The organism is Streptomyces sp. NPDC094143 (genome assembly GCF_040303825.1).
GTDB lineage: Bacteria > Actinomycetota > Actinomycetes > Streptomycetales > Streptomycetaceae > Streptomyces.
The window spans coordinates 111,859-169,529 of record NZ_JBEOTZ010000013.1; the positions used below are offsets into that span (position 1 = coordinate 111,859).

The window sequence follows — 57,671 nt, forward strand, 5'->3', positions numbered from 1 at the left end:
CGGCGCCCTCAGCGCCTTCCTCGTGGGTCGGCGTGGGTCGGCGTGGGTCGGCCCCTGAACCGTGCAGCCGGACGCCGAAGCGGATGGTGCGGTCCGTCGGCCGCGCCTCTTCCCTCCCGCCGCCTGGTGCGCCGGCATCGGGTCGATGGCCGGGGACGCCGGCCCAAGGGGTGGCACCTGCCCGTGACGAGGCATCAAAGGGCCATCGGCACGCCATACTTCATCGAGCGGGAGAGTCGGGCAGCAGCCGGGGAGGCACGGGTGAGCATCGTGAGCAGGGGACTGACGAAGGTCGAGGTGAGGCTTCGGTGGAATCCGAGTCCGCTGGGCCAGGTGCCTCGTCACCTCGACATCATTGCCGGGACCTATGCCGAGGCTGATTCCTGGGGGCAGCCCGTGTACGTCACCCATTCCGACAGCCGGTCGCCGGACGGCACCATCACGATGACCCGCCACAGCCAGACCGGCCAGGGCTTCGGCTTCGTCGAGGCGATGGTCCTGGAACTCGATCGGTTGGCGACGGATTACAGTCGCGTCGTCGTCGGGGTGGCGATCCACCAGAAGGGCGTCTCGCGCACCTTCGCCGACATGTCCAACGTGGGTGTCGTGGTGGTCGAGGGCTATCGGGAGCTGTTCTCGGACGACTTCGGGGCCGTCGCCGGCTCTACCGCGGCAACGGTGGCGGAGTTCGTCCGTGACGAGTCCGGAGCCTGGGAGATGCGTGCCATGATCCGGGGCTTCGACAGTGATCCGGCGGCCTTCGCCACGGAGATGGGCCGTACGCAGCAGTAGGGGTGGTCGAAGGGCCCCACCGAACCGAGCCCATCGGCCAGGGACGCGGACCACGCGCGGATGAGCCACCGTCCTTGCCCGAGTCCGGCGCCGGGGCCGAGCACGATCGGCTGGACGGCGCCTCGGCCGGCGGTGGAGTTGAGGAAGCCGCGGCGGCTGATGAAGCGAGGGTTCATGACGGCTCGCTTCCTCGGCCGATCGAGTCCTGCCTCGCGCGGCGGGCGCCCGTCCGGCTTTCGCCCGAAGCCGAGGCGAGGGCGGACCAGAGGGAGTCCGGGCGCAGGGGCAGGGTGTGCACGCGGATGCCGAGGGCGTCCCGCACGGCGTTGGCGAGCGCCGGGGCGATGGGGTTGATGGCCAGTTCGGCGAGGGGCCTGGGGGCCGTTGTGGGGTCGTGGTCGATCAGCTGGACCTGGGTGGGAGGGAAGTCGCCGAAGTGAGGGATGGTGTAGGTGCGCAGGTCAGGCGTGGTGATGTGGCCGTCGGGGTCCGTGGTCAGTTCTTCGCGGAGGGTGCAGCCGAGGCCTTGGACGACGGCTCCTTCGATCTGGGAGCGGCTTTGTTCGGTGTGGACGATGTGCCCGGCGTCGGCGATGTGCACGCTGTCGAGGACGCTGATGATGCCGGTGTCGGTGTCCACTCGGATGCGGAACCACTGGGCGCTGACGGACAGGGACAGCTCCGCGTCGTCCGCCGCGGCCGTGGCGTCGGCTTGCAGACACAGGCCGGCCGACTGGGCGTAGCGGTGAAGGTCGGTGAAGGGCACGCTCGCCCCGGCGCAGTGAACGGTGTCTTCGGCCAGGCGGCAGTCCTTGGACGGGGTGGTGGTGAAGGCGGCTGCGGTGGTGATGAGGAGCCTGGTGAGTTCTCGGCAGGCGCGGGTGACGGCCTGTCCGGTGAGCGCCATGGCGGTCGAGGCGAAGCCTCCACTGTCGTGCTCGAGGAGGTCGGTGTCGGCCTGGTGCAAGCGGATGCGTGCCGGGCTGGTTCCCAGGATCCCGGCGGCGATCTTGCGCAGGGCGGTGCCGGCGCAGGATCCGAACTCCGGAGCTCCGGTCGTCAGGTCGTAGCAGCCGTCGGCGGCCAGTGATGCCTTGGCCTGGGCGAGGTGGCCGTCGGCCGGCACGCTGTGGTGGGCGGCGATCGCCAGGCCCTCACCGACGCGGTACCCGTGCGCGGCAGGCCGCTCGTGATCGAGGTGTCGGTCCGCCCGTGCCTGCCGCAGGGCGTGAAGTACGTCGTGCAGGGCGCTTCCCATGAGGGCGTGCTGTCCGCCCGCGCCGGGAAAAGCCGCTGTGTCCGCGGGGCGCAGGCAGACCTGTTCCCGCATGGTCAGCGGGTCCAGGCCGAGACGGTGGGCGATGTCGTCCAGAGCGGATTCCACGGCGAAGACGACCTGTGCGGCGCCGTACCCGCGGAACGCCCCGGAGGGGACGTTGTGGGTGCGCACGCTGAAGGCCTCCACCGCCGTGTTCTCGCACCGGTAGGGAGCCAGTCCCTCCGCGCAGCCGGTCTCCAGCACGCCGGGGCCGTGATTGCCGTAGGCGCCGGTGTCGGCGGTCACGCGGATCCGCATCGCTGTGAGCGTGCCGTCACGGCGGGCACCGAGCGTGACCCTGGTGGTGAAGGGATGCCGTGTGGTGGTGGCGGTGAGTTCCTCGGTACGCGACAGTTCCAGCTGCACCGGGCGCCCGGTGTGGAGGCAGGCCAGGGCGGTGATGTCTTCGGTCAGGACTTCCTGCTTGCCGCCGAACGCACCACCGACGCGGCCTGCGGTGACCCGCACGTGCTGCGGGTCGAGGCCGAAGATGTCGCACAGGCGTCTGCGCACCAGATGCGGGGCTTGGGTGGAGGTGTGGACTCGCAGCCGTCCCTCGCCATCCGTCCATGCCCGGGAGGCGTGGCATTCCAGAGCGGTGTGCTGGACTCGCTGGGTCGTGAAGGTGTGGTCGTAAACGACGTCGGCTTCGGCCAGCCCGCGGTCGACGTCCCCCGTGGACCGGTGCAGGCGGGCGATCACGTTCGGTCCGTCACCCACCCGCACGGCACCGGGGCGCATCGCTTCCTCGGCAGTGCCGACGGCGGGAAGCACCTGGTAGGTGACGCGGACCAGACGGCCGGCTTCCTCGGCCGGTGCGGGGTGGTCGGCGATGACGGCGGCGACACGCTGACCGACGTGGCGCACCACATCGTCAAGGACCCGCAGGTCGGGCGGGTCGTCCTCGGTCCGCTCGTGCAGTGCCGTGGAGAAACGGGTCACCGGAGCGTCCCGGTGGGTGAGGACGGCGCGCACGCCGGGCACGGCGAGCGCCGCACGCGTGTCGATGTCCAGGATGCGGGCGTGCCGGTGCGGGGAGCGCACCAGCGCCAGATGCAGCGTTCCCTCCGGCTCGGGTTCGTCGAGGGTGAAACGCGCGGCGCCGGTCACGACATCGCGCGTCGCCCGATCCGTGGATCCGGGATGACCCGGAGGGACGGACGAGGCCGATCCCAGCGGGCATGTGGCTCTCACCGCGCGGCTGATCGACTGGTAGCCGGTGCAGCGGCACAGGTTCCCTTTCAGCGCCTGCGGCAGGTCGTCCAGCTGAAACCCGCTCAGCGCGACGGTGGTCATGATGAATCCCGGTGTGCAGTAACCGCACTGAAACCCCTGGGCCCTCGCGAATGCCTCCTGAACAGGATGCAGGGAGCCGTCCGTGCTCAGGCCCTCGACGGTGGTCACCGTGCGGCCGTCGGCGCGGTGGGCGGGATACAGACAGCTGTGCACGGCCATGCCGTCCACATGCACGGTGCACGCCCCGCAGTCACCGCTGTCGCAGCCTTTCTTCACCCCCGTCCAACCCTGCTCACGCAGGTAGGTGCGCAGACACTGTCCCGCCCGGGGTGGCCGCTCGCTGGCCCGGCCGTTGATACACACCGTGAACGGCATCCGGGTCACCTTCCCTCCGCCAGGGTGCTGCGGACCTCTTCAGCCAACTGCACGACCAGGTGCCGACGCCAACGGGGCCACCCGTGGGCATCGTCCAAAAGGAGGGAGCGGGGGAGCGCCGACGCCAGGCGGCCCCGCAGCTCGCCGGGGGAGGGTGTGCCTGTGAACGAGACGGTCACCGGCCGGGTCGTGGCGGCGGTGACCGTGACAGTCAGTCGCCCCTCCGGCCAGCCTCGGACACCGGTGACCAGGGCCACCGACCTGCCCCACTCATGGGTGGCGACTCTGTGCATCACACTGGACGCGGCGAGGGCGCCTGCGGGCAGCATGAGCGAACGCAGCAGGTCACCCGGCCGCAGCAGTGTGGACCCGTTCCCTGTGATGAAGTCCCGGACTGGAACGGCACGTTCTGTCCCGTCCAGGCCGCGCACCCGGCAGGTGCCGTCCAACGCTGCAGCCATGGAGATCATGGGGCCGGCCGGCAGGGCGGCGCAGAGGTTGCCGCCCACCGTCGCGGTGTTCCACACCTTGAAGGACGATGAGAACGCCCGGCAGCAGTCGGTGATGAGGGCTCGCCCCGACGGCCACGGCGCGCCGGGCGTCTCGCCGAAGGACAACAGCTCGGTGATGGTGCAGGTGGCCGCCACCTCGAGCCCGGCCTCCGTCACGGTCAACGGCGGCCAGTCAAGGGTGGTCAGGTCGCGCAGCCGCCGCAGCCCGGGCTGGGGTGCGCCGAACAGGGCCGTACCGCCGGCGAGCCATGCGTCTCCCTGCCGCCAGGGCAAGGCACTCCGCCCGTCGACCACCTCACGTACTGCCGTCAGGTCCATGGCACGCTCCCTTCGCCCGCGCCGTCAGGCCGGTGGCGGGCGGACCCCCCGCTGACAGGCAGTCCGCCGACCTGGCCCGGCGTGACGGTGGCGGGCCCGCAGACGTGGCGTCCACCAGGCAGCCGCTGACCACCGGCCGTCGTCTGCGTGCCGGCGGTGAGTACGCGGCAGCACAGCCGCGCGGCGGTGACGCGACCACCCACGGCGACCCGTGATCCGGCCGGACCCCGCCCGGCCGGATCCGGCTTCCGCCACGTCGTGGTGAGGGCCGACGGCCACCCGGGGGACATCGGCTGACCTGAACGGGGTGGATGGACAACGGTCAGCCACACGGTGGCACGGCGTTGCCGATCGGCACGTGACTCGCTCATCCTGCTCCCTGCACAATCTTCCGGCCGGCGCTCGATCCCGGTGCGCAGCTAGGCTCCCCCGCAGCGCTCCCCGGCAAAGGGGGCCGGACGGGTGGCGCGGGTGAACGTCCGGCGGCGACACGAACGCAGACGGCCGTGGCCCGTCATCATCGCGTCCATGGAGACGCCCTACGCCTGTTACCTGCGACTTCCCGATCTCCTCGACCTGCAGCAGCCCCGCACCCCGAGTGAGCAGCGCTCACAGTGGGCGGACGAGCACTTCTTCATCACCGTGCATCAGTCCGCTGAAGTCCTCGCCAGTCAGGCACTGGTGGACCTGAAACGCGCAACCGAACACGCGGACGCGGGCAAGGACATCAAAGCCGCCACGGCGTTGCGCCGGGTCACCGCTGTCGTGGACATCCTCGAGCACCATCTGGCACTGCTGGACCACCTCCATCCCGACAGCTTCGCTTCTTTCCGCCCTCTGCTCGACAACGCCAGCGGAGCCCAGTCCAGCCAGTTCGCCCAACTGTTCCACCACATCACCGCGCCGGACCTCCCCGGCCCGCCGGCTGATGCCGTTCACGCCCACGAGTCGCCATTGGCTGACGCGGTGTGGGCGCTGCGGTCGGCCGTGATCCGCTGGCAGACCCGACACCTGCTTCTGGTCGAACGGATGATCGGCGACCAGCCCGGCACCGGGGGAACCTCCGGACTGGCCCATCTGCGCGACCAGATCGACCTGCCGCCCCACGACTGATCCGGCTCTGCGGGCGGCCCGGTCTGCCGGGCAGGCTGGCGCCCGGGGCGAAAGAGAGCGACGTCGGGCAGGGACGCGGCCGAGTTCGGGCCACACCGGGCCTTTATACCGCCTTGTGTACTCTGAAGTCTGGATACCCAGGCTCATGGCTGCACTTCCCGGTCCTTCCGGGCAAGTACTGGTGTCCGCGCCAGATTTGTACGCGCGCTGAACCAAGTGCTGCCAGCACCGTGTGGAACCGATCCGCTGGATGCGTCCCCGCAGTGGCGTGACAGATCCAATCCCCCCTACCGCCCCGACCCGATTCCGTGTGCGACGTGCCGTTGTGACGTCGTCCGTGGTGCGGGCCGGCACCGGGAAATGAGGCATCATGCCGACCCCCCGTCGTCCCTTCGACGACGTCCTGTCCCCGCTCCGTTCGCGAACGACAGGATCGACGATGACCGCAGACACGACGCAGCGCGCGAGCGACACCGCCGCACCGACTCGGGAACGCCGCGCAGGCAGTGACTTCTCGCGTCTGTCCAAGCAGGTCATGGACGCCGGACTGATGCGGCGTCGCCCCTTCTACTACGGCCTGCGCATGACGCTGGTGACCGCGGCCTACGCGGTGGGCTGGCTGACCTTCGTGACGATCGGCGACAGTTGGTGGACGCTGCTCACCGCCGTGTTCCTCGCTGCGGTGTTCGGACAGGTCGCGCTCGTTGCGCACGACATCGGTCACCGTCAGGTGTTCCGGCGCAGCCGCTCAAGCGCGCTGATGGGGCGGCTCGCCGCCAACGTGGGGATCGGGATGGGGTACGGCTGGTGGCAGGACAAGCACTCCCGCCACCACGCCAACCCCAACCACGAGGAACTCGACCCCGACGTGGCCCCCGACATCCTGGTCTGGAGTCAGGCCCAGGCCCGCAAGGCCACCGGCCTGCCCCGCCTGCTCGGCAGGGTGCAGGCGTATCTGTTCTTCCCGCTGCTGACCCTGGAGGGCTTCAACCTGCACGTCGCGGGGATGCGTGCGCTGGCGGACCGCTCCCTCAAGCAGCGCCGGATCGAGGGAACCCTCCTCGTCGCCCACTTCGTCCTGTACCTCGGCGCGCTGTTCCTCGTGTTGTCCCCGGGAAAGGCCGTGGTGTTCCTCCTCGTGCACCAGTGCCTGTTCGGCGTCTACCTGGGAGCCATCTTCGCCCCGAACCACAAGGGAATGCCGACGCTCACCGGCGCTGACCGGCCCGACTTCCTGCGCCGGCAGGTCCTCACTTCCCGCAACGTGCGCGGAAACTGGTGCACAGACGTAGTGCTGGGCGGACTGAACTATCAGATCGAGCACCACCTGTTCCCGAGCATGCCGTCGCCGAATCTGCGCAAGGCACAGCTCCTCGTGCACCGTTACTGCGACGAACTGGGTGTGGCCTACCTTCAGACCTCGCTCCTCGCCTCCTACGGACAAGCACTCCGAAGCCTGCACCGGGCAAGCAGCCCGCTGCGGCAGCAATCACGGATCGTCTGACAACGTGGGTCACGCGTGGCGCGGTCAGCGGTAGCGCTACGGCGCCAGCTCGGTCCGCACCGTGCTGTACGAGCAGTTCGGGCTCACCGCCGACGCGGTCGCCGCCGCGGCCCGTGAGAGCCTTGCCGCCGTGGAGGCACCGCCGATGGCCACCACGCTGCGGAGCGAGGGGTTCGTCAAAGGAACGGTGCAACCGAGGTGGCGGGGTCACCGGCGGGTGCCTGAGAGCCGGTCGTCGAAGGCGATGCCGAGGGCGTTCAGCGCGGTCTTGCAGCGCATGGTCCAGCGGGCCTGGCCCGTGCCGGCGGGGTCGAGGGACATGATCGTCCTGTAGGCGCACTTCAATTCGGTCGGCGCCGTGCAGACGGGCTGAGGCTTGACGATCTTGTGAGCACTCAGGTTGGCCCCGCTTCCTGGCAGAGCCGGACTGCCGGCCCCTGGTCCGGAGCGACCCCTTACCCTGGGGGGTCCGGAGCACCATCGAGTAGCAGGGAGCCGGAGTGAGCGGAGGTGACTCACCCCCCGACGGCAAGCCGGTGAGCCGTCCTGCCGGGAGCGGGAGGGTGCGGGAGCCGATGACCCTGGCGGAGGTGCTGGCAGCCGCGGAGACTGCGGCCCCTGTGGAATCGCTGGACGTCGTTGCGCGCATGCTGAAGGAGCGTCTCGGGGCCGTCTCGGTTTCCTTCCTGCTCACCGACTTCACCGGCGGCTCAGTGGTGCGGCTGGGGTCTGCGGGAAGCGTCGTAACCGATGACCCCGCCCGGCGAATCAAGCTGGGGGGCACCCTGTATGACGACGTGATCCGCACCCAGCAGCCGCGGGTGGAAGAGAGGGGGGATGCCAGGTGGGTGCGGGTGGTCGCCCCGGTGACGAACCGGGGGGACGCCATCGGGCTCCTGGAGCTGTTCCTGCCCGCGCAGCCGGACGCAGCGGTGATGCGGGAGATCGGCGAGAGCGCGCACGCTCTTGCCTACATCGTCATCGCGAACCGGTCCTTCACCGACGTGTACCAGTGGGGCCGCCGCACCAGCCCGCTGAGTCTGGCGGCGGAGATCCAGCACCGACTGCTGCCGGCGTCCCTGGCGTGCGAGGCGGCGCAGTTCGCCGTGGCCGGGGCGCTGGAGCCCGCCGACCACGTCGGGGGCGACACCTTCGACTACACGATCGACCGGGACACGGTTCAGCTCTCCGTCACCGACGCCATGGGACACGACGTCGACGCCGCGCTCCTGGCCACCCTCGCCGTAGGCGCTCTCCGCCGGGCCAGGCGGGCGGGGGCCGACCTCGCCGAGCAGGCGCGCCAGGCCGACGAGGCCATGCGCGAGCACAACCAGGGCTACGTGACCGGGCAGATGCTGCGCATCAACCTGGTCGACGGCGGGACCGAGTTCATCAACGCCGGGCACCCGTGGCCGCTGGTGCTGCGGAACGGGAGAGTGCGGCAGGTCACCCTGAAGATCGACATGCCCTTCGGCTTCCAGGTACCGCACACCTACCGGGTCCAGCGATTGGGCCTGCAACCGGGTGACCGGTTCGTGATGCTGACGGACGGCATGCTGGAGCGCAGCGCCGGAACCGTCGACCTGCACGGGCTGATCGTCAGCACCCGCACGCTCCACCCCCGCGAAGCCGCCCGCACCCTCATCGCGGCAGTGGTCGATGCCAATCTAGGCCACCTGGAGGACGATGCCACCGTCATGTGCCTGGACTGGCACGGCCTCGACAGACCCGTTCGGGACGCCGATACCGGCGCTGACCTCGCGGAGGCCTCTGCGGCGACATGAGGGGAGCGAACCTTCCCGGATGATGACCCGGACCGTACGGCCGACGCCTATGGCCTGAGCGCTGTCCCTGATGGGGTCCATGGGCGTAGGCAACACCGGCGAGACGGCCTTGCCGGTACGGGGCTGCAGGATGGATGTCCGTCAGATGGCAGGTTCCCGCATGCTGTCTGCGGCCCCAGGGCTGTGCCCCGTGCGGCTGAGGGTCCTCGTCTTCTGGGCCGCATCCGTTCAGCCGGCAGTTCGAAGGCCGGTGGCTTGAACGGTAGGCCCCGTCTCCTGGAGGTGTTCCGCGCCTCCCCCCCAGCCGATCGAGGCGTACTGGTGGCGCGTACGCCGGTGCGGGCGATGGACGGTGGGCACCGGTCCATGGCCGACGGCTCTGGGAACTGCGTGTGGGGACACTGAGGGCGCTGTCGCCCCATTCGCCTACCGGCCGGGGAATGCGGCACGGTCCGTCCGGCGCACACCAGACGGGCTCTCACCGCTGTTGCGCTGTCGGCGCGCGCCGGTCAGACCAGGGGAGTGCCGAGCAGTGCGGAAGCCCGCTGCAACGGGCTTTCGACGGGTGCGGGCACGGCCGCGGGGAGGGAGCGGCAGGTGAAGCCGAGTTGTGCCATGGCCCTCAGGACCTCGCCGGTGCTGAAGTCGCGGCGGTCCTGGCGGGTGATGACCTGGCCGACCTGCTTGACGGGGTAGTGGCGCCGTCCGATGATCACAAATTCGCCGGTGACCGGCTCGGGCTTGATGCCCTTCATCGATTCCAGCACGCCGCTCTTGGTCAGGTCGAACGGGAAGCGGGCGATGACACAGCGCATGATGCCTCACAGGCGGAAGAGGTGGCGGGGCCGACCGTTGTGCAGCGGTTCAGCAGGAGAACGCCCAAGGCGCTGCCGTGTTCGTCGACGACGGGCACGGGTCCGAGCTGCGCGTAGGCCATTGCGTTTTCGGCTTCGGCCCTCGTGGCCAAGGGTGAGACCAAGGGCCGGTTGCCGTCGGTGATGTCACCCAGGCGGATCCGGTCGGTGTATCCGGAGCCGTCCCGGACGGCGGTGAGCTGGACCTGGGTGACCAGGCCCAAGCAGCGGGCATCTTCGTCGCAGACGACCAGGTGCTCCGCCCGGGCAGCGGCCATGACGGACAGTGCCACCTCGATGGTCATGTCGTACCAGACCTGCGGCCCGGCCGCGTCCATGATGTCGGCCACCGTGCTGTGTGCGGGGTAGTCGGCACTCGCGGTGCGGGTCGGTAACTGGACCGGTGTCAAAGGGTGCCTCCTGTGCAGATGGGCGGGATCCCGATCACGAGGGTTCTATGCGGACGCACCGGCGGTGGATCGGCGTGCGAGGGCGGGCCGGGTCGCCGATGTGGGGCGGCGCCGGCCGCGGTAGGCGGCGCCGCGCTTCTTGGGACCTTCGACCACCGGTGTGGTGATGACGACCGGGATGCCGGTCGGGGTCTGGGCGCCGGTGATGTGGTGCAGGGCCTCTTCGCCGGTGCGGATCCGGGTGGTCTGCGGGACGATGCCGACCGTTGCCATGAGGCGGGCCATGCCGCGGCGCTGGTTTGGGGTGACCAGGGTGACGACGCTGCCGGACTCGCCGGCCCGGGCCGTGCGGCCGCCGCGGTGGAGGTAGTCCTTGTGGTCGGCCGGCGGGTCGACGTCGTATGGCGCGAGCGCGTCGGTGACCTGCTGCGCCAGCTCGCGCGTCGGTACGAGGATCAGCCCGAGCTGCCGGGGCTCGGCGCGCTGACCGGCTGTGCGGGCCAGCAGCGCCAGCCCGAGAGCGAGGGTCTTGCCGGAGCCGGTACGCCCGCGACCGAGCACGTCACGGCCGGCGAGGGAGTTCGGCAGGGTCGCCGCCTGGATCGGGAACGGTGCGGTCATGTCCCGGTTGCTGAGTTCGGCCAGCAGTTCCCGGGGCATGTCGAGATCGGCGAAACCCGCCACGACGGGAAGCGCGGGGGCGATCGTCTCGGGAAGGGCGAACTCCCCCTGAGCCGCGGCGGGTCGACGGCCGTGGCCACCGGAACGGCTCGGAGCGCCGGACCGGCTCGGGGCCGACGAACCGAATCGGCCGCCGCCCTTTGCGGATTCGGCACTGCCGTTACGGGAACGGTTGAAGCGGTCGTTCGCGCGTGTGCGATCCATGCGGAACCTTCCTCGATGCGGCACATATCAAGGAACCCTCGCGCCAATGAGCGGCACGGAGAATCGCAAAAATGAGCCGGTGAAACGCGGCAGCGAAACTGGCCGACGGAAATACGCGCAGGCGCATGGGCTGAAACGAGTGGCGCGAGGCGGGCTCAGTGTTCGAAATGCGTCCACTGCGATGTGGCTATGAAGGGTGTGCGTCTGCACCCTGCAAAGTGTTCTGTGTGCGATAAGTCCAGGGATTTCCTGGTAGCCCTGCCCAGGTGAAACGCATGCAGCTGGGGCCCGCACCCCGAGGGATGCGGGCCCCAGCTGCAAGTAAGCGACAGTCAGCGTCAGGCGAGAACGATGTTCTCGGCCGTCGGGCCCTTCTGGCCCTGTGCGATGTCGAAGGTCACCTTCTGGCCCTCCAGCAGCTCGCGAAAGCCCTGGGCGGCGATGTTCGAGTAGTGGGCGAAAACATCGGCGCCGCCACCGTCCTGCTCGATGAAGCCGAAGCCCTTTTCCGCGTTGAACCACTTCACGGTACCAGCAGCCATGTCAAATCTTTTTTGGGGCAGTGCATCGGGATCCGCACCGTGCGGACCCCGTGTCGCCGCGTTGATCACCCCGCCCGGAAAAAGACCGGAAATACAAAAGTGCTCCCGGCGACAAAGTCGCTGGACAGCACTTGAAGTTTCGGGAACCACAACTGCAACTGAGATCGACAGTAGCACGCCGCAGCGGCTCGTGTGCGGTGAAGAACCGTACCTTGCTCATTGCGGCAAAGAATCTCTCTGCATGTTCCTTTGAAATCTCATCTCGCGGGCGCACATTTGACCCATCCACGCTTTGGCGACTGGCGGCGGTAGCGGGCAGACCCAGCTCGCCCAGAAGCAGGGCCGGCGGCGAGAGCACCGGCGGGCCAGGACGCTACGGCTGTCGGGGACTTCCGTCCAGCAGACCGGGTCGGGGATGAACTCGATGCGGTCAGGGCGGCGCCGGTCGCGCAGGTGCGACTCTACGAATAGCCGGAGGCTTGGCCGAGCCTGTTCTGCGTCCGCCTGGCTCGTGGTGGTCAGGGGCAGGGTGCTCCGTCGAGGTGACGAGGCACCCGTTGCCATGTCTCGGGCTACCACGGTCACTCGGCACCTCGGCCCGACGTGCCGACAGATCGGGTGGCCCGACGGTGTTGCGAGCACCATCAATGCCCCTCAACCGGCCCACTGACATGCTCCGCCCAGCGTCTGGTCCAGCCGGAAGCCCGCCGTGCGTCTTTCGCGCCTCGCCCAGCTGCGTGAACCCGGCCGGTCCGCGTCGTTCGGCCGACCGTGTGGGCCGTGCCTGACAGGGAGTGTGGACGACGAACGAAGAACTCCGGATCAGTGGCTGTGCGGTGTGGGCCATCGCCACCCTCACCCGGCGCCTTGGGCTGCTGCCCCAGCCGTCGGTTCGGGCCGATCTGATGAGCTCCGGTCCGGCCGGGCGGTGTGACGGCTGGTGCCGGCTCGTGGGCTGTCGCCATGACCGAGACGCAGACCCCGACGCCCCGAGACGCCTTCGAGCTGCTCATGGCCGGTGACCAGCGTTTCGTTGTCGGCGCCCCTGAGCACCCGAACCAGGACGCAACGCGCCGCACCGAAGCCGCACCGTCCCAGCAGCCCTTCGCCGTGCTGTTCGGGTGCTCCGACTCCCGGCTGGCCGCCGAAATCATCTTCGACCGCGGTCTGGGTGACCTGTTCGTGGTGCGCACCGCGGGACATGTCGCCGGCGCAGAGGTCCTCGGGTCCATCGAGTACGGCGTAAGCGTGCTCGACGCCCCGCTCGTCGTCGTGCTCGGCCACGACTCCTGCGGAGCCATCGCAGCCGCCTGCGCCGCAACCGATGGTGGCGTGCTTCCCGGCGGCTTCGTCCGTGACGTGGCCGAACGGGTGACCCCCAGCGTGCTCACTGCCCGCGCAGCCGGGCGCAACCAGGCCGAGGAGATCCTGGCCGCCCATGTCGAGCACACCGTGCACCTGCTGCCGGAACGCTCCCGCGTCCTGGCCGAGCGGGTGGCCTCCGGCCGTCTCGGTGTGGTGGGACTGTCCTACCGGCCGGCCGACGGCAGTGCACAGCTCGTCGCCTCTCGCGGCCGCGAGGCGGAAACCTGCGCCGCGTCCTGACGTCCCCGACGTGATGTCCTCGGCCCTGAGAAGAGCCCGTCACGCCGGGCTTCCGCGTCCGGGAGCAGTGAGGGCACGGTACCGGTGCTGGTCATAGGGTGGGCCGGGGCCCTGCGGCGCGGCGGAGCCGGTTCGCGATCGCCAGTCCCAGCCCGTCTTCCACCGGCAGTGAGGCGATGATGAGATCGCAGCCCTGTTCGTCGAACTCGCGCAGAAATCCGTAGAGCCCACGCGCGTAGGCGGCCATCGAGCCGGGCACCGCCACCACCGCCTGCGCCTTCACCGCGGCGTCGGCGAAGGCGGCGGGCAGAAACACGCCCACCCGGTGTCCCGCCTCCTGGGCCGTCTCTGCTTCGGAAACGACCTTCTCCGGCTCGACGAGGACGACCTGTGCACGCGGGGCGTAGTGCGATGGATGCTGGCCCGGCACCCGGATCCGGCTGGTCGCCGGAACCGCGAGGGAGCCTCCGAGGACCGCTTCGAGGTCCTCACGCGTCACCCCGCCAGGACGCAGGATGCTCGGCATCCCGCCGGTGACGTCGACGATGGTCGACTCGACGCCGACCTCACATGGCCCGCCGTCCAGCACGAAGTCGACAGCATCACCCAGCTCGGCACGGACATGGTCCGCCGTGGTGGGGCTGACCGAGCCGAAGCGGTTGGCGGACGGGGCCGTGACACCGCCGCCGAAAGCGGACAGCAGCGCCAGTGCCACGGGGTGGTCGGGCACACGCACGGCCACCGTCTCCAGGCCACCGGTCGCTTCCCGAGGCACGCGAGGACCGCGCCGCAGGACCAGAGTGAGCGGCCCCGGCCAGAAGTGTTCCGCCAGCAGGCGCGCCGTCACCGGCACATCTTCGACCCAGGTGTCCAGCTGCTCCGCGCCGCCGATATGGACGATCAGAGGGTGGGAGGGTGGACGTCCCTTGACCTGGAAAATACGCGAGACGGCGGTAGGGTCCTCGGCGTTGGCGCCCAGTCCGTAGACGGTTTCGGTCGGCAGGGCCACCAGGCCGCCGGCAACCAGCACGCCGGCCGCCTTCTCGATGTCAGTGGTTGTTGCCGTCACTCGCGCAATCCTAGCCGGGGCAGGGAACCGCGGCGGTCGTGGTCACCATGGCCTGACCGGCGGCGGGGTCCAGCCGCTCGCCGCTGCCTCCCGCTCCTGCTGCGCGGCCATCCCTGGTCGATGGAGTGCCGTCCCTGCCGGATCGGGCGCCAAGTCCGGAGCGACCTGTGAGGCCGCAACGGTGACGGCATTCCCTTGCCCGATCGTCCGGCCCTCCGGGATACAGGCCCGGCACCGACCACACCGCGGCGCTCATCACCGTCGTCGCGAAACCATGGCGGCCTCGGCGCAGGGGCACAGGCGCACCACCAGTCGCTACCACCGTCTGCCCGTCCCGCTCGACGCCCCCGGCCCGCCCGCCCGCCCGGTCCGCGCCGCGGCAGTCCAGCCTGCTGTCACCCGGTTTCGAACAGGACCCCTACGCGCACTACACACGAGTGCGTGATCAATTCCCGCTCGCCTACGACGAGCCCGTCGACGCCTGGCTCGTCAGCCGGTACCGCGGCGTGCGCGCCGCCCCAACCGATGCCCGGTTCACCTCCGCCAGCTACGGCTGGCAGTCGGCGCCGATCTTCGGCAGACGGTAATCCAGATGGACGGCCGCGAACATGCCGCTCACCGGTCGTCTTTGCCCCCCGCCTTCCGCGGGCGTGTACTTGAACGGCTTACCGCCACCGTCGAAACGATGGCCTGATATCGCCGTGCCTCTCCTGCTACGTACCCTGCCCATGGATGCCCGTGCGGCTGGAACACACCGAACGGGTGGCCGGGCCCATGACAACGTGACACGAGCATGCGGCTGGCCGGACCAGCTCGACCGGCAGTCGGGCGGTCAGGCCGGTCGGCACCCTGGTGGTCCACGGCTCGTTTCTGGCCATGGCACGGAATCGATCGTCCCGGTGCGAGGCCCGGCGGTCGTGCGCATGATCCTGGAGACGCACGCAAGAGCGCCATCCCGTGGTGCTCCGGCCGAAACCGCACCTGGCGGGGGTCCGTTACTCCCTCGTCGCATGCGGGTGATCGAGAGCGGCACCCCTGTTCCCGCCTGGGAGTTCCCGGCTGATCGGACCGTGGATCGGCCGGCGGACGGCCGCCGGCCACCACCTGAGCAGCACGGGACTCGCAGCATCGTCGAGCGCTGCTTCAGCAGGTCTTGAGCAGTTCCGGGGGGTGTGTCGCTGGCATCGGAAGAGATGGCTCAAAAAGGAGGGCGAGGGCTGGGACAGGGCGGCGCCGCAGTTCCGGGCTCTCGAAGGCCGCCTTGTCGCACTTCTCGGGAACGTTGCGGCAACGCCCCCACCGACGGCCCACTTGACGAATCGGCAGGCGGGTGGCCGTGCGGCCGGGACGACGGCCGCGGCGGTCCCCCGGGGCGCCCGCTTTCCCGTTCAGATCCTGGGTTTGAGTGTGAAACGGCGGGATACACGCCCTCTTTGGTGGGCTGCCGAACGGTCATCTCCCCTTTGATCTCAGGGGGTTGCCATCCTGTGACCCAACGTGAAAACTGTGAGCGCACTCGGCCGGGATGAATCGTGTCGGAGCGCGTTCTTGGCACGTGAATCGTAGGAACAGGGGAGTTCCGCGCAGGGTTGCTGGGCGGAGAAGCAACGGGGGGGACGTGGTGGTGTCTGCTAGGTGCCCTGGGCGCGTATTGCCAGGCTGCGCACGTGCGGGCCTGTCCGCCGCTCGGCGGGCGTCCGGACCGCTCGGAACCGCCGCCCCACCGCCCCTGTTCCGCCCTCAGTTCCGCTGACACCCGGGCCGGCATTCCCCGAGCGGTGGACAAACCGGTCCCCCTCGGAGGGGCGGCCCGGCTGAGCCGCGCACCGGCCACCGGTGCGGAGGGACCGCCCCGCAGCGCCGCACCCCGATGGCCGACTCCGTGACGGCCACCGCTGCCCGCGGTCCGCCACCGCGCACCGTCCGTGGTCCACCGCCGGGCACGCGCGTCCTCATCCAAGGAGAAACGGTGACAAGCACACAACTGACCGGGGCCGAATCGCCTCTTGACGCGTTACCCGAGCGATGGCGGTCCTTACGTGACGCGGGCCCCGTGACGTACGACGAAGAGCGGCGACAGTGGCACATCGTGGACCACCAGGGCGTCTCGTCGGTCCTGTCCGACCCGGCGACGTACTCCTCCGACATGACGCCCATCGCCCCCACCCAGGAGGACTTCGAGGTCTTCACGCAGGGCAACTTCGTCGGCATGGACCCGCCGGAACACCGCAAGCTCCGCACCCTGGTGAGCCAGGCCTTCACTCCGCGCGTGGTCCACGGCCTCGCACCGCGCATCGAGGCCATCTGCACGCGGCTGTTCGACGGTGTCGCCGACCGCGACCGCTTCGACCTGGTCGACACCCTCGCCTACCCCCTGCCGATCATCGTGATCGCCGAACTCCTCGGTATCCCCGCCGAGGACCACCGGCTGTTCCAGAATTGGGCCGCGACCCTCTTCGGCGGTGACCAGCTCGGCGACAGCCTGGACATGGCCGACCTGGAACGTGCGCTGGAGGCCATCGCCCCGACCGTGCGCGAGATGAACGGCTACGTACTGGACCACATCCGGCACCGCCGCGCCCACCCCGGTGACGACCTGACGAGCAGTCTCCTCGCGGCCGAGGTGGACGGAGCGCGACTGGCGGACCAGGAGATCGTCGGGTTCGTCGCCCTGTTGCTGGTCGCCGGGCACATCACCACCACCGCGCTGCTCGGCAACGCCATCGTCACCTTCGACCGGCACCCCGGCACACTCACCGCACTGCGGAAGGATCCGGACCGGGTGCCGGACGCCGTCGAGGAAGTCCTGCGCTGGCTGCCGCCCTTCCCCGAACTGGGCCGGCGCACCACCCGGCCGGTGGCGCTCGGCGGTCACGAGATCCCGGCCGACACGCTGGTGATGGTGCACCTGGGGGCCGCCAACCGTGACCCCTCCCGCTTCACCTCGCCGGATGACTTCGACGTGGCCCGCGACCCCAACCCCCACCTGACGTTCGGCCATGGCATCCACTTCTGTTTCGGCGCCCCACTGGCCCGGCTGGAAGCCCGCATCGCCCTGCAGATGATGATGGAACGTTTCCCCTCCGTCGCGGTGCCCTCGTACGACGACGTCACGTACCAGAACCCGGCCGTCATCGTCGGCGTACGTCACCTGCCGATCGCCGTCACCCGGCCGTAGCGCGTCGACGCGCACGCCCCGCACCGCTCACCCGCGGGCCGGCCGCGCCCCCTTCTGCACACCCGCTCTCACCAGGAGTCACCTCCCCATGCCCTACCCGACCGCCGCTCCGGCCGCACACCGGCCGTCGACCTCCTTGCACCAGGAGTTGAGCAGCCGCCTCGACTCCCTCGCGCGCGTCCACCGTGTGCCCGGCGCCCAACTGGCCGTGCACACAGGCAGCGATGTCCTCAGCGCGCACACCGGCACGGCCGACGCCCTGGCGAACACCCCGTTCACCGCGGAGACGGCCGTCCCTCTGGGATCGGTCACCAAAGCCGCCACGGCCGCGGCCGTCCTGCTCCTCGCCGACGACGGAGACCTGGACCTGGACGATCCCGTCAGCGACTTGCTGCCCGAGTTATCGGGGGAGATACCCGAAGTGACGATGCGTCACCTGCTGAGTCACACCGCCGGTCTGCCCACCGGACCCGACTCCGACAGCGCCGTCGGCACCACCGCCTCCCGGTACCTCTCCGAGCTCTGCACCGCCCGCAACACCCTGTTCCCGCCGGGCACCGGCTTCTCGTACTCCAACGCCGGCTACGTCGCCGCCGGCCGCGTCCTGTCCGAGGTGACGGGCATGACCTGGCAGGAAGCAGTGGCAGCGCTCGTCCTGGAGCCCCTGGGCGTCGTCCCCGCCTTCCTCGGCGACGCCACCCCCGCGCGGCCGGTCGCCAGCGGGCACGCCCTCAACACGGCCACCGGCCTGGTACGCCCGGCCCACCAGAACCTCGCCCCGGTGGAGGCCCCGGCCGGGGCGCTGCTGGCGAGCGCCGAGGACCTGGTCACCCTGGGCAGGGCCGTGATCGGCAGGTCGGCCGGGCTGCCGGCCGCCGTCGCCGACCTGATGCGGCGCCCCGAACCGGCCGCCGACCCCGGTGCCCTCGCCGACTGCTGGGGCCTGGGCCTCGCCCTCTTCCGGCAGGACGGCCGGGTGTGGTGCGGCCACGACGGGAACGCCCAGGGCACCTCGTGCCACCTGCGGGCGGACCCCGACAGCGGCGTCGTCGTCGCCTTCACCGGCAACGCCGGCGCGGCCACCGCCCTGTGGCGTGACATGGCCGTGGAAGTCGCCCGGCTGACCGGCGTTCGCGTGCCCACCGCCGCGGCCGCCGACACCCGCCGCGGACCCGCCGTGGCGCTCCCGGAGTGCGCCGGGTCGTACCGCAACGGTGGTATCGAGTACGTCGTCAAGCTCGACGGGGACGGCGCGCCGACCCTGTCCGTCGACGGTGACTACCCCATCCCGCTGGTGTGCTATTCGGACCTGTCCTGCGACCTGGTGGATCCGGTCACCGGCCGGGTCGAACCGGGCGGCCGTTTCCACCGGGATCCCGTCACCGGGGCCATCGATCGCCTGCAGGTCTCCGGACGCACCGCACGCCGCACCGGCACCGACTGACCGCGCGCCGGATCGGCACCGTCCTGCCATGCACCGGACCGGAATGCCCGACGGCGCACCCAACCGGATGCGTCCGACCGCCCGCCGGACCGGCACCGTCCGACCGCGCGTCCGATCGGCACCGTCCGGCCGCGCCGCACCCGCCCCGTACGCAAGGACCCCGCACCGCTCCGGTGTGCCCTCGGGCCGCCCGACAGCGGCGCGCCGGGTCCGTGCGCCGCCCCCGCCCGAAGGACTGCACCCCGATGACGGACCCGCACGCCCAGCGCCCCGCCATGCCCGTCCCCCCAGCGGCCGGCACCGTCCCGCCGGCCCGCGTCCGCGACGTCACCCGCCACGTCCCGCTCGGTGAGCTGTTCACCGCGCGGGTGACGCGTGACCCGGACGCCCCCGCGGTCACCGACGGCCGGAGCACCTGGTCGTACGGGGAACTCGCCCGGCGGGCCGGCCGGCTCGCGGCCCACCTCGTCGCGAGCGGCGCCGGACCCGAGCGGACGGTGGCCCTGGTCCTGCCGCGCTCGATGGATCTGATCGCCGCCGAGCTGGCCGTGACTCTCAGCGGTGCGGCCTTCCTCCCCGTGGACCCCGACTACCCGGCCGAACGACGGGCGTTGATGCTCGCCGACGCCGCTCCCGCCGTCGTCCTGGACGACCTCGACCGGGTTCGCGCACTGTCGGACGGCGAAGAGCCGGAGACGCACCCGGCCCCGAGCCGGACGCTTCCCGACCACGCGGCGTACGTCATCTTCACCTCCGGCTCCACCGGCACCCCCAAGGGCGTCACCGTCACCCACCGCGGCATCGCCGGTTTCGCCGCGGCGGCCGCCGAGCGCTACGCCGTCGGCCCGGGCGACCGGGTGCTGCAGTTCTCCTCGCCCAGCTTCGACGCCTCCGTACTGGAGCTGTTCATCTCCGTGCTGTCCGGGGCCCTGCTGGTCGTCCCGCCGAACGGACCCTGGCTGGGCGACGAACTCGCCACCGTCCTGGGCGAACACCGCATCACCCACGCCCTCATACCGCCGGCCGCCCTGGCCACGCTGCCTGACCCGGCGGACATCGGGGGCCTGCCGTCGCTGCGCACCCTGATCGTCGGGGCCGAGGCGTGCCCGGCCGCCCTCGTCGACCGGTGGGCGCCCGGCCGCCGCATGATCAATTCCTACGGGCCGACCGAGACCACCATCGTCGCCACCTGGACCGGCCCGCTGACCGCCGGCACCGGCACACCCGCCATCGGCGGTCCGCTGCCCGGCACCGGGACACACGTCCTGGACGCGTCGCTGCGCCCGGTGCCGCCCGGTTCCGAGGGCGAGCTGTACGTGGGCGGCGACGGGCTGGCCCGCGGCTACCTCGGCCGCCCCGGCCTGACCGCGACACGGTTCGTCGCCCACCCCTCCGGGCCGCCCGGTGCCCGTCTCTACCGCACCGGTGACCGGGTGCGCCGACGCGCCGACGGCGAGCTGGAGTTCCTCGGCCGGGTGGACCGGCAGGTCAAGGTCCGCGGCTTCCGCATCGAGCCCGGCGAGATCGAGGCCGCCCTGATGCGGGACCCACAGATCCGTGAGGCCGTCGTCGTGGTCCGCGACGAGGAACCCGCCCGCGGCCGGCTCATCGGCTACGTCACCCCCGCCGACCCCGCCCGCAGGCCCGAGCCGGCCCGGCTGCGCGCCGCCCTCACCACCGCCCTGCCGGCCCACATGGTGCCCTCCGCCGTCGTCGTGCTGGACGCGCTGCCGCTCACCCCGCAGCACAAGATCGACCTGCGGGCTCTGCCCGCCCCCGGCGGCGCGCCGGCCGAGCGGCATGTCGCACCGCGCACCGACGACGAACGGACCCTGGCGGCGATCTGGGCCGACGTCCTCGGCGTCGACACCGTCGGCGTCACCGACGACTTCTTCGACCTGGGCGGCGACTCGATCCTCGCGGCCCGCACCCTGACCCGCGTCCGGGAAGCGTTCGGCGCCCGGCTCACCCTGCGCGACGTGTTCACCGCGCGGACCGTCGGCGCGCTCGCCCCGCTGACCGCCGATCCCTCCGCCGCCCCGCCGGAGCCGATCCCCTGCGCCCCGCGCTCGGAGCCCGTCCCGCTCTCCAGCGCCCAGCGGCGCCTGTGGTTCCTCGACGACCTCGCCGACGGCGGCACCGAGTACAACACCGGCGTGGCGCTGCGGCTGCGCGGCCCCCTCGACACGCCGGCCCTCGAACGCGCCCTGCACCGGCTCGCCGTCCGCCACGACTCCCTGCGCACCACCTTCGCCACCGTCGACGGACAGGGTGTCCAGCTCGTCGCCGCCGAGGCGGAGCTGCCGCTGCGCACCACCGACATCGGCCACGTGCCCGCCGACCGGCGGGACCAGGCCGTCGAGCGCCTGCTGACCGAGGAGCTGCGCCGGCCCCACGACCTGATGAACGGGCCCCTGACCCGGGCGCTGCTCATCCGCCGGGCGCCCGAGGACCACGTGCTGCTGCTGGCCCAGCACCACATCGTCACCGACGGCTGGTCGGTGGGCGTCCTGACCCGGGACCTGGCGGCGCTCTACCGGGCGGAGGCCACCGGCGAACCCGACGGCCTGCCCCGGCCGGAAGTGCGGTACCCGGACTTCGCGCTGTGGGAGCGCGAGCGGCACACCGCCGACGCCCACGCGGACGACCTCGCGTACTGGAAACGCCACCTCGCCGGCCTCCAGCAGCTCGAACTGCCCACCGACCGGCCGCGCCCCGCGGTGCGCACCACCGCGGGCGCGGCACACCGCCAGGAGATACCGCGCCACCTGGTGGACCGGCTGCGGCAGCTGGCAGCGGGCCGCGACACCACCGTCTTCACGGTGTTCGCCGCGGCGGCGGCCGTGCTGTTCGCCCGCTACTCCGGGCAGCGGGACGTGGCGTTCGGCACCGTCACCAACGGGCGGGACCGCCGCGAACTGGAGGACGTGACGGGCTTCTTCGCCAACACGGTGGTGCTGCGCGGCGAGGTCGACGACGCCGTCACGGTGGACCGGTTCGTGCAGACCGTGCGCGCGACCGTGCTGGACGCCTTCGCCCATGAGGGTGTGCCCTTCGACCGGGTGGTCGAGGAACTCGCCCCGCCGAGAGACCCCAGCCGCACGCCGCTGGTGCAGGCGCTCGTGGTCCAGCAGGCGGCGCCCGCCCGGCCGCCGGCCGCCGCCGGGGTACGCATCGAGGACCACCCGCTGCCCCGCCCGGCCGCCCGCTTCGACCTCGTGCTGGAGTTCGCGCCGCGAGCCGACGGCGGCCACGAGCTGACGGTGGAGTACAACACCGACCTGTTCGAGGCGGCGACCGTGGCCCGGATGGGCCGTCAGCTGCACCACCTGCTCGAAGGCATGGCGGACGGCCCGCAGCGGACGCTGGCCGAACTCCCGCTGCTGTCCGACGACGAGCGGCGCGTGCTCCTGGACTCCTGGAACCCGCCCGCACCGGCCGGCAACCGGGCCGACGGCGCCACACTCCCCGCGCTCTTCGAGGAGCAGGTGGCCCGCACTCCCGACCGGACCGCCGTGACCTGCGGCGAGACCCGGCTGGACTACGCCGGGCTGAACCGGCGTGCCAACCGTCTCGCCCGGCTACTGGCGGCACGCGGCGCGGGCCCGGAGTCCCTGGTGGCGCTGTGCCTGCCGCGCACCGCCGATCTGCTGCCCGTGTTGTGGGCCGTACTGAAGTCGGGCGCCGGGTACCTGCCCGTCGACCCCGGCTACCCGGCCGAACGCATCCGCTTCATGCTGGCCGACGCCGACCCCGCCCTCGTCCTCGCCACCCGGGACACGGCGCACGCGCTTCCCGGGGACTGCGAGCCGCTGCTGCTGGAGGACCTGGCGCCCTTCATCGCCGATGCCGCGGACCCGGCTCAGGCCCGCACCGACGGCTCGGACCTGACCGACGCCGACCGCGCGGCACCGCTCCACCCGTCCCATCCCGCCTACGTCATCTACACCTCCGGCTCCACCGGCCGGCCCAAGGGCGTGGTCGTCACCCACGGCAGTGTGGCCGCGCTGGCCGCCTGGGCGGGGGACACGTTCGGTTCGCGCGGTTTCTCCCACGTCGTCGCCTCCACCTCCCTCAACTTCGACGTGTCCGTCTTCGAGCTGCTGTGCCCCCTGATGGCCGGCGGCAGCGTCGAAGTGGTCGCCGACCTCACCGCCCTGGCCGACCTCCCCGCCCCCACCGACGGTCCTCGGCCGCGCCGGGTCGGACTGCTCAGCGGTGTGCCGTCCGCACTGTCCCGGGTGCTCGGCGACGGTGCCATCGTGGCGGAAACCGTCGTCCTGGCCGGCGAGGCCCTGCCCGCCCGCACCGTCCGCGACATCAAGGGCGGCATGCCGACCGCCGAGGTGGCGAACATCTACGGCCCCACCGAGGCCACCGTCTACGCCACCGCCTGGTTCGCCGGCTCCACCGTCCCCGCCCAGGCGCCTCCCATCGGCCGTCCCGTCGCCCGCACCCGCGCCTACGTGCTGGACCGTCTGCTGCGCCCCCAGCCGCCGGGCGTCACCGGCGAGCTGTATCTGGGCGGCGGCGGACTCGCGCGCGGTTACCTGCGCCGCCCCGGCCTGACCGCCGCACGCTTCGTCGCCGACCCGTTCGGCGCTCCCGGGGACCGCATGTACCGCACCGGCGACCTGGTGCGCTGGAGCGCCGACGGCCGGCTCGAGTACCTCGGCCGTGTCGACCAGCAGGTCAAGGTGCGTGGCTTCCGCATCGAACTCGGCGAGGTCGAAGAGGCCCTGCGCGGCTGCGCGGGCGTCGCCGAGGCCGCCGCCACCGTCCGCGACGGCGACGGTCACCGCCGCCTTGCCGGATACGTGGTCCCCGCCCCCGGCGCCCGGGTGGAGCCCGAGGCGGTACGGCGTGAACTCGGGCGCACCCTGCCCGACTACATGGTCCCCGCGGCCGTCGTGGTACTGCCCGCCCTGCCGCTCAACCCCAACGGCAAACTGGACCGAGGCAAGCTTCCCGACCCGGCGCCGGCCGAACCCGCAGCCCGCCACGTCGCGCCCCGCACCCCCACCGAACGCACGCTCGCCGCCATCTGGGCCGGCGTCCTGCACGTGGAGCGCGTCGGAGCGGACGACAACTTCTTCGCGCTGGGCGGCGACTCCATCCTCAGCATCCAGGTCGTGGCCCAGGCCCGGCAGGCGGGTCTGACGATCACCTCGCGCGACGTCTACCAGCACCAGACGGTCGCCGCCCTGGCCCGCCGCGCCGACGAGACGTGCCGCCACCGGACCGCCGTCCCGTCCGCGCCTTTCGAGGCCACCGGCGCCGCGCCTCTGACACCCATCCAGCACTGGCTGTTCGGCAGCGCCGCCGAGCGCGCCGGCCACTTCGCCCAGACGCTCTCGGTGGAACTGCCCGCCGACGTCGACGCGGGCGCGCTGCAAGCCGCCCTCGACGACGTGGTCACCCACCATGACGCGCTGCGCTCCCGCTTCCTCGCCGACGACACGGGCGTGCGGTGGCTGATCGACGGCCCGGCCGCGCGGTGCCGCCTCACCCACCACACCGGCCCGGACACCGACACCCCGCACCTCGGCCCGTTCGACCTGGGCCACGGCCCGCTGCTGCGCGCCGTCCTGCACGACCGGGGCGATCGACGGCCGCCCGTCCTGCATCTGGCCGTCCACCACCTCGTCGTGGACGGAGTCTCCTGGCGCCTGCTCCTCGAAGACCTCGAACGCGCCTACCTCGCCCGCCGTGAGGGCCGCGACGGCGCTGCCGCGCTGCCCGCCAAGTCCTCCCCCCTGCGGCAGTGGGCCGAGCGCCTGGCCGCGCACACCGCCGCCGGCGGTTTCGACGACGAGCAGGCGTACTGGAGCCGGCAGACCGGAGGCGCCCGGGCGGCTCTGCCCGCTGACCAGGAGGGCACCGGCACCTACGCCTCCCAGCGCTCGGTGACGGTGCGGCTCGGTCCCGAGGTCACCGAAGCGCTGCTGCGGACTCTGCCCGAGACGTACCGCACCCAGGCCAACGACGTCCTGCTCGCCGCCCTCGGCCGGGTGCTGTGCGGCTGGAGCGGACACGACCGGGTGCTCGTCGACGTCGAAGGACACGGCCGCCAGGAGCTCTTCGCCGACATCGACACCAGCCGGACCATCGGCTGGTTCACCACCCGCCACCCCGTCGCCCTGGCCGTCCCGCCCGGGGCGGGCTGGGACGGCGTGATCAAGCAGGTCAAGGAACACCTGCGGGCGGTGCCCCGGCACGGCATCGGCCACGGCGCCCTGACCCTGCCGGGCCGCGACGGCACACCCCTCCCGGCGACCAGCGCGCAGATCAGCTTCAACTACCTGGGCCGGTTCGGTCTGTCCGAGCCCTCCGAGGGCCTGTACCGCGGCCTGGTCCGCCCGCTGGAACTGGACGCCGACCCGTCGGGGGCGCGCCCGCACGCCCTGGAGGTCGTGGGGCGGCTGGACGGCGACAGCCTGGAGTTCACCTGGTTCCACTCCGACCGGGTGCACCGGCCGGAAACCGTCGCCGACCTCGCGGAACGCTACGCCGACGCGCTGGCCGGCCTCGCCCGGTACGCGTCCCGGCCCGGCGCCGCCGGACGCACTCCCTCGGACTTCCCGCTGGCCCGGCTCGACCAGACCCACATCGACCGCGTCGTGGGGGAGGACCCCGCCGGCGTGGAGGACGTCCACCCCCTGACGCCCACCCAGGCCGGCATGCTCTTCCACCGGCTCTCCCAGGACGACCGCGGTGTGTACTTCCAGCAGCTGACGTTCGTCCTCGACGGCGTGCCCGATCCCGGTGTGCTGGCGGACGCCTGGCAGCGGGTCACCGACCGGACCCCGGTGCTGCGCTCGCGGGTGGTGTGGCAGGACGTGCCCGAGCCACTGCTCGTGGTGCAGCGCCGGGCGGCCGTGCCGGTGGAACTGCCCGACTGGCGCGGTCTGACCGCCGCCGACCGGGACGAGCGGCTGCGCGACCTGCTCGACCGCGACCGCGCCCGGGGCGTCGACCTGACCCGCGCGCCGCTCCAGCGCTTGGTGCTGGCCCGGGTCTCCGACCGCGCGGTCCGCGTCGTGTGGTCGTTCGACCACCTGATCCTGGACGGCTGGAGCCTGTTCCAGGTGCTCTCCGACGTCTTCGCCTGCCACGCGGGCCTGTCCGGCACGGCACAGGCCGCGCTGCCCGAGCGCCGCCCCTTCCGTGACTACGTCGCGTGGCTGGGTGAGCGCGCCGACGGGGCCGAGGCCGAACGGCACTGGCGTTCCCGACTGAACGGCCTGAGCGAGACCACCGCGCTCCCCTTCGACCGCGAGCCCCGCGAGAGCCACCGCGCGGAGTCGACGGCGGCCGTGCGCGTCACCCTGCCCGAGCCCGCCACGAAAGCGCTGCAGGACCTGGCCAGGACGGCGGGTCTCACGATGAACACCCTCGTTCAGGGTGCCTGGGCGGTGCTGCTGAGCCGTCAGGCGGGCCGCACCGAGGCGGTCTTCGGCACCACCGTCTCCGGGCGGCCCGACGAACTGCCCGGGGCCGACGCCATCACCGGCCTGTTCATCGCGACCCTGCCCACCCGGGTGACCGTGCCGCGCGACGAGCCGCTGCTCACCTGGCTGGCCCGGCTCCAGCAGGAACAGAGCGAGGACCGGCGCCACGACCACGTGCCGCTGCACCGGATGACCGCGTACACCGACCTGCCCGAGCGTGCCGCCCTCTTCGACAGCATCGTCGTGTTCGAGAACTACCCGGTCGACGACGACCTCGCCGCCGCGCACGGCCTGCGGCTGACCGGTCTGGAGGGCTTCGAGACCACCAACTACCCGCTCAGCCTGGTCGCCTACCCCGGCACGGAACTCGCCCTGCGCCTCGGCTACGACCCGGACCTCTTCGACGCCGACACCGTCGAGCGGATGGCCGAGTACCTCACCGTCCTGCTGGAGGGCTTCGCCGCCAGCCCGCAGCAGGCCCCCGCGCGCCTGCCGCTGCTGACGGCCGCCCGCCGTGAACAGGTGCTCCGCACGTGGAACGACACCGCCACCGGCGCCCCCGCCGCGACCACCGCGGCCCTCTTCGCCGCGCAGGTGGCACGCACCCCCGACGCCCTCGCACTGCTGGCCGGCGCGGAGCGGCTGACCTACCGCGAACTCGACGCCCGGGCGGCGGCGCTTGCCGGCCGGCTGGCCGCTTGCGGGGTGCGCCCGGAGGCCGCGGTCGGTGTGCTGATGGACCGCTCGACCACCCTCGTCGTCGCCCAGCTCGCCCTCGCCCGCCTCGGCGGCGTGTACGTCCCGCTCGACGGCCGGGCACCCCGGGAACGGCTGCGGGCCATGCTCGCGGAGGCCGGCGCCGGCCTGCTGCTCACGGACGCGGAGTGGCACGAGACGGCCGCGGACCTGCTTCCGGAAGGACGCGTGCTGCGCCCGGACCCGGACGCCGAGGCGGTGACCACTGACCTCACCACTTCGCCGCGCGTGCACCCGGACAACGTCCAGTACCTCATGTTCACCTCCGGCTCCACCGGCACCCCCAAGGGCGTGGCCGCACGGCAGCGGGACGTCGCGGCCCTCGCCCGCGACCGTGCCTTCGCCGGACACGACCGCGTGCTCGTGCACTCCCCGCACGCCTTCGACGCCTCCACCTACGAGCTGTGGGTGCCCATGCTGCGCGGCGGCACGGCCGTGCTCGCCCCACCGGGCGACCTGGACGCCGCCGCCGTACGCCGTGCGATCACCGAAGAGGGCGTGAGCTGCCTGTTCCTGACGGTCGGCCTGTTCCGCCTGCTCGCCCAGGAGGACCCGGCCTGCCTGCGCGGCGCCCGCGAGGTGTGGACGGGCGGCGAGGCCGTGCCCGGCGCCGCCGTACGGCGCGTGCTGGACGCCTGCCCCGGCCTCACCGTCGTCGACGTGTACGGCCCGACCGAGACCACCACCTTCGCCACCCGCCAGGCCTTCCACGCCGGTGACACGCTGCCGGCGGCACTGCCCATCGGCCGTCCCCTCGACGACACCCGCGTCTACGTCCTGGACGGCGCGCTCCAGCCGCAGCCGCCCGGCGTGCCGGGAGAGCTGTACCTCGCCGGCGCCGGACTGGCCCGTGGTTACGCCGGGCGCCCCGGCGCCACCGCGGCCCGCTACCTGGCCGACCCCTACGGACCGCCCGGCGGGCGGATGTACCGCACCGGCGACATCGTGCGCTGGAGCGCCGACGGCGCACTGCGCTTCGTGGGACGCGTCGACGACCAGATCAAGATCCGCGGTTTCCGCGTCGAGCCCGCCGAGATCGAGGCCCGGCTCACCGCCCACCCGGCGATCGCCGAGGCGGTCGTGTCGGTCTCACGGCACGAGGGACGCAAACGCCTGGTCGCGCACCTGGTGCCGGCCCCCGGCGCGGTCGTGCCGCCGGCGGCCGAGCTGCGCGCCCACCTGGCCGGGGAACTGCCCGACTACATGCTCCCGGCCGCGTTCGTCACCCTGGCCGAGCTGCCCCTGACCGCGAACGGCAAGGTCGACCGGCGCCGGCTGCCCGAACCCGAGTGGTCGCCGGCGGCCGACACCGCCTACCGCGCGCCGCGCACCGAGGCCGAACGGGTGCTCGCCGGCATCTGGGCCGAGCTGCTCGGTGTGGAACGCGTCGGCCTCGACGACCACTTCTTCATGCTGGGCGGCGACTCGATCGTCAGCATCCAGGTCGTCTCCCGCGCCCGCACCGCGGGACTGGCGCTGACGCCGAGGGACCTGTTCCGCCACCCCACGCTCGCCGCCCTGGCCGCCGCCTCGACCGGCGCCCGCGCGGCCGTCGCGGACACCGGCCCGGTGTCCGGGGAGGTCGCGCTCACCCCGATCCAGCACTGGTTCCTAAACGCCGAGCCGCCCCGCCCGGAGTACTTCAACCAGTCGGTGGTCGTCGAGGCGCCCGCGGACGTCGACCCCGGCGCGCTGAGTGCCGCCCTGGCCGCGCTGTGGACCCACCACGACGCCCTGCGCGCCCGCTTCATCCGCGCGGCGGACGGCACCTGGCGCCAGGAGTACGCCGCCGCGGAGGCCGACGTGCCGGAGCTGCTGCGCGTGCACGACCTGAGCGGTCACGACGCGCGGGCCGCGGCGGAGACCGAGGCCCGCCTCTCCCACGAGGCGCACACCGGCTTCCGCCTGGAGACCGGACCGCTGATCACCGCGCGCCTGTTCACCGGCGACGGCCGGATGCCGCGCCTGCTGCTGACGGCCCATCACCTGATCGTCGACGGCGTCTCCTGGCGCGTCCTGCTGGAGGACCTGGAGACGGCCTACCGGCAGGCCCGGGCCGGGGAGGCGGTCCGGCTGCCGGAGCGCACCACGTCCGTGCGGGAATGGGTGCGGCGGCTCACCAACCGCACCGGCGAGGCGGACCTCGCCGCGCAGCGCGCCCACTGGGCGGACGTGGCCCGGCACTGCGCCGAACCGCTGCCGGTGGACCTCCACGGCGGCAACACCGTCGCCGACCTGCGCGCCGTGACCGTACGCCTCGACCGGCAGCGCACCGAGGACCTCCTGCGCAAGGTCCCCGGCGTGTACCGCACCCGCGTCGACGACGTCCTGCTGACCGCCCTCGGCCGCGTCCTGGCGGACTGGACCGGCCGCCGCACCGTGGCCGTGGGTCTGGAGGGGCACGGCCGCGAGGACCAGCACTTCGACGACCTCGACCTGTCCCGCACGGTCGGCTGGTTCACGAGCCTCTTCCCGGTCGCCCTCGACCTGCCCCGGGGTGACTGGGGCACCGCGTTGAAAGCCGTGAAGGAACAGCTGCGGGCCGTGCCCGACCGGGGGATCGGCTACGGCGCCCTGCGCCACCTCGCGGGCGACGAACGGCTCGCCGCCGCGCCGTTGCCCGGCATCAGCTTCAACTACCTGGGGCGGTTCGACTGGTCCGCCCCCGACGCCGCGCTGGTCCGGGCCGTTCCCGGCGGCCTGGACGGCGCGGAGGACCCCGCAGCGCCGCGTCCGCACCTGCTGGACGTGGTGGCCCGCGTCGAGGACGACCAGCTGGAGATCACCTGGCACTACAGCGACGGCCGCCACCGCGAGGAGACCGTCGCCGCCCTCGCCGAGGGCATGCTGCGCTCCCTGGAGGAGATCGTCGCGCACTGCGCCGGCCCGCAGGCCGGCGGCCGCACGCCCTCGGACTTCCCGCTGGCCCGCCTCGACCAGGCCGCCGTGGACCGGGTCGTGGGCGACGGCCGCGGCGTCGAGGACGTGTACCCGCTGACCTCGATGCAGGCGGGCATGCTCTTCCACAGCCTCCTGGACCCCCAGGGCCGCACCTACGTCAACCAGGTGCAGGTCGTCCTGCACGGCGTCACCGACCCGCACGCTCTCGCCGCGGCGTGGCAGGACACGGCGGACGCCAACGCGATCCTGCGCACCCGCCTGGTGTGGCAGGAGACGGCAGAACCCCTCCAGGTGGTGGAGCGACGGGCCGCCGTGCCGGTCACCCAGCACGACTGGACCGGGTGGACCGCCGAGCGGTGCGCACGGGAGACGGAGGCGCTGCTCGACGCGGACCGGGAGACCGGGATCGACCTCGGCACGGCTCCGCTGATGCGGCTCGCGCTGATCCGGCTCGCCCCGGACCGGGTGCGCATGGTGTGGACGTTCCACCACGTGCTGCTGGACGGCTGGAGCGCGGCCCAGGTCTTCGACGAGGTGTGCGAGCGGTACGCGGCCCGGACCGCCGGCCGCCGCCCGCAGGTGCCCGACCGGGCCCCCTTCGCCCGCTACCTGGAGTGGCTGGCCGCCCAGGACACCGCCCGGGCCGAACAGCACTGGCGCGACACCCTCGCCGGATTCGCCGTGCCCACCGAACTGCCCCGCGACCGGCGCCCCGCCGACGCACACCGAGCCTCCTCGTCCGGCACGGTGCGGATGACCCTCGGCACGGAGGTGTCGGCACGCCTGAGGGACACCGCCCAGCGGGCCGGACTGACCGTCAACACCGTGCTCCAGGGCGCCTGGGGGCTGCTGCTGCACCACTACGGCGGCGGTGACGACGTCGTCTTCGGCACGACCGTGTCCGGCCGCCCGGCCGAACTGCCCGGCGTGACCTCCATGGTGGGCCTGTTCATCAACACCCTGCCCACCCGGCTGCGCATCGACCGGGACCGCCCCCTGCTGGAGTGGCTGCGCGAGGTGCAGGCCGCCCAGTCGGAGTCCCGGCGCCACGACTTCGTGTCCCTCGCCCAGTTGCAGTCCTGGAGCGAAGTACCCGGCGGCACCGGCCTGTTCGACAGCATCGTCGTCTTCGAGAACTACCCGTTCGACGCGGGCGCCCTGGCCCGGCACGGACTCGCCGTCGAGCAGGAACGCGACGTCGAGCCGACCAGCTACCCGCTCAGCGTGGTCGTCGCCCCCGGCGACGACGTCACCGTGAGCCTCGACTACGACCCGGCCGCCTTCGACGCGGCCACCGTCGAGGGGATCGGCGCGAGCCTGCGCACCCTCCTGACGCAGCTCGCCGCCGACGCCGACCGCCCCCTCGCCGACCTCACCCCGCTCTCACCGGCCGACGGGCGCCGCCTGCTGGACCGCCTCGCCGGACCGGGCGCGCAGCTCCCGCGGCGCACCCTCCCGGACGCCTTCGCGGCCCAGGCCGCCCGCACCCCCGACGCCCGCGCCGTCACCGCCGGCGCCGACCACCTCACGTACCGGCAGCTCGACGAGCGCGCCAACCGGCTGGCCCGGCTGCTGATCGACGCCGGAGCGGGGCCGGAGCGGTTCGTCGCCCTGGCCCTGCCCCGCACCGCCGACCTGATCGTGGCGCTCCTGGCGGTCCTCAAGAGCGGCGCCGCCTACCTGCCCGTCGACCCCGGATACCCGGCCGAGCGCATCGCGTTCCTCTTCGAGGACGTCCGCCCCGACGCGGTCATCACCTGCGCGGAGACCTCCGCCAGGCTCCCGGACGGCCCGTACACGCGGATCGCCCTGGACGACCCGGCCTGCGCCGCCCGGCTGGCCGCCGCGTCCGCGGCACCCGTCGGCGACGGCGAGCGGCATGCCCGGCTGCTGCCGGACCACCCGGCCTACGTCATCCACACCTCCGGCTCCACCGGCCGGCCCAAGGGCGTCGTCGTCTCCCACGCCTCGGTGGTGGCGCTGACCGACTGGGCCGCCGCCGAGTTCACCGGCCGGGGACTCGCCCACGTGGTGGCGTCCACCTCGCTCAATTTCGACGTGTCGGTGTTCGAGATCTTCTCGCCGCTGCTGGCGGGCGGCCGGGTGGAGGTCGTCCGCGACCTGCTGGCCCTCGCCGAGCGGTCCGGGCCGTGGCGGGCGGGGCTGCTCAGCGCCGTGCCCTCCGCCCTCGGCCGGCTGCTGGCCGAGGACACCGTGCACGTCGGCGCCGACACCGTCGTCCTGGCCGGGGAGGCCCTGCCCGCCCGCGCCGTCCAGCAGGTGCGCGAGGCGATCCCCGGCTGCCGCGTGATGAACGTCTACGGCCCCACCGAGGCCACCGTCTACGCCACCGCCTTCACCTGCGACCCGGCCGACCCCGACCGGGTGCCGCCCATCGGCCGGCCGGTCGGCGGCGCCCGCGCCTACGTCCTCGACGCCCGTATGCGGCCCGTGCCCGTCGGAGCGCCCGGGGAGCTGTACCTCGCCGGGACCGGGGTGGCCCGCGGCTACCTGAACCGGCCCGGCCTGACCGCCGGCCGCTTCCTCGCCGACCCGTTCGGATCGCCCGGCAGCCGCATGTACCGCACCGGCGACCTGGTCCGCTGGACGGCCGACGGCGACCTGCTGTACCTGGGCCGCACCGACGACCAGGTGAAGGTGCGCGGCTTCCGCATCGAACTCGGTGAGGTGGAGGCGGCCCTGGCCCGGCACCCCCAGGTCGCCGCGGCCGCCGCCCGCGTGGTCGAACACGACGGCCACAAGCGCCTCGTCGGCTACGCCGTGCCGCGCGCCGGCGACCTCCCGGCGCCGGCCGAGCTGCGGGCGTTCCTCGCCCGCACCCTGCCCGACCACCTGGTCCCGGCGGCCGTGGTGCCCCTGGAGCGGCTGCCTCTGGGCGCCACCGGCAAGCTGGACCGGCGCGGCCTGCCGGAACCGGTGTGGTCCGCGGCCCCCACCACGGAGGACGTTCGGCCGCCGCGCACCGCCACCGAGCAGACCCTCGCCGCGATCTGGGCACGGGTGCTGGGCGTACCCGAAGTGGGCGCGACGGACAACTACTTCGCGCTCGGCGGCGACTCCATCCTCGGCATCCAGATCGTCTCCGCGGCCCGCCGGGCCGGACTGACCCTGACACCCCGTCACCTCTTCGCCCACCAGACGATCGCCGAACTCGCCGCCGCGGTCGACGCCTCACCGGCCGGCCCGGCCCCCGCCACGGCCGACCAGGGCCCCGTCGTCGGCGACGTCCCCCTCACGCCCGTACAGCACTGGCTGTTCGACACCCTCACCGGCGACCCGGCCCACTTCACCCAGGCGGTCTCCTTCGAGGTGGCGCCCGACACCGACGAGACACTGCTGCGCGCCGCCCTCGCCGCGGTGCTGGAGCAGCACGACGCGCTGCGCACGCGGTACGAGCACGCGGGCGACGGCCGGTGGCGGCAGCTGGGCACCCCGCCCGGCACCGAGCCGCACCTGGAGGTGCACCGCACCCCGGAGGACCCGGCCGCCGTGGCCGTCGCCCTGTGCGCGGCGTTCGACCTGGCGGTCGGGCCGCTGCTGAAGGCCGCCCTGTGCCACCGGGACGGCGACCTGCCGCCCGTCCTGCTGCTGGCCGCCCACCACCTGGTCGTCGACGCGGTGTCCTGGCGGGTGATCCTCGAAGACCTCGACACCGCCTACCGGGCGCTGCTCGCCGGGGGAACCCCCGACCTGGGCGCGAAGACGACCTCCTTCCGCGACTGGGCCCGGCGCCTGGCCACGCACACGGCCGACGGCGGCTTCGACGACGAGGCCGCCCACTGGAGCGCCCTTCACCCGACCGGCCTGCCGACCGACCTTCCCGGCGGCAACACCGCCGCCGACGAGGAGACCGTGACGGTGAGCCTCGGCGCCGAGGAGACCGAACGCCTGCTGAAGGAGGTTCCCGACGCCTACCGCACACGCGTCAACGACGTCCTGCTGTGCGCGCTCGGCCGGGTCCTGGGCCGCTGGACGGGGCAGGACCGGGTGGTGGTCGCGCTGGAGGGGCACGGCCGCGAGGACCTCTTCGACGGCGTCGACCTGTCCCGCACCGTCGGCTGGTTCACCACCATGTTCCCCGTGGGCCTCGACGTGCCCGGCGACGCCGGCCTCGGCACCGCGCTGAAGACCGTCAAGGAGAACCTGCGGGCCGTACCGCGCGGGGGAGTGGGCTACGGCGCGCTGCGGCACCTGCACCCGTCGGGACCCGAACTGCCCGACCTGCCGCGAGTGGGCTTCAACTACCTCGGGCAGCAGGACTTCAGCGCCACCGGAGACGGTTTGCTGCGGGCGCCCCACGAGGGCCTGACCGGCGGCATGGACCGCTCGGCGGACCGACCCCACCTCATCGACGTGCTCGGCCGGGTCACCGACAAGCGGCTGGAGTTCACCTGGTCGTACTCCCGCACGGTGCACCGGCAGGACACCGTCGCCCACCTCGCCGAGGAGACGGCCGAGGAACTGCGCCGGATCGTCCGGCACTGCGCCCGGCCCGGCGCGGGCGGCCGCACCCCGTCCGACTTCCCGCTGGCCGCCCTGGACCAATCCGCAGTCGACCGGCTCGTCGGCGACGGCCGGGACGTGACGGACGTCTACCCGCTGACCCCCACCCAGACCGGCATGGTCGTGCACGGCATGGACGAGCCCGGCGAGGGCCTGTACGTCGAGCAGATCACCTTCGTCGCCGACGGCGTGCGCGACCCCGCGCTGCTGGCGGACGCCTGGCAGCACGTCGTGGACGCCACGCCCGTGCTGCGCACCGCCGTCGCCCTGACCGGGGTCCCGACGCCGCTGCAGACCGTGCACCGCCGCGTCCCGCTGCCCGTCACCCGGCTCGACTGGAGCGACCTCGACCCGGCGCGGCGGGAGAGCGCACTGCGGCAACTGCTCGACGACGACCGGGCCCGCGGCATCGACCTCGGCCGCCCCCCGCTGCTGCGCGTCACCCTGATCCGGCTCGGCGCGGACGAGGTGCGCGTGGTATGGACCTTCCACCACGTCCTGCTGGACGGCTGGAGCGTCTTCCACGTGCTGTCGGACGTCCTTCAGGCGCACGCCGCGCTCGCCGCCGGGGCCGAGCCGCGGCTGCCTCAGCGGCGGCCCTTCGCCGACTACGCCGCCTGGCTGGCCGGCCGCGACACCGCCGCCGCCGAGGAGCACTGGAAGGCCGCCCTCGCCGGATACGCGGCGCCGACCCCGCTGCCGTACGACCGCAGGCCCGCCCCGGGCGCCGCCGCACGGTCGGGCACCTGGCTGTCGCAGCGCCTCGACGCGGACGGCACAGCCAAGCTGACCGACTTCACGCGCCGCCACCGGCTCACCCTCAACACCCTGGTCCAAGGTGCCTGGGCGCTGCTGCTGGCGCGCGCCGGGGGCGGTCGGGAGGTGTGCTTCGGCACCACGGTCTCCGGCCGGCCCGCCGACCTGCCCGGCGCGGACACCATCACCGGCCTGTTCATCACGACTTTGCCCGCGCGGGTCACCGTGGACGAGTCCACGCCGTGCACCGCCTGGCTTCGGGAGCTGCAGGCCGCCCGCGCCGAGGACCGGCGCTTCGACCACGTGCCGCTGACGGACCTGCACCAGTGGAGCGAACTGCCGCCGGGCACGCCCCTGTTCGACAGCCTGCTGGTGTTCGAGAACTACCCGGTCGGCGACGCCACCGCGGGCGCGCACGGCGTGCGCGTGCACGGCCTCGACGCCCGCGAGGCGACCAACTACCCGCTCACCGTGGTGATCTCGCCCGGCGACGAGCTGACCGTGGAACTCGGTTACGACCAGCGGTACTTCGAGGCGACCACGGCCGAGGCCCTGGCCACCCGGCTGGTGCACGCCCTGACCGCCCTGGCCGCGTCGGGCGACGAGGCGCCGCTGCACGCGGTGGACGTGCTGCCGCCCACCGAGCGCCACCGACTGCTGCACGGCCCCGCCCGCCCGCACCTCCCGCTGCCGCCCCCGGCGACGCTGCCCACGCTGATCGAGGCCGCCGTCGACCGGTGGTCCGGCCAACCCGCCCTCGAAGCAGGGGAGTCGAGGTTCACCTTCGCCGAGACGGAGGCCCGTGCCAACCTGCTGGCCCACCGGCTCATCGCCCGCGGGACCGGTCCCGGCGACCTCGTCGCGCTGGTCCTGCCGCGCTCGGCGGACATGGTCCTCGCCCAGCTCGCCGTGGCCAAGGCGGGCGCCGCGTTCCTCCCCGTGGACCCCGGCTACCCGGCCGAGCGGGTGGCGCTGATGCTGCGCGACGCGAACCCCGCCGTCACCCTCACCGCCGAGGAGGTCGCCGGCCTGCTCGCCGCACCGCCCGACGGCGCGCCCGGCCACCGGCCCGCCGACACCGACCGCGTCCGTCCGCTGCACCTCGACGACCCGGCGTACGTCATCTACACCTCCGGTTCCACCGGCACCCCCAAGGGCGTCGTCGTCACCCACCGGGGGCTGGCCGCGTTCGCCGCCGCCGAGGCCGCGCAGTACCAGGTCCGTGCCGGGGACCGTGTGCTGGCCTTCGCCACGCCCAGCTTCGACGCCTCCGTGCTGGAGCTGTGCATGTCCCTGCCGCACGGCGCGAGCCTGGTCGTACCGCCGCCCGGCCCGCTGCTCGGCGCCGAACTGGCCGGCGTGCTGCGCACCGCGCGCATCACGCACACCCTGCTGCCGCCCGCCGCGCTCGCCACCCTCCCGCCGGACACCCCCGGCACCCTGCCCGACCTGCGCACCCTGATCGTCGGCGCGGACGCCTGCCGGGGCGAACTGGTCGCCCGATGGGCACCGCACCACCGCATGATCAACTCCTACGGGCCCACCGAGGCCACCGTGGTGGCCACCTGGTCCGACCCGCTGGAACCGGACGGCGGCGCACCGCCCATCGGCCGCGCCCTGCCCGTCACCGCCGCCTACGTCCTCGACGCCCGCCTGCGCCCCGTCCCCGACGGCGTGTCCGGCGAACTGTGGCTCGCCGGACCGGCCCTGGCCCGCGGCTACCTCAACCGCCCCGGCCTGACGGCGACCCGCTTCACCGCCGACCCGTTCGGACCGCCCGGCGCGCGCATGTACCGCACCGGCGATCTGGTCCGCCGTGACGCCCGCGGCGAACTGCACTACCTCGGCCGCACCGACCACCAGCTCAAACTGCGCGGCCACCGCATCGAGGCCGGCGAGGTGGAGGCCACCCTGGTGCGCCACCCGGCGGTGCTGGACGCCGTGGTGAGCGTGCGGGAGGACGAACCGGGGCTGCCGCGCCTGGTGGCCCACGTGCTCGTCGCCCCCGGCGCCGAGGCGCCGGCCGGCGCGGACCTGCGGGCCTTCGCCGCCCGCACCCTGCCCGGCCCCATGGTGCCGTCGGCGTTCGTGGCGATGGACCGCTTCCCGCTGACGGAGAACGGCAAGACCGACCGGGCCGCGCTGCCCGCCCCCGTCCCCGGGACACGGGAGCCGGACGCCGGACACGTACCGCCCCGCACGCCCACCGAGGAGGCCGTCGCCGCCCTGTGGGAGGAGGCGCTGGAGACCACCGTGGGAGCCGAGGACGACTTCTTCGCCCTGGGCGGCGACTCCCTGCGCGCGCTGCTCATCGCCTCCCGCGCCAACGACACCTTCGGCGTGACCCTCACGCCCCGCGACGTCCTGGTCAACCGCACCGTCGCCGCCCTGGCGGACCTGGTGGAGGAACAGGTGCTGAGCGAACTCGAAGACGCCGCACGCGGCGACAGCGACCACGATGAACGGTGAGGACCGGACGACCATGACGTCTTCGAAGCGAAACCGTGCCGAGGCCCTCCCGCAGGACCTCCAGGAAGCACTCCGCCGCCGGCTGGCCGGACGGACCGCCGCAGGCGCCACCGGCGCCGCCCGGCAGGCCATCCCGCGCGCCGACCGCACCCGGCCGCTGCCGCTGTCCTTCGCCCAGCAGCGCCTGTGGTTCCTGGACCGGCTGCGCCCCGGCGACCCGCGCTACAACAGCGCCGTGGCGCTGCGCCTCACCGGCGCACTCGACCACACCGCCCTCTCCGCCGCGCTGGAGCACGTGGTGGAGCGGCACGAGGCGCTGCGCACCACGTTCGAGGAGAACGACGGCACTCCCGCGCAGACCGTGCACCCCGCCGGGCCGCTGCCGCTGCCCGTCCGGGACCTCACGGCCGCCGGCGAGACCGGGGCCGACGCGGAGACCGCCCTGCTGGCCGAGTACGAGAGGCCCTTCGACCTGGAGGCCGGGCCGCTGCTGCGCGCCCTGCTCCTGCGGGAGGCACCCGATACCCACGTCCTGTTGCTGACGGCCCATCACATCAACACCGACGGCTGGTCGATGGGCGTCCTGCTGGACGAACTGTGCACCGCCTACGACGCCCTCGCCCAAGGCGCGCGGCCCGCACTGGCGCCGGTGGCCACGCAGTACCCGGACTTCGCCGTCTGGCAGCGCGAGCAGCTGTCCGGCACCCGGCTGGAGCGTCAGCTGGCGCACTGGAAGGAGAGACTGTCGGGGGCGGTCGCACCCGAACTGCCGCTGGACCGGCCGCGCCGAGGAGAGGAGTCCGGCGCGGGCGCGGTGCACACCTTCACCGTCCCGGCGGCCACCACGGCCCGGCTGAAACAGCTCGCGGCCGAGCAGCACACGACCCTGTTCACCGCCCTGGTCGCCGCCTGCCAGACCCTGCTGGCCCGCTGGTCCGGGCAGGACGACATCACCGTCGGCTCGCTCACCCCCGGACGCGGCCGCACCGACCTGGAGCGGGCCGTCGGCTTCTTCGTCAACACCGTCGCCCTGCGCACCCGCGTCGAGACGAGCCGTTCCTTCCGGGAACTGCTCACCTCCGTCGCGGACACGGTCAACGACGCCTTCGCGCACGGTGACACGCCGTTCGAGCGGCTGGTCGAGGCCGTCGGCGCGACCCGCGAGGCGGGCCGCAACCCCCTGTTCGACGTGATGGTCCTGCTGCACCCCGCGCCGCCCGCCGCACCCGACCCGCACGGCCTGTCCGCCTCTTCCGTCGCCGTGCCCCGGCGGGCCGCCACGTTCGACCTGAGCGTCGAGTTCGTGCCCGACGGCGACGGACTGACCGGCTTGCTGGAGTACCGCACCGACCTGTTCGACGCGGCCACCGCCGAGCGCATGACGGACCAGTTGCTGCGCACACTGGACGGCGCCGCCGCCGGCCCCGACCGGCCGCTCGGCGCCCTGCCCCTGCTCTCGCCCGAGCGGGAGCGTCAGGTGACGCGGGACTGGAACGCCACCGCGCGCCCGGTGCCGGAGGAGAGCCTGCCCGAGCTGTTCGCACGGCAGGCGGCCCGCACCCCGCACGCCACCGCCCTCGTCGCCGGCGACGAACGCCTCGACTACGCGACGCTCGACGCGCGCGCCGACCGCCTGGCCCGTCACCTGGTGGCGCGCGGCGCGGGACCCGAGCGGCTGGTCGCCCTCAGGCTGCCGCGCACCGCCGACATGATCGTGGCGATGCTCGCCGTCTGGAAGGCCGGCGCCGGATACCTGCCCCTGGACCCGGCGCTGCCCGAGGACCGGGTGCGGTTCCTGCTGGACGACGCGCGGCCCGCGCTCGTCCTCGACGAGGCCGCGCTGCGGGAGACCGGCGACACCACCGGTGGCCCGCTCACCCCGCCCGACCCCGACACCACCGCCTACGTCATCTACACCTCCGGCTCCACCGGCCGCCCCAAGGGCGTTGCCGTGACACACCGGTCCGCGGCGAACCTCCTGGCGGGCCACCGCGAGGGCTTCGTCGCCGAGGCGGGCGGCGGGCCGCTGCGGGTGGCGCTCACGGCGTCGTTCTCCTTCGACACCTCGCTGGAGGGCGTGCTGCTGATGGCCGACGGCCACCCGCTGCACCTGGTCGACGAGTCGACCCGGCTGGACGCCGCCGCGCTGGTCGAGTACGTCGTCGAGCACCGCATCGACTTCCTCGACCTCACCCCCACCTACCTGCGCCAGCTGCTGCCCGCCGGACTGCTGGACGACCCGCGCCACCACCCGCGCGTCCTCATGCTCGGCGGCGAGGCCGTCGGCCCCGCCCTGTGGCGGGAGCTGGCAGGGCGGCGGGACGTGGCCGCGTACAACTTCTACGGGCCCACCGAGTGCACGGTCGACGCGCTGGCCTGCCGTATCGAGGGCGACGGCCAGCCGACCGTGGGACGGCCGCTGGCCAACGTGTGTGCCTATGTCCTCGACGACCGGCTGCGGCCCGTGCCGCCCGGTGTCGGCGGCGAGCTGTACCTGGCCGGTGTGCAACTGGCGCGCGGTTACGCCGGGCGGCCGGGGCTGACGGCCGCGCGGTTCCTGCCCGACCCGTTCGGCCCGCCCGGTGCCCGCATGTACCGCACCGGCGACCTGGCCCGCTGGACCGCCGACGGAAGCCTGGACTACCTGGGACGTGCCGACGACCAGGTCAAGGTGCGCGGCCACCGCATCGAGCCCGGCGAGGTCGAGGCGGCCCTGACCGACCTGCCCGAGGTCGCCGCCGCCGTGGTCGTCGCCGTCACCGATCCGCACGGCCACGTCCGGCTCGCCGCCTATCTCGTCCCCGCCGCCCGCGACGCGCGGCCCGCCGCGGGCGAGGTGCGAGCGGCCCTGCGGCGGGTGCTGCCCGACCACATGGTGCCGTCCTCCTTCACCGTGCTCGACGCCCTGCCGATGACCGTCAGCGGCAAGGTCGACCGGCGCGCCCTGCCCGCCCCCGACACCGAGGGCGGCGAGCGCGAGCGGGAGTTCGTCGCCCCGCGCACCCCCGAGGAGGAGACCCTGGCCGGCATCTGGGCCGAGGTGCTGGGCGCGCGCCGGGTCGGCGTGACGGACAACTTCTTCGAACTGGGCGGTGACTCCATCCTCAGCATCCAGGCCGTCGCCCGCGCCCGCGCGGCCGGGCTGCAGCTGACCTCGCGGGACGTCTTCCGCCACCAGACCGTCGCCGACCTCGCCGCCGCCGCGTCCGCGCGCCCCGCGCAGGTGCCCGCGCCCCGGCGCCCGGCCGAGCAGGGCCCGGCGCCGCTGACCCCCGTCCAGGAGTGGTTCTTCGCCACCCACGGCGCCCTGCGGCACTTCAGCATGTCGATGCTGCTGCACCTGCCCTACGACCTGGACGAGCCGGCCCTGGAGCGCGCCCTGGAGGCCCTGGCCGCCCACCACCCGGCGCTGCGCACCCGTTTCACCCGCTCCGGGGATACCTGGCTCCAGCACCCCGGAGAGGGCCCGGCCACCGGCCTGCTCACCCGCCACGACCTCTCCCGCGCCGCCGACCCGACGGCACAGCGCGAACAGGCCGCCGGGGCCGCCCGCGCCGCACTCGACCCGGAGACCGGCGCTCTGCTGCGGGCCGTCCTGTTCACCCGCCCGGGCGAGCGGCCCCAGCTCTTCGTCACCGCCCACCACGTGGCGGTGGACAGCGTCTCCTGGCGCATCCTCCTCGCCGACCTCGCCGAGGCCTACCGGCAGGCGGCCGGGGGAGGTGCGGTACGGCTGGAGCCCGTCCCCACGCCGTTCACCGACTGGGCCGCGCACCTCTCACGCCGGGTGCGCGCCGGCGACCTCGACGCCGACCTGCCGCACTGGACGGCCGAGGCCGCCGAACCCCGTACCCCGCTGCCCGTTGACCGCCCCGGCACCCCGCTCGCCGGCTCGGTCCACACCCTCAGCACCCGCGTGGACCGCGCCACCACCGAGGCGTTGCTGCGCCGGGTGCCCGCGGTCTACCGCACCCAGGTCAACGACATCCTGCTCGGCGCGCTGAGCCGGGTCCTCGCCGACTGGACGGGCGCCGAGCGGGTGACCGTCCTGCTGGAGGGCCACGGCCGCGAGGACGACACGCTGGACCTGTCCCGCACGGTGGGCTGGTTCACCGCCCAGTACCCCGTCACCCTCGCGCCCGCCGGACCGTCCGGGGCGCCCGACTGGGGCGCCACTCTCAAGGCGGTGAAGGAGCGGCTGCGGTCCGTGCCCCGGCACGGCCTGAGTTACGAGGCCCTGGCCCGCCTCGGTTCGCCCGACCCGGCCGCCCGCGCCCTGCGGGAGGTGTCGCCGCCGCAGATCAGCTTCAACTACCACGGTCAGTGGGAGACCCCCAGCGGCGGGGACTTCGCCCCGGCGGGCGAGGCACCGGGCCGCGACATCGCCCCCGGCGAACCGCTGGACCACCTGCTGGACGTCTCCGCCGTGGTCACCGACGGCGAACTGCGGATCTCCTGGCACTACAGCGACCAGGTGCACGACGAGGACACCGTCCGCGCCCTCGCCGACGGCATGACGCAGGCGCTCGCCGCGATCACCGCGCACTGCGCCCGTCCCGGCGCGGGCGGCCGCACCCCCTCCGACTTCCCGCTGGCCCGCCTCGGCCAGGACCGTCTGGACCGGCTGGTCGGCGACGGCCGGGACGTGGAGGACGTCCTGCCGCTGACCCCGCTGCAGGAGGGCATGCTCTTCCACCGGCTGGTCGGCGGCCCCGACGACGTCTACGTCGACCAGGCCGGCCTGCTGCTGGAGGGCGTCGCCGACCCGCACGCGCTCGCCATCGCCTGGCAGCGCGTCACCGACCGCACGCCCGCCCTGCGCACCTGCGTGGTCTGGGAGGACGTGCCCGTGCCCCTCCAGGTCGTGCGCCGCGACGTGCGGGTGCCGGTCACCCATCTCGACTGGCGTGACCTGGACGAGGCGGAACGCGCCGAACGCCTGGCCCGGCTGCGGGCCGACGACCTGGCCCGGGGCATCGACCTCGCCGCCGCGCCGCTGATGCGGCTGACCATGGTCCGGCTGCCCGACGCCCGGCTGCACCTGCTGTGGACCTCCCACCACCTGATTCTGGACGGCTGGAGCCTGGCCCAGGTGCTCACCGAGGTGTGCGAGGAGTACGCGGCGCTCACCGCGGGCGCCGAGTCCCGGCCGCCGCTGCGGCGCCCCTTCGGCGACTACGTGCGCTGGCTCGCCGAACAGGACCCCGTCGCCGCACGCGCCCACTGGCAGGGCGTCCTCGCCGCCTTCGCCGAACCCACCCCACTGCCCGCCGACCGCCCCCTGCGGGAAGCCCACCAGGCCCGCTCCGCTGAGGTGCACACGGCCGGTCTGGACGAAGAGGCGTCGGCCCGCCTCGCGCGCACCGCCCGTGCGGCCGGACTCACCCTCAACACGGTCGTCCAGGGCGCCTGGGCCCTGCTGCTGGCCCGCTACGCCGCCCAGGACGACATCGTGTTCGGCACCACCGTGTCCGGGCGGCCCGACGACCTGCCCGGCGTCGAGTCGATGGTCGGCATGTTCATCAACACCGTGCCCACCCGAGTCCGCGTCGACGCCACGCGGCCGGCCGCGGAGTGGCTGCGCGAACTCCAGGACGCCCAGGCCGAGTCGAGGCGGTTCGCGGCCGCGTCGCTCGCCGAGCTGACCCAGCTGAGCGATGTGCCGTCCGGCAGCCCGCTCTTCCACAGCATGGTCGCCTTCGAGAACTACCCCTTCGACGAGGCCCGCACGGCCGGCTCCGGGATCCGGCTGGCCGAGGTGACCTCCCGCGACGCCACCAACTACCCGCTCGTCCTGCGCGCCTACCACGGCGAACGCCTCGGCTTCGACCTCGCCTACGACCCGGTCCTGTTCGACGCCGCGACCGTCCGCGCGCTCGCCGGCCGGCTGTGCCTGCTGCTCACCGGGCTGGCCGACGGCATCGACCGGCCGCTGCGCGCCCTGGCCTGGACGACGGCCGAGGAACGGCGGCGGATGCTCACCGACTGGAACGGCGCCGCCAGCGGCCGCCCCGCCGAGACGCTGGTGGACCTGTTCGAGGCGCAGACCGCCCGCACCCCCCGCGCCGTCGCCGTCACCTGCGGAACCGAGCGGCTGGACTACGCGGCCCTCGACGCCCGCGCCGGCCACCTCGCCCACCGGCTCGCCGAACTCGGCGCCGGGCCCGAGCGGTTCGTCGCCCTCGCCCTGCCCCGCTCCACCGACCAGGTCGTCGCGATCCTGGCCGTGCTGAAGACCGGCGCGGCCTACCTGCCGATCGACCCGAACTCGCCCGCCGAACGCATCGACCACCTCCTCGCCGATGCCGCCCCGGTGGCCCTGGTGACCACCACCGGCACCGCGGCCCGAACCGGCGGCACCGGTGTGCCCGCCCTCCTCCTCGACGACCCGGACACGGCAGCCGACCTGGCCGGGCGCCCGGCCACCGGACCCGCCCCGGCCCGCCGCCCCCTCCCGGAGAGCCCCGCCTACGCCATCTACACCTCCGGCTCCACCGGCCGCCCCAAGGGCGTGGTGATCCCGCACGCCAACGTGGTGCGGCTGTTCACCCGCACCCGCCACTGGTTCGGCTTCGGCCCGGACGACGTGTGGACGCTGTTCCACTCCTACGCCTTCGACTTCTCCGTGTGGGAGCTGTGGGGCCCGCTGCTGCACGGCGGCCGGCTCGTCGTCGTGCCCGACGAGACCGCCCGCTCCCCGGAGGACTTCCTGCGGCTGCTGGCCGACGAGCGGGTCACCGTGCTCAACCAGACGCCGTCCGCGTTCTACCCGCTGATCCGCGCCGACGCCGAACACCCCGACACCGGTGACCGGCTCGCACTGCGCACCGTGATCTTCGGGGGAGAGGCCCTGGACGTCGGACGACTCGCCGACTGGTGGGCACGCCACCCGGCCGCCGCCCCGCGCCTGGTCAACATGTACGGCATCACCGAGACCACCGTGCACGTCACCCACGCCCCGCTCGACCCCGCCACCGCGGCGAGCGGCCCCGCCAGCCCCATCGGCGTGGCCATCCCGGATCTGCGGGTGTACGTGCTCGACGCGGACCTGGCACCCGTGCCGCCGGGGGCGACCGGTGACCTGTACGTGGCCGGGGAGGGCCTGGCCCGCGGCTACCTGGGCCACCCCGGCCTGACCGCCACCCGGTTCCTCGCCGACCCGTTCGGCCCGGCCGGCAGCCGCATGTACCGCACCGGCGACCGGGCGAAGTGGCGGCCCGACGGCACCCTGGAGTACCTGGGCCGCGCGGACGCCCAGGTGAAGATCCGCGGCTACCGCATCGAGCCCGGCGAGATCGAGGCCGCCCTGCACGCCCACCCCGGCATCGCCGACGCCGCGGTCGGTGTGGTGGAGGACGCCTCCGGCACCCGCCGGCTGGTGGCGCACGTGGTCGGCTCCGGCGGTGCGACACCTCCCGCCGCCGAACTGCGCGGCCATCTGGAGCGGCTGCTGCCCGCCCACATGGTGCCCGCCGCCTACGTGCCGATGGACGCGCTGCCGCTCACCGTCAACGGCAAGCTCGACCGGCGCGCCCTGCCCGCCCCGACGGCCGACGGCTACGCCGCCGACACCGACCGGACCGCGCCGCGCACGCCCGCCGAACGCGCGGTCGCCGCGGCCTGGTCGGACGTGCTCGGCGTCGACGAGGTGCACGCCGGGGACGACTTCTTCGCGCTCGGCGGGGACTCCATCCTCGCCGTCCGCGTCACCGCCCGGCTGCGGGCCGCGTTCGGCCCCGACGTCTCCCCGAGACTGCTGTTCACCCGGCGCACGGTGTCCGCGCTCGCCGCCGCACTGGGCGAGCCGACCGATGACACGTCCGCCGCCCGGGCCGACGCGATACCCGCGACCGCCCCGCAGGCCCCGGCACCGCTGTCGTACGCCCAGCAGCGCCTGTGGTTCCTCGACCGGTTCGAGCCCGGCAGTACCGAGTACACGACGCTGTCCGTGCTGCGCCTGGGCGGGCCGCTCGACGAACAGGCCCTGCGCGCCGCCCTGGACGGCCTCGTCGCCCGGCACGAGGCGCTGCGCACCACGTTCACCGAACAGGACGGCCGGCCCTGGCAGCTGGTGCACCCGCCGCACCCGGCCGCCCTCACCTTGGACGACCTCACCGCTGCCCCCGACCCACGGGCGGCGCTGGAGGAACTGCTGGAGCGTGAGGCCGCCACGCCCTTCGACCTGACGACCGGACCGCTGCTGCGCGCCCGGCTGGCCCGCACGGCGGCCGACGAGCACGTGCTGGCCCTCGCGGTGCACCACATCGTCACCGACGGCTGGTCGCTCGGTGTCCTGGGACGGGACCTGGGCGAGCTGTACGCGGCGGCCCACCAGGCCCGCCGCCCCGAACTCCCCGAGCTGCCCGTCCGGTACGCCGACCACGCCGCCTGGCAGCGCGCCCGCACCGGACAGGCCGAGCGGCAACTCGCCCACTGGCGGGAGAAGCTGGACGGTGTGCCGCCGCTGGAGCTGCCGGCCGACCGGCCGCGTCCCGCCGTACGCACCCGCGACGGCGCACTCGTCACCTTCACCCTGCCCCGGGAGCTGACCGAACGGCTGCGCGAGCGGGGCCGGGAGGCCGACGCCACCCTCTACATGACCCTGCTGACCGCCTGCACGGTCCTGCTGTCCCGCTGGGCCGACCAGGACGACTTCGCCGTCGGCACCGTCACCGCGGGCCGAGAGCGTCCCGAACTGCACGATGTCGTCGGCATGTTCGTGAACACCCTGGTGCTGCGCAACCGGGTACGGCCCGGCATGTCGTTCCGCGCCCTGCTGGAGCAGGTGCGCGGCAGCGTCCTGGACGCCTTCGCCCACCAGGACGTGCCCTTCGAACGGCTGGTGGACGCCCTCCAGCCCGAGCGGGACACCAGCCGCACCCCCCTCTTCCAGGTCATGGTCGCCCTGCACAACCTGGGAGCCGAGGCACCCGCGCTGCCGGGCCTGGACGCCGAGCCGGTCCTGCCGCCGGTCCGGCACGCCACCTTCGACCTGGCCTTCGACTTCGTTGAGGGCGACGGCGGCGTCACCGGCTATCTGGAGTACGCCACCGGCCTGTTCGACGAGGACACCGTCCGCCGCCTGGCCGCCCGGCTGCGGCTGCTGCTGGAGGCGGCGGTGCGGGACCCGGAGCGGGACGTACGGGCGCTGGAGCTGATGACCGCCGACGAACGGCGGCGGGTGCTGCACGACGGGCAGGGACCGCACCTCGCCGTCCCGGACATCACCTTCCCCGCCCTGTTCGAGGCGCAGGCCGCCCGCACCCCGCACGCCACCGCGCTGGTGGCCCGGGACGCCACCCTCGACTTCGCCGCCCTGAACGCCCGCGCGAACCGGCTCGCCCACCACCTGCTGGCTCTGGGCGCCGGCCCCGAGCGGGTGGTCGCCGTACGGCTGCCGCGCACCTCCGGCCTGCTGGTGGCGGTCCTTGCCGTCGCCAAGGCGGGCGGCACCCTGCTGTACCTCGACCCCGAGCTGCCCGAGGGACGCGCCGCCGGGCTCCTGGCGGACGCCGCCCCGCACACCGTGCTCACCGCCGACGCGCTGCGCGCCACACCGTGGGACCGGCTGCCCGCCCACAACCCCACCGACCACGACCGCCCGGCCCCCCTGCGCCCGGACCACGCCGCCTACATCGTCTACACCTCCGGCTCCACCGGCCGCCCCAAGGGCGTCGTCGTCGAACACCGCCACCTGGTCAACCTCTGCCACGACCACCGCGCAGGGCTCGTCGCCCCGCACACCGCGGACGGGGTGCGGCTGCGCGCCGCGCTCAGCGCCTCGTTCTCCTTCGACACCTCCTGGGAAGGGCCGCTGCTGCTCGCGCTCGGCCAGGAGGTCCACCTCGTCGACGAGGACGTACGCCTGGATCCCGAGGCGTTCTGCGCACAAATCTGCGAACGACGCCTGGACCTGGTCAACGTCACCCCGTCCTTCCTGCGCGAACTCCTCGCCGCGGGACTCCTCGCACCCGGCCGGCACCACCCGCGCGTGCTGCTCGTCGGCGGCGAGGCGACGGGCCCCGACACCTGGCGCGAGCTGTGCGCCGCGGCCGGACTCGGCGTCACCGCCTACAACATGTACGGCCCCACCGAGTGCACCGTCGACGCCACCTACGGCCGCCTCACGGACCGCCCCGACCGGCCGGTCATCGGACGGCCCGGCGCCAACCTGCGCGCCTACGTCCTCGACGGTGCCCTGCGTCCGGTGCCGCCCGGCACACCCGGCGAGCTGTACCTGGCCGGCGCGCAGGTGGCCCGCGGCTACCTGAACCGCCCCGGCCTGACCGCCGCGCGTTTCCTCGCCGACCCGTTCGGCGCGCCGGGGGAGCGGATGTACCGCACCGGCGACCGCGCCCGCCGCGACGAGCGGGGCGTGCTGGAGTTCCTGGGCCGCGCCGACGAGCAGATCAAGATCCGTGGATTCCGCGTCGAGCCCGGCGAGGCCGAGGCCGCGCTGCTCGCCCACCCCGGCGTGGCCGACGCCGTCGTGACGGCACGCGAGCACGCGGGCCGGCTCATGCTCGTCGCCCACCTGGTGCCCGCCGGGGACACCGCCCCGACCGCCGACGAGCTGCGCCTCGCGCTGCGCCGCACCCTGCCGGACCACATGGTGCCCGCGGCGTTCGTGCCGCTGGCCCGGATCCCGCGCACCACCAGCGGCAAGACGGACCGGCGCGCCCTGCCCGCCCCGCCCGCGCAGCCCGAACCCGATACCGCGTACGTGGCACCCCGCCCCGGCACCGAACAGACGCTGGCGGCGCTCTGGGCCGATGTCCTGCGGGTCGAACGGGTGGGCGCACGGGACAACTTCTTCGCCCTCGGCGGCGACTCCATCCTCAGCATCCAGATCGTCTCCCGCGCCCGCCAGGCCGGACTCGCGCTGACCACCAAGGACGTCTTCCGCCACCAGACCGTCGCCGAACTCGCCCTGCGGGTGACCGAGTCGGCGCCGGTAACGGCGGACACGGCAGCGCCCGCCGAGGCACCGCTCGCGCCCATCCAGCGCTGGTACCTCGAAGGCCGCGCCCCCGGCGACCCGCTGCGCTTCACCATGTCGCAGCGCCTCGAACTCGCCCCCGGCACCGACCTGTCGGCCCTGCGGACCGCCGCCGACGCCCTCGTGCGCCACCACCCGGCGCTGCGCACCCGTTTCCGCCGCACCGAGGACGACTGGCGCCAGGAGGTCCTGCCCGCTGCCCCGGACGGCATCGTCACCCAGCACGGCGTGACCGGCCTCGACGGCCCCGCCCTGGAGGCCGAGGCGGCCCGCCTCGCGGACGAGGCCCGCGTCGCCCTCGACCCCACCGAGGGCCGGGTGGCGCGCGTCCTGATCCTCGACCGCGGCCCGCACCTGCCCGCCCAGCTGCTGTTCACCGTCCACCACCTGGTCGTCGACGGCGTCTCCTGGCGGATCCTGCTGTCCGACCTGGAGACCGCCCACCGGCAGGCCGCCGCCGGACACCCCGTCCAGCTGCCCCCGGCCACCACCGTGTTCGGCCACTGGGCGGCCCGGCTGGAGACCCACACCCGCTCCGGTGCCCTGGACGGCGACCTCGACCACTGGCGGCGCACCACCACGGCCCCCGCCGGCCTGCCCGCCGGCCGGCCCGGCCCCAACACCCACGGCACCGCCGCCACGGTCACCGTGCAACTGGAGCCGGAGACCACCCGGGCCCTGCTGCGGCAGGCCCCGGAGGCCTACCGCACCCAGGTCAACGACGTGCTGCTCAGCGCCCTCGGCCGCACCCTGGCCCGCTGGTGCGGGCGGGAGAGCGTACTGGTCGGCGTGGAGGGCCACGGCCGTGAGGACCTCTTCGACGAGCTGGACCTGTCCCGCACGGTCGGCTGGTTCACCGCCGAGTTCCCCCTGGCTCTGACCGCCGACCCCGACGCCGGCTGGCACGACACCCTGCGCTCGGTCAAGGAACAGCTGCGCGCGGTGCCCCTGCACGGCCTGAGCCACGGCGCGCTGCGCCACCTCCTGCCCGACAGCCCGCTGGCCGGCGCCCCGGCGCCCCAGGTCGGCTTCAACTACCACGGCCGGTGGGACGCCGACAGCGGCGGCGGCGACCTGTACCGGGCCCCCCTGCCCCCGGTCGGCTCCGACACCGATCCCGACGCCCCGCGGCCCTACCTGCTGGACATCACCGGCGTGGTGCAGGACGGCCGGCTCGAACTCGGCTGGACCTACCCGCCGGCCGTCTACGACGAGTCCACCGTCCGCGCGCTCGCCGAGGAGATGTGCGCGGCGCTGCGGGAGATCGCCGCCCACTGCGCCCGCCCGGACGCGGGCGGCCGCACCCCGTCGGACTTCCCCCTCGCCGGGCTCGGCCAGAGGGAACTGGACCGCCTCGTGGGCGACGGCCGGCACGTGGCCGATGTCCTGCCCCTGACACCGCTGCAGGCCGGCATGCTCTTCCACGGCCTGGTGGACACCGAGGGCGCCTACTCCGACCGCGTGGCCGTGCGCCTGTCCGGGGTGAGCGAACCGCACGCCTTCGCCACCGCCTGGCAGCAGGTCGCCGACCGTACCGAGGCTCTGCGCACCAGCGTCCACTGGCAGGGCCTGCCGCACCCCGTACAGGTCGTGCACCGGCGCGTGGAGCTGCCCGTCACCCACCTGGACTGGCGGCGCCTGACACCCGAGGAGCGCGCGGCGGCCACCGAGGAAGTGCTGGCCGCCGACCGCGCGGCGGGCATGGACCTGAACACCGCACCGCTGACCCGCATCACCCTGGCCACGCTGCCCGGCGACGAGATCTGGCTGCTGTGGTCCTCCCACCACCTGATCCTGGACGGCTGGAGCACCGGGCAACTGCTCACCGAGGTGTGCGAGGCCTACGCCGCGCTCACCGGCGGCCGAGCGGCCCCCGCCCCGGTCCGGCGCCCGTTCGCCGACTTCCTGCGCTGGCTGCACGACCAGGACGAGAACGCCGCCGAGGCCCACTGGTCCGGCGCCCTCGCCGGGTTCCCCGCCCGCACTCCGCTGCCGTACGACCGTACCCCGGCCGAGGAGCACCGCGCCCGCGCCGCCGCCCTGGCACACCGGCAGCTGGACGAGCGGCTGTCGGCGCGGCTGCGGCAGACCGCCGCCCGGGCCGGGCTGACGGTGAACACCGTGATCGAGGGGGCCTGGGCGCTGCTGCTGGCCCGCCACAGCGGCCGCGACGACGTCGTCTTCGGCACCACCGTCTCCGGGCGCCCGGCCGAACTGCCCGGTGTGGAGTCGATGATCGGCATGTTCATCAACACCGTGCCCACCCGCATCCGGGTCCCCGGCGGGGGAGCGGCGTCCTGGCTGCGCCAGGTGCAGGAGAGGAACAGCGACGCCCGGCGCTTCGACTTCCTCGCCCTGCCCCGCATCCAGGCACTGAGCGGGACACCGGCCGGCGAGGCGCTGTTCGACAGCATGGTGGTGTTCGAGAACTACCCCGTCGACGAGTCCGCCACCGCCCGCACGGGCGTGCGGGTCGAGGAGGTACGCGCCGAGGACGCGCCCACCTTCCCGCTGTGCCTGCGGGCCCACCTCGGCGACCGGCTCGGCATCGACCTCGCCTACGACGCCGGACTGTTCGACGCGGACACGGCCGAACGCCTCGCGGACCGCCTCGCGGTCGTCCTGCGCGTCCTCACCGACGCCCTGGAGGCCGATGCGGACGTGACCGGCCTGGAGTCGCTGACCGAGAACGACCACGCCCTGCTCCAGGAGTGGAACACCACCGCCCGTCCGGCGGTGCCGCGCAGCCCCGTCGACCTGTTCGCCGAGCAGGCCCGCCGCACCCCCGAGGCCCCGGCGCTGCGCGACGGCGACGCGGAGCTGACCTACCGTCAGCTGGACGACTGGTCCGGCGCCGTGGCCTCCCGGCTGCTCGCCGACGGCCTGCGGGCCGAGGACCGGGTGGAGCTGCCGATGGAGCGCGGCGCCGAACTCGTCGTCGCCCAGCTCGCCGTCCTCAAGGCGGGCGGCGCCTACGTGCCCGTGGACGCCCGCGCCCCCGAGGAGCGGCGCCGCACGCTCATCGAGCGGGCGGGCGCGACGGCCCGGCTGACCGCCGAGGACGTCGCCGCCGCGCGCACGGCCGTGCCCAGCGCGCCCGTCGCCGTACCCGCGCACCCCGACCGGCTCGCGTACGTCATGTTCACCTCCGGGTCGACCGGCGAGCCGAAGGCGGTCGCGGTACGCCACCGTGACGTGGCCGCCCTCGCCACCGACAGCCGCTTCGCCGACGGGGTGTGCGAACGGGTGCTGCTGCACTCCCCGGTGGCCTTCGACGCCGCCACCTTCGAGGTGTGGGCCCCCCTGCTCACCGGCGGCTGCGTCGTCGTGGCGCCCGCGCGGCCGCTGGACGCGGCACTGCTGCGCACCCTGATCCCCGGCACCGGCCTGAGCGTCCTGTGGCTGACCGCGGGCCTGTTCCGGCTGCTGGCGCAGGACGCACCGGACTGCTTCACCGGTCTGCGCCAGGTGTGGACCGGCGGCGACGTCGTGCCCGCCGCGGCCGTGCGCCGCGTCCTGGCCGCCTGTCCGGGCCTGACCGTCGTGGACGGCTACGGCCCCACCGAGACGACGACGTTCGCGACGTCCTTCACGCTCGCCGACGCCGGAGCTGTCCCCGGCACCGTGCCCATCGGCCACCCGCTCGACGACGTGCGCGTGCACGTCCTCGACGGCAGGCTGCGGCCCGTGCCGCCGGGCTGTGCCGGCGAGCTGTACATTGCCGGTGAGGGCGTTGCACGCGGCTACCTGGGCCGTCCCGGTGACACCGCCGCCCGCTTCCTGGCCGACCCGGCCGGCCCGCCCGGCACCCGCATGTACCGCACCGGCGACCTGGCCCGCCGCCGCCCCGACGGCACCGTGGAATTCCTGGGCCGCGCCGACGACCAGGTGAAGATCCGCGGCTTCCGCGTCGAACCCGGCGAGGTCGAGGCGGCCCTCGCGGCGCACCCCGGCGTCACCGACGTGACGGTGCTGGCCCGCGCGGACAGGCCCGAAAGCCGCCGCCTGGTGGCCTACGTCGTCGGCACCGAAGACGTCACGGCCCTGCGGGAGTTCGCCCGGCGCTCACTGCCGGACTACCTCGTGCCGTCGGCGTTCGTCGTCCTGCCCGCGCTGCCGCTCAGCGGCAACGGCAAGGTCGACCGGGCGGCACTTCCCGCGCCGGGGCCCGCGAACGGCGAGCCGCAGGGCGCACCGGCGGAGCCGCGCACCGACGCCGAGCGCCGCACGGTGGAGATCTTCGCCGACGTCCTCTCCGTGCCGCACCCGGGCGTGCGGGACGACTTCTTCCAGCTGGGCGGCGACTCCATCCTCAGCATCCGGCTGGCCGTCCGTCTGTCCGAGGCGTTCGGCACCGACCTGTCCCCGCGTGCGGTGTTCACCCACCCCACCCCCGCCGCGCTCGCCGCCCTGCTCACCGCGGAACGCGGCGAATCCGTGCCGGATGCGATCGTCCCGGTCACCCGTGACACGCCCGCCCCGATGTCGTACGCCCAGCAACGCCTGTGGTTCCTGGAGGAGTTCGCGCCGGGCAGCGGCGAGTACGTCACCGCGCTGGCCCTGCGGCTGCGTGGCCGGCTCGTGGTGCCCGCCCTCACCGCGGCCCTGCGCGCCCTGGCCGAGCGGCACGAGGCGCTGCGCACCACCTTCGACGCGGTGGACGGCCACGGTGTGCAGATCATCCACCCGGCCGGAGACGTGCCGCTGACCCTGCACGACCTGTCCGCGCTGTCGGGCGACGAACGCGACGCCCGGCTGGCGGACCTGCTGGATGCCGAACGCGCCCGCACCTTCGACCTGCGGCACGGCCCGCTCCTGCACACCGGGCTGGTCAGAGTCGCGGACGACGAGCACATCCTGACGCTGACCCTGCACCACATCGTCACCGACGGCTGGTCCACAGGAGTGCTCACCGGCGACCTCGCTCACTTCTACCGCGCCGAACTCGGCGCGGCATCCGATGCGTTGCCGCCGCTGCCGGTGCAGTACGCCGACTACGCCCACTGGCAGCGCGGGCGCGGCACGGACGGCCACCTCGCGTACTGGAAGGAGCATCTGGCCGGGCTGGAGACACTGGACCTGCCCACCGACCGGCCCCGTCCCGCGGTGCGCACCCACCACGGCGCCACCGTGCGCCTCGCCCTGCCGAGCGACACGACCCGCCGTCTCGTCCGGGTCGGGCGGGACCGGCAGGCCACCCTGTTCACCACGCTGGTCGCCGCCGCGCAGGCGTATCTGGCCCGGCTGACCGGCGGCCAGGACATCACCGTCGGCACGGTCACCTCCGGCCGCGACCGCGCGGAGACCCAGCACCTCGTGGGGTTCTTCGTCAACACCCTCGTCCTGCGTTCCCGCGTCGAACCCGAACGCCCCTTCCCCGAGTTCCTCAGCGAGGTCCGCGGCACCGTCCTGGACGCCTTCGCGCACCAGGAGGCGCCGTTCGAGCAGGTGGTGGACGAGGTGCAGCCGGTCCGCGACACCAGCCGCACCCCGCTGTTCCAGGTCATGGTGGTCCTCCAGAACGCCCCGGCCGGCGCCCTCGACCTGCCCGGCATCGAGGTCACCGACGTCGACACCGAGCTGCGGCACGCCGCGTTCGACCTCACCCTGGAGTTCGCCGAGACCGGCACCGGCGAACTGCACGGCGTGCTCACCTACAACACCGACCTGTTCGACGCGGCCACCGCCGAGCGCATGGCCGACCAGCTCACCACCCTGCTGACCGCCGTCGCCGACGACCCCGGCCGGCCCCTGGGCGCCCTGCCCCTGGCCACCGACGAGACGCTCAAGGCCGTCCTGGACCAGGGCCGCGGCACCGCCCGCCCGGTCCCGGCGGCGACCCTGCCCGAGCTGTTCGAACGTCAGGCCGCCCGCACCCCCGACGCCGTGGCCCTGGCCGACGCCGACGGCCGGGTGCTGACGTACGCGCAGGTCGACCGTGCAGCCAACCGACTGGCACACCGTCTCATCACCCGGGGCGTGGGACCCGAGCGGACCGTGGCGCTTGCCCTGCCCCGCAGCGCGGAGACGGTGGTGGCGCAGCTCGCCGTCGCGAAGGCCGGCGGCGCGTTCCTGCCCGTCGACCCGGACTACCCGGAGCAGCGCCGGGAGTTCATGCTGCGCGACGCGGGAGCCTGGCTCGTGCTGGACGACCCCGCCACCGTATGGGACGCGGACGGCCCGGACACCGCCCCCACGGACGCCGACCGGACGACCGCGCTGACCGTCGACCACCCGGCGTACGTGATCTACACGTCCGGCTCCACCGGCACGCCGAAGGGCGTGGTGGTGACCCACCGCGGCCTCGCCGCCTTCGCGGACGCCGCCGCCGACCGCTACGACGCGGGCACGGGCGACCGCGTCCTGCAGTTCGCCTCACCCAGCTTCGACGCCTCGGTACTGGAGCTGTGCGTGTCCCTGCTCAGCGGGGCCACCCTGGTCACCGGGGAGGAAGGTCCCCTCGTCGGCGAGCGCCTCGCCCAGGTCCTCGCCGAACGGGAGGTCACCCACACACTGATCCCGCCCGCCGCCCTCGCGACGGTCACTCCCGAGACCGCCGACGCCCTGCCGCGCCTGCGCACCCTCATCGTCGGCGCCGAGACGTGCCCCGCCCACCTCGTGGAACGGTGGGCCCCCGGCCGGCGGATGATCAACTCGTACGGCCCGACCGAGGCCACCGTCGTCGCCACCTGGACCGGCCCGCTCACCCCGGGCACCGGCGCCCCGCCCATCGGCGGCCCGGCCGGCGCCACCCGCGTCCACGTCCTCGACGCCGCCCTGCGGCCCGTCCCGCCGGGCGTCACCGGCGAGCTCTACGTATCGGGACCCGGACTGGCCCGCGGCTACCTCGACCGGCCCGGCCTGACCGCGTCCCGCTTCGTCGCCGACCCGTTCGGCGCCCCCGGGGAGCGCATGTACCGCACCGGCGACCTCGCCCGCTGGGACGCGTCCGGCCAGCTGCGCTTCGCCGGACGCGCCGACGACCAGGTGAAACTGCGCGGCTTCCGCATCGAACCAGGAGAGATCGAGAGCGCGCTGCGCGGCAGCCCGCTGGTCCGCGACGCGGTGGTGACCGTACGCGGCGGCGGCAGCGACCCGGACGGCCGCTCCGGCGGACGGCTGGTCGCCCACGTCGTCCCCGCCGAGGGCATCGCGGAGGCACTGCCGGTACCGGAGCTGCGCGACCACCTCGCCGGGCTGCTCCCGCCGCACATGATCCCGACGGCGTTCGTGCCGCTCACCCACCTGCCGCTCACGCCGAACGGCAAGACCGACCGGGGCGCGCTGCCCGAACCGGGCCCCACCCACACCGCGACCGGGCCGCACACCCCACCGCGCACCGACACCGAACGCCGCATCGCCCGCATCTGGTCCGACGTCCTCGGCGTGGCCGACGTCGGAGCGCACGACAACTTCTTCCACCTCGGCGGCGACTCCATCCTCAGCATGCAGGTCGTCTCACGCCTGCGACGCGACGGACTCCACCTGAGCACGCGCGACCTGTTCACCCACCAGACCGTCGCCGAGCTGGCCGGTGCCGTCACCGCCGCCCCCCGCCACTCAGGGGACGCAGAGGTCAGCGGAGAGGTACCGCTGACCCCCATCCAGCAATGGTTCCTGACCAGCCCGCGTGCCAGCCACGCCCACTTCAACCAGTCCCTGCTGGTGGAACTCACCGCAGGCGTGGACGCCGCCGCGCTGGAAACGGCGCTCAACGCCCTGCTCGACCACCACGACGCCCTGCGCATGCGCTTCACCGTGGACGGGGACGGCTGGCGCCAGTTCAACCCACCGGCGGCCGACACCGACCGTGAGCGGCTCCTGACCCGCCACGACCTCAGCGGACTGACCGCCGGCGAGGCCGACGCGGCGATGGAGAAGACCGCCGACGACCTGCACACCGGCTTCGACCTGGCACGCGGCCCGCTGCTGCGGGCAGCCCTGTTCACGGGCGACGCCGACCGGCCCGCGTTCCTCCTCCTGGTCGCCCACCACCTGGTCGTGGACGCCGTCTCCTGGCGCATCCTGCGCGACGACCTGGAGGCCGCCTACCGGCAGGCCGCCCAAGGCGAGCCCGTCACACTGGGCGAACGCAGCACCTCCTTCCGCGACTGGGTCCGAGGTCTCGCCGCACACGTCGCGGCCGGCGCCCTCGACCACGAACTGCCCTACTGGGAGCGAGCGGTGAACGCCGAGCCACTCCCGGTGGAGACACCGGCCGGGCCAAAGACGGACGCCGTCGACACGCTCACCGTCGAACTGGACGAGGCGGACACCGAAGCACTGCTGCGCGCCGCGCCGACCGCCTACCGCACCCGCGTCAACGACGTGCTGCTCGCCGCCCTCGCCCTCGCCCTGGCCCGTTGGACCGGCCGCGAGGAGTTCCGCCTCGACCTGGAGGGACACGGCCGCGAGGACATCCTCGACGACGTCGACCTGACCCGCACGGTCGGCTGGTTCACCACCGTCCACCCCGTCGCCCTCCAGGTCCCGGAACCCGACGGCCTCGGTCCCGCCCGCGACTGGCGGACCCTGGTGAAGTCGGTGCGCCGCCAGCTGCGTGCCGTGCCCGGCAACGGGCTTGGCTTCGGCGCGCTGCGCACCTTCGGCCCGCCCGAGGTGCGCGAACGACTCGGAGGCGCCGCCCACGGGCAGGTCGTCTTCAACTACCTCGGGCAGTGGGACGCCCGCCCCGAGAACCCCGGTGACGGCCTGGTGCGCGCCGAGCACGGCTCCTTCGGCCGCCACCACGACCCGCGCGACAGCGGTTCCCACCCGCTGGAGATCGTCGGTGCGGTCCAGCGCGGCCGGCTGTCCTTCACCTGGCACCACCAGCCCGCCCTGCACACCACTGACACGGTGCGGCAGGTCGCCGA

General features: G+C 73.7%; 16 protein-coding genes and 2 pseudogenes (1 of these 18 running past the window's edge). 10 read left to right on the forward strand and 8 right to left on the reverse strand.

All coding sequences use genetic code 11. From position 1 onward, the window contains the following. The first annotated feature begins 261 nt into the window (after positions 1–261). Entirely contained in the window at positions 262–792 is a 531-nt protein-coding gene (locus tag ABTZ58_RS18875; protein ID WP_351357526.1) for a TerD family protein, read from the forward strand. Between the two features lie 172 nt (positions 793–964). Here ABTZ58_RS18875 and ABTZ58_RS18880 read toward each other — a convergent pair whose 3' ends face one another. Both ABTZ58_RS18880 and ABTZ58_RS18885 read right to left on the reverse strand, forming a co-directional pair. After that, positions 965–3,721, reverse strand: a complete 2,757-nt coding sequence (locus ABTZ58_RS18880; RefSeq protein ID WP_351357529.1) for a molybdopterin-dependent oxidoreductase — start codon at positions 3,719–3,721, stop codon at positions 965–967. 5 nt (positions 3,722–3,726) lie between these two features. Further along, entirely contained in the window at positions 3,727–4,551 is an 825-nt protein-coding gene (locus ABTZ58_RS18885; RefSeq protein WP_351357532.1) for an FAD binding domain-containing protein, read from the reverse strand. Positions 4,552–5,079: 528 nt separating this feature from the next. Here ABTZ58_RS18885 and ABTZ58_RS18890 point away from each other — a divergent pair. Together ABTZ58_RS18890 and ABTZ58_RS18895 are read left to right on the forward strand one after the other, a co-directional pair. Further along, a complete protein-coding gene (locus tag ABTZ58_RS18890) occupies positions 5,080–5,664 on the forward strand; it encodes a tryptophan 2,3-dioxygenase family protein (RefSeq protein WP_351357535.1) in 585 nt (194 codons plus the stop codon). Between the two features lie 439 nt (positions 5,665–6,103). Further along, positions 6,104–7,168, forward strand: a complete 1,065-nt coding sequence (locus tag ABTZ58_RS18895; protein ID WP_351357538.1) for a fatty acid desaturase family protein — start codon at positions 6,104–6,106, stop codon at positions 7,166–7,168. A 207-nt stretch (positions 7,169–7,375) separates the two neighbouring features. Here ABTZ58_RS18895 and ABTZ58_RS40225 read toward each other — a convergent pair. Further along, positions 7,376–7,513 (reverse strand): annotated as a pseudogene (locus tag ABTZ58_RS40225) (IS256 family transposase); the annotation flags it as partial. A 230-nt stretch (positions 7,514–7,743) separates the two neighbouring features. Here ABTZ58_RS40225 and ABTZ58_RS18900 point away from each other — a divergent pair. Next, positions 7,744–8,952 carry a PP2C family protein-serine/threonine phosphatase gene (locus ABTZ58_RS18900; RefSeq protein ID WP_351357541.1) on the forward strand — a complete coding sequence of 403 codons (1,209 nt, stop codon included), beginning with the start codon at positions 7,744–7,746 and terminating at the stop codon, positions 8,950–8,952. 509 nt (positions 8,953–9,461) lie between these two features. On the opposite strand, the gene ABTZ58_RS18905 is transcribed toward ABTZ58_RS18900, so the two are convergent. From ABTZ58_RS18905 to ABTZ58_RS18920, 4 genes and pseudogenes are all read right to left on the reverse strand, one after another. Further along, positions 9,462–9,767 (reverse strand): SCO5918 family protein, encoded by a 306-nt coding sequence (locus tag ABTZ58_RS18905; RefSeq protein WP_351357544.1) that lies wholly within the window; start codon positions 9,765–9,767, stop codon positions 9,462–9,464. Between the two features lie 44 nt (positions 9,768–9,811). Then, positions 9,812–10,216: pseudogene (locus ABTZ58_RS18910) on the reverse strand (CBS domain-containing protein); the annotation flags it as partial. A gap of 45 nt (positions 10,217–10,261) precedes the next feature. Next, positions 10,262–11,101, reverse strand: a complete 840-nt coding sequence (locus tag ABTZ58_RS18915) for a DEAD/DEAH box helicase (protein ID WP_351357547.1) — start codon at positions 11,099–11,101, stop codon at positions 10,262–10,264. 338 nt (positions 11,102–11,439) lie between these two features. Then, the gene (locus ABTZ58_RS18920; protein WP_014145516.1) at positions 11,440–11,643 is read right to left on the reverse strand and encodes a cold-shock protein; all 204 of its coding nucleotides are present in this window, start codon (positions 11,641–11,643) and stop codon (positions 11,440–11,442) included. A 963-nt stretch (positions 11,644–12,606) separates the two neighbouring features. Between ABTZ58_RS18920 and ABTZ58_RS18925 the strand changes: the two genes are divergently transcribed. After that, positions 12,607–13,248, forward strand: coding sequence for a carbonic anhydrase (locus tag ABTZ58_RS18925; protein ID WP_351357551.1), 642 nt, complete (start codon positions 12,607–12,609; stop codon positions 13,246–13,248). Between the two features lie 91 nt (positions 13,249–13,339). On the opposite strand, the gene ABTZ58_RS18930 is transcribed toward ABTZ58_RS18925, so the two are convergent. Then, complete coding sequence (locus tag ABTZ58_RS18930; protein WP_351357554.1) at positions 13,340–14,317, reverse strand: L-threonylcarbamoyladenylate synthase; 978 nt, start codon at positions 14,315–14,317, stop codon at positions 13,340–13,342. Between the two features lie 437 nt (positions 14,318–14,754). Here ABTZ58_RS18930 and ABTZ58_RS18935 point away from each other — a divergent pair, with 437 nt between their 5' ends. The 5 genes from ABTZ58_RS18935 to ABTZ58_RS18955 all read left to right on the forward strand — a co-directional run. After that, on the forward strand, positions 14,755–14,904 hold the full coding sequence (locus tag ABTZ58_RS18935) for a hypothetical protein (RefSeq protein ID WP_351357556.1): 150 nt from the start codon (positions 14,755–14,757) through the stop codon (positions 14,902–14,904). 1,466 nt (positions 14,905–16,370) lie between these two features. Further along, positions 16,371–17,495: a cytochrome P450 gene (locus ABTZ58_RS18940; protein WP_351357559.1), complete on the forward strand. Its 1,125-nt coding sequence runs from the start codon at positions 16,371–16,373 to the stop codon at positions 17,493–17,495. A gap of 88 nt (positions 17,496–17,583) precedes the next feature. Further along, positions 17,584–18,939, forward strand: coding sequence for a serine hydrolase domain-containing protein (locus ABTZ58_RS18945; RefSeq protein ID WP_351357562.1), 1,356 nt, complete (start codon positions 17,584–17,586; stop codon positions 18,937–18,939). 275 nt (positions 18,940–19,214) lie between these two features. Next, complete coding sequence (locus ABTZ58_RS18950) at positions 19,215–37,796, forward strand: non-ribosomal peptide synthetase (protein ID WP_502996097.1); 18,582 nt, start codon at positions 19,215–19,217, stop codon at positions 37,794–37,796. 13 nt (positions 37,797–37,809) lie between these two features. Further along, positions 37,810–57,671, forward strand: partial view of a non-ribosomal peptide synthase/polyketide synthase gene (locus ABTZ58_RS18955; RefSeq protein WP_351357568.1) — the 5' portion only. 55 nt of this gene lie beyond the right edge of the window; the window shows 19,862 of its 19,917 coding nt (coding positions 1–19,862); its start codon is at positions 37,810–37,812; the stop codon falls past the right edge of the window.

What these genes read in the sequence shown, in the direction of transcription:
- ABTZ58_RS18880 (WP_351357529.1), bottom strand. Translation starts at nt 3,721, where the DNA reads ATGCCGTTCACGGTGTGTATCAACGGCCGGGCCAGCGAGCGGCCACCC.
- ABTZ58_RS18885 (WP_351357532.1), bottom strand. Translation starts at nt 4,551, where the DNA reads ATGGACCTGACGGCAGTACGTGAGGTGGTCGACGGGCGGAGTGCCTTG.
- ABTZ58_RS18890 (WP_351357535.1), top strand. Translation starts at nt 5,080, where the DNA reads ATGGAGACGCCCTACGCCTGTTACCTGCGACTTCCCGATCTCCTCGAC.
- ABTZ58_RS18895 (WP_351357538.1), top strand. Translation starts at nt 6,104, where the DNA reads ATGACCGCAGACACGACGCAGCGCGCGAGCGACACCGCCGCACCGACT.
- ABTZ58_RS18900 (WP_351357541.1), top strand. Translation starts at nt 7,744, where the DNA reads ATGACCCTGGCGGAGGTGCTGGCAGCCGCGGAGACTGCGGCCCCTGTG.
- ABTZ58_RS18905 (WP_351357544.1), bottom strand. Translation starts at nt 9,767, where the DNA reads ATGCGCTGTGTCATCGCCCGCTTCCCGTTCGACCTGACCAAGAGCGGC.
- ABTZ58_RS18915 (WP_351357547.1), bottom strand. Translation starts at nt 11,101, where the DNA reads ATGGATCGCACACGCGCGAACGACCGCTTCAACCGTTCCCGTAACGGC.
- ABTZ58_RS18920 (WP_014145516.1), bottom strand. Translation starts at nt 11,643, where the DNA reads ATGGCTGCTGGTACCGTGAAGTGGTTCAACGCGGAAAAGGGCTTCGGC.
- ABTZ58_RS18925 (WP_351357551.1), top strand. Translation starts at nt 12,607, where the DNA reads ATGACCGAGACGCAGACCCCGACGCCCCGAGACGCCTTCGAGCTGCTC.
- ABTZ58_RS18945 (WP_351357562.1), top strand. Translation starts at nt 17,584, where the DNA reads ATGCCCTACCCGACCGCCGCTCCGGCCGCACACCGGCCGTCGACCTCC.
- ABTZ58_RS18950 (WP_502996097.1), top strand. Translation starts at nt 19,215, where the DNA reads ATGCCCGTCCCCCCAGCGGCCGGCACCGTCCCGCCGGCCCGCGTCCGC.